Origin of the sequence: Streptomyces sp. Root1310 (genome assembly GCF_001426425.1) — a bacterium.
Lineage (GTDB): Bacteria > Actinomycetota > Actinomycetes > Streptomycetales > Streptomycetaceae > Streptomyces.
The window spans coordinates 56,194-111,895 of record NZ_LMEQ01000005.1 but is presented as its reverse complement, the minus strand read 5'-3'; the positions used below and the strand labels follow the sequence as shown (position 1 = coordinate 111,895).

The window sequence follows — 55,702 nt, the reverse complement described above, 5'->3', positions numbered from 1 at the left end:
CTCCGGAGGAACTGGAGCGGCTGGCGGCGGAGTCAGGGTTCTCCCGGTTCCCCGTGGTGGACGAGGGGCGCCGGATCGTCGGCTACCTGCACGTGAAAGACGCGCTGGACGCGTCGCCGCGGGACACGGCGTTCCGGCTGGGCGACATGCGGCCCATCGCGCGGGTGCGGGAGGCGACTCCGCTGGACGACGTCCTCACCGCGATGCGGGGCACCCGGACGCATCTCGCGGCCGTGCTCGGCTCCGACGGACGGCTGTCCGGTCTGGTGACCATGGAGGACGTGCTGCGGGAGCTGTTCGGCCAGCGGGCGTGAGGGAGCGGAGGCGCCGGAGGTGACCGACCGCTGGGTATGAGACTCGGGCTACCATCGATGGCGCCATGCAGACGAATCCCACACACACCAGCCTGGTCGCCCTCGGCGACTCCTTCACCGAGGGCATGTCGGACCTGCTGCCCGACGGCTCCTACCGGGGTTGGGCGGACCTCGTCGCCGCGCGGATGGCCGCCCGCAACCCCGGCTTCCGGTACGCCAACCTGGCGGTGCGCGGCAAGCTGATCGGACAGATCGTCCAGGAGCAGGTGCCGGTGGCCGTCGCGATGGGCGCCGACGTGATCACCCTGGTCGGCGGCCTCAACGACACCCTGCGCCCCAAGTGCGACATGGGCCGCGTGAAGGGCCTGCTGACGGAGGCCGTGGAGCGGCTGACCCCCGCCTGCAAGGAGCTGGTGCTGATGCGCAGCCCGGGACGGCAGGGGCCGGTCCTGGAGCGGTTCAGGCCGCGCATGGAGGAGCTGTTCGTGCACGTCGAGGAGCTGGCGGAGCGGCACGGCGCGCTCGTCGTCGACCTGTACGGCGCCCCGTCCCTCGGCGATCCGCGCATGTGGGACATCGACCGGCTGCACCTGACGGCGGAGGGTCACCGCCGGGTCGCGGAGGCGGTCTGGCAGGGCCTCGGGCACGACCCCGAGGACACCGAGTGGCACACGCCGATGCCGGCCACGCTGCCTCCGGGCTGGGCCGCCCGCCGCGTCGCCGACGCGCGGTTCGCCCGGCAGTACCTCCTGCCCTGGATAGGCCGCAGGCTGACCGGCCGGTCCTCCGGGGACGGTCTGCCGCCGAAGCGGCCCGACCTGCTGCCGTACGAGGGTCAGGCGTAGGCGTTCTCCGTACGCGCTGCCTGCGCGCCTCGTACGCGCTGCATACGCGCGCGGGTGACCGGCCCCGCTGCCCGAGCCGAGGCGGCCCCGGCTCCGGCAGCGCGGCGGGGTGACGCCGGTCTCGTAGGTTCCACCGAACGAGGCCGTGGCGCTGGCCTGCACGAATCGCCAGTAGAATCCGTACACGTGACTTCCGCTCCCGCCAAGCCCCGTATCCCCAACGTGCTCGCCGGACGCTACGCCTCCGCCGAGCTCGCCACGCTCTGGTCGCCCGAGCACAAGGTGAAGCTGGAGCGTCAGCTCTGGCTCGCCGTGCTGCGGGCTCAGAAGGACCTCGGGATCGAGGTGCCGGACGCGGCGATCTCCGACTACGAGCGCGTCCTCGACACCGTCGACCTGGCCTCCATCGCCGAGCGCGAGAAGGTCACCCGGCACGACGTGAAGGCCCGGATCGAGGAGTTCAACGACCTCGCCGGCCATGAGCAGGTCCACAAGGGCATGACGTCCCGCGACCTGACGGAGAACGTCGAGCAGCTCCAGATCCGGCTCTCGCTGGAGCTCGTCCGCGACCGCGCGGTGGCCGTGCTGGCACGTCTCGGCAAGCTGGCCGGCGAGTACGGCGAGCTGGTCATGGCCGGGCGCTCCCACAACGTGGCCGCGCAGGCCACGACCCTCGGCAAGCGGTTCGCGACCGCCGCCGACGAGCTGCTGGTCGCGTACGGACGGGTCGAGGAGCTGCTCGGGCGTTACCCGCTGCGCGGCATCAAGGGACCGGTCGGCACCGCCCAGGACATGCTCGACCTGCTCGGGGGCGACGCCGCCAAGCTCAGCGAGCTGGAGGACCGGATCGCCGGCCACCTGGGCTTCTCGCAGGCGTTCACGTCCGTCGGCCAGGTCTATCCGCGGTCGCTGGACTACGAGGTCGTCACCGCGCTGGTGCAGCTCGCGGGGGCGCCCTCCTCGCTGGCGAAGACGATCCGGCTGATGGCCGGGCACGAACTGGTGACCGAGGGGTTCAAGCCCGGCCAGGTCGGCTCCTCGGCGATGCCGCACAAGATGAACACCCGCTCCTGCGAGCGCGTCAACGGCCTGATGGTCATCCTGCGCGGCTACGCGTCGATGACCGGCGAGCTGGCGGGCGACCAGTGGAACGAGGGCGACGTGTCCTGCTCGGTGGTGCGCCGGGTCGCGCTGCCGGACGCGTTCTTCGCGCTCGACGGTCTGCTGGAGACGTTCCTGACGGTCCTCGACGAGTTCGGCGCCTTCCCGGCGGTCGTCTCCCGGGAGCTGGACCGCTACCTGCCGTTCCTCGCCACCACCAAGGTGCTGATGGGCGCGGTGCGCGCGGGCGTCGGCCGTGAGGTCGCGCACGAGGCGATCAAGGAGAACGCCGTCGCCTCGGCGCTGGCGATGCGCGAGCAGGGTGCGGAGCGCAACGAACTGCTCGACAAGCTGGCCGCCGACCCGCGGCTCCCGCTCGACCGTGCCCGGCTGGACGCGCTGATGGCCGACAAGCTGTCCTTCACGGGCGCCGCGGCGGCCCAGGTGGCCACGGTCGTCGGCCGGGTCGAGGAGATCGTGAAGCAGCGTCCGGAGGCGGCCGGCTACACCCCCGGAGCGATCCTCTGACGCGCTTCACCCAGGCGGAGCTGGAGGCCGCCCGCGACCGTCTCGTACCGGACGTCGTCGCGGGCGGCCTGCGCGTGCTGTTCTGCGGTATCAACCCGGGCCTGATGACGGCGGCGACCGGTCACCACTTCGCCCGCCCGGGCAACCGCTTCTGGCCGGTGCTGCACCTGTCCGGCTTCACCCCGAGGCTGCTGAAGCCCGCCGAGCAGCGGGAGTTGCTGTCCTACGGTCTCGGCATCACGAACGTGGTGGAGAGGGCCACCGCGCGGGCCGACGAGCTGACGGCGCGGGAGTACCGGGACGGCGGGCGGCTGCTGGCGGAGAAGGTGACCCGGCTGAAGCCCCGCTGGCTGGCGGTGGTGGGCGTGACCGCGTACCGGGCGGCCTTCGACGACCGCAGGGCCGCGGTGGGCCCGCAGGAGCGGGTCATCGGGGACGCACGTGTGTGGGTGCTGCCGAATCCCAGCGGGCTGAACGCGCACTGGACGGCGGCGACGATGGCCGAGGAGTTCGCGCGGCTGCGGGTGGCGGCGGAGGACTGAGGGCTCGCGGCGAGGAGGACTGAGGGCTCGCACCGGGGCGCTGCCCCGCCGGGGCTTCAGGGCGGGTCCGTCTCGGTGACGACCAGGAGCAGCTGGATCTCGTCGTACGGGTCGAGATCGGCGACGCCCAGGGCCACCCAGCGGCCGTGCTCCGCCGCCCGCCACAGGTACATGTCCCCCACCCGCAGGCTCAGCCCGGCCCAGGGCTCGGGTATCTCCTCGGCCCCGGTCCGCAGCCGGACCGTCTGCAGCCCGACATGGTGCGGATCTCCCCATCTCACCGTCAGTTTCCCGGCCAGGTGCTCCTTCTCGTCGTGGAACCGCTCCGCCTCCGCGCGCCGCACATCGGTGTCCCCGACCGCGAGGCCGTGACTGGTCACCAGGGCCGTCGTACCGTGACCGGGCCCGAGGTACCTGTCGATGTCCATGCGTTCCAGTAAACCCGCCGCCACTGACAATTGGCGGTCCGTCAGCCGCCGTGGAGGGAACGGCGCGGGGACGCCCGGCCGTCGGGCGGGCCGCGGACCGAGGGTGCGGGCGGCGCCGGCACAACGCTGATCTACGCTGGCCGGATGCCGGTCACCGTGCTCCCCGTCGACGAAGAACCCCTGGTACGGGTGGAGCGGCGCCCGGTGCCGGGGACGGGGTCCGCCATCGAGGTCGACGAGCCGCAGGAGATCCTCGTCGTGCAGCGGGCCTGGCTGACCGAGCGGGAGGCCGAGGTACCGCGGCCGACGGCCCGCGGGATGCCGAACGCGGAGATCGCCGTCCGGCCCGTCCCAGGGACCGAGGCGGTCGGGTCCCGTGCCGTGGCCGTACCGGCGCACCTCGGGGCGCGGAACCGGACGCAGGCGGTGATCACGGCGTACCGGCGGGGTTCGTCGCGCCGGGGTGAGCGCGCCCCGGTGGATATCGGTACGGATTCCTTACTCGCCGGGGTACGTCCCGCCGAGTACGATCCGCCCAACACGCGCACGAGCTGGAAGGACGGACGTTGGGGCAGCTGACCGGCGGGGATCCCTCGCTGCTGCGAAGGATCAATTCCGCGGTGGTGCTGCACGCGCTGCGTGCCGCGGACTGCGCGACGCTGACGGAGATCACCCGCGTGACGGGCCTGTCCCGGCCGACCGTCGAGGGGGTCGTCGAGGATCTCATCGGGGCGGGGCTCGTCGTCGAGAAGGCGGCCGACGAGAGTGTCGCGCGGCGGCAGGGGCGGCCCGCGCGGCGGTTCCGGTTCCGGGCGGAGGCAGGGCACCTGCTGGGGCTGGAGATCGGCTCGCACCGGGTGGCCGCGCTGCTGGCCGACCTGGACGGCCGGATACTCGGCGCGCAGGCCAAGGAGGTCGACGAGGCGGCACCGGCGGACGAACGGCTGGAGCGGCTGCGTACGGCCGTCGCCGAACTGCTCCGGCGGGCGGGCGTCCCGCGCAGCTCGCTGCGGGCGGTGGGGGTCGGCACCCCCGGGATCGTGGAGGCGGACGGGACGGTACGGCTCGGCACCGCGCTGCCCGAGTGGACGGGGCTGCGGCTGGGTGAGCGGCTGAGCCGTTCCTTCAAGTGTCCGGTGCTGGTGGAGAACGACGCCAACGCGGCGGCCGTGGCCGAGCACTGGAAGGGGTCGGCCACCGAGTCCGACGACGTCGTCTTCGTGCTGGCCGGGCTGAGCCCGGGCGCCGGCTCGCTGATCGGGGGCCGGCTGCACCGGGGGTACGGCGGGGCGGCCGGGGAGATCGGCGCGCTGCACCTGCTGGGCCGCGAGGTGACGCCGGAGACGCTGCTGTCCATGACGGACGAGCCGCTGCATCCGCTGGACGAGCAGGCGGTCGCGGAGGTGTTCGCGCAGGCCCGCGAGGGCGACAAGCAGGCCCGCGCCGCGGTGGACCGTTTCATCCAGCGGCTCGTCCACGACGTGGCCGCGCTGGTGCTGGCGCTCGATCCGGAGCTGGTCGTGGTGGGCGGCTGGGCGGCCGGTCTGGACGGTGTGCTGGAGCCGCTGCGCAACGAGTTGGCGCGCTACTGTCTGCGCCCGCCGAGGGTGGCCCTGTCGCTGCTCGGCGAGGCGGCGGTGGCGACGGGCGCGCTGCGGCTCGCCCTCGACCATGTCGAGGAGCAGTTGTTCGCGGTCGAGGGGACGGTGACAGCGCGGCGGTGACCGGCCGTCACCGGTGAAACGCGCCGCGCCCCGGTGGAGTTCCGGGGCGCGGCGGGGTGTCCGCCCGGTGGCCGGGTGCAGGCCGTTCAGGGAGCCTGCCGTATCCGGCGTGCGGGGGACGGGCTGTTCAGGAGGCCTGGCGATCCGGTCCGTGGTGTATCTCCACGCCGCCGGACGCGCCGAACGTCAGCCGGCAGGTGTCCGCGCGGTAGGTCGCGACGGAGAGCGCCGCGGTGCGTCCCCCGGCGAAGAAGCGGGTGGTGACGACGAGGACGGGGGCGCCGGGGAGGCGGTCGAGTTCCCGGGCGTCGTCCGCGCGTGCCGAGCCCAGCTCCACGGCGCGGTCCTGGCCCTCCAGTTCCAGGCGCTGGAGCTCGCGCAGCACCGCACGCGCGCGTGCCGCCTCGGAGGGGGTGTCGATCGCGGTGAGGTCGGGCACCGAGGTCACGGGGACGTAGAGCAGTTCGGCGGCGACGGGCTGGCCGTGCGAGACCCGTGAGCGGCGCACGATGTGCACGGCCTGGTCGCGTGCGGTCTCCAGGGCGGTGGCGACGGCCGCGGGCGGAGCCGCGAGCGCGCAGTCGACGGCCTGCCAGGCGTCGTCGCCGGTGCCCGGCCAGACCTGCTGGTCGTTGCCTACGGCGACGCCCATCCGCGGCGGGGCGACGGTGGTGCCGACGCCACGGCGGCGCTGGAGCCGGCCCTCCAGTTCGAGTTGCTCCAGTGCCTGGCGGAGCGTCGCGCGGGCGACGCCGAAGCGGGCGGCCAGGTCACGCTCGTTGGGGAGGATCTCGCCCACGGTGAATTCCGAGTCGAGTGCCTCGCTGAGCACGGTCTTGAGATGCCAGTACTTCGGTTCCGGTACCGATTCCAGCTGCGTGGTCCCCACCCTGTCCTCCGCAATCGCCGTGGTCCGGCGGCGTTTTACGCGCCCTTGTTTATTAAAGGTTGTTGTACTTCTCTGCGACCATAGGGCGGCCCCCACCCTTGGTCAAGACCAATCCTCGGTCCCGCTCGAGGGCGACAGGCGTCCGGCAGAAAAGCGTTCACGGCGCGTTCGTACGGGCGCGTTTTCGTGACACTCCGGCAAGGTCCGCTCAATAAAGGCCGCCCCCGAGGGGAGAAATGCGGTTCACTCTCAGGGGCTACCCGTCGGTAGCTATTGCTGACAAGCTGTCTACGGCGTCCGTCGGCCGGTCCACGGCCCGTCCAGTCGAGGAGCTCCTCATGTCCGCCACCGTCTCCTTCACGGTCCCCTCCCCCAGCGGCCCGCTGCCCGTCACCGTCTCCTACGCGCGCGTGGGCCGGGGCGAGCCGCTGCTCCTGCTGCACGGCATCGGACACCACCGGCAGGCCTGGGACCCGGTGGTGGACCTCCTGGCCGCCGAGCGCGACGTCATCGCCGTGGACCTGCCCGGCTTCGGTGTGTCCCCGCCCCTGCCGGACGGACTGGCCTACGACCTGCCCACCACGGCCGCCGTGTTCGCCGCCTTCTGCGAGGCGCTGGAGCTCGACCGGCCCCATGTCGCGGGCAACTCCCTCGGCGGGCTGCTCGCCCTGGAACTCGGCCGCGGGAAGCTCGTACGGTCCGTCACCGCGCTGTCGCCCGCCGGGTTCTGGTCGCAGGCCGAGCGGCGCTACGCCTTCGGCGTCCTGCTCACCATGCGACAGATCTCGCGCCGGATGCCGCTGCCCCTGGTCGAGCGGATGGCGAGCACGGCGGCCGGCCGTACGGCTCTCACCAGCACCATCTACGCCCGGCCGAGCCGGCGTTCACCCGAGGCCGTGGTCGCCGAGACGCTGGCCCTGGCCACGGCCACCGGGTTCGACCAGACCCTGCGGGCCGGGGCCACCGTCATGTTCACCGACGACCTCCCGGGCGTCCCGGTCACGCTCGGCTGGGGCACCCGCGACTGGCTGCTCGTACGCCGCCAGGGCGTCCGGGCCAAGCGGATCATCCCCGCCGCGCGTCTGGTGCGACTGCCCGGCTGCGGTCACTGCCCGATGAGCGACGACCCGGCGCTCGTCGCGCGCGTGATTCTCGACGGCAGCCGCTGACGGCCCGGAGGCACGCCGCAACACCCCGGCTCCCAGGGCGACTCCGGCCCCGACGAGGGCACTCCCCACGCCCTGGGCGGGGCCGTAGGAGCCCGTTCCGACGAGCGGGGCGGTGCACGCGGCCGCCACCGGGATGAGCCCGGAGAAGAGCGTGGCGCGCTCCGCGCCGATCCGCTGCATGCCCATGTACCAGCACACGAAGCCGACGACGGTGACGACGGCCGCCTGCCACAGCAGCGCGGCCGCCTCCGTGCCGTCCGGCCGCCGCAGCCACGCGCCGCCGTCCAGCAGCAGGCCGGTCGCGGCGGCCTCGGCCGCGGCGACCGCGCACACCGTGGCGGACAGCAGCCGGGGCCCGAGGACCCGCAGGACGGGCACGGCCAGCACCGCGAAACCGACCTCCCCGGCCAGCGCGCAGACCGAGTAGGCGATGCCCGCGCCGTCCGTGCGGCCCCACCCCTGCACCGTGAACGCGCCGACCGCCACCAGCGACGCCCCGGCCAGCACCGGACGGCGCGGCCGCCGCCCCTCCAGCAGCGGGACGACGACCGCCACGACGACGGGCGCGCAGCCCACGAGAACGCCGGGGACGGCAGGTTCCGCCGAGCGCTCGGCGGCCAGCACGGCCACGTTGAAGCCCACCATCCCGACCGCCGCGAGCAGCGCCAGGCGCAGCCACAGCCGCAGGGTCAGCGCGCGCAGCCGGAGCCCGGCCCCCGCCCCCACCAGGGGCACGAGCAGCAGACAGGCGACGCCGTAGCGCAGGGCCTGGCCGCCCGCGTACGGATAGCCGCCGAGGACGCTGTTGGCGGTGAACGAACCTCCGACGAGGAGGCAGGCGAGCGCGGCGAGCAGGGACCCGCGCAGGGTGGTCGCGTTCATGAAGGCGACGCTAGGAACGGCGGCGGTCCCGGTTAAGGTCCACTTCCATGACGCCATCGGGGACCAATCCAGGCCCGGGGCCCGGGTCGGCGGCCTGGGAGCTGCTGCTGCCGGCCGCCTCGGCCCCGCCGCGCGCGCGTGGCCGCGCGCTCCAGGCAGCCCTGCGGGACGCGGTCCGCTCGGGGCGGCTCGCGCAGGGCACCCGGCTGCCGTCGAGCCGGGATCTCGCCGCCGACCTCGGCGTCTCGCGCGGGCTGGTGACGGAGGCGTACGAGCAGCTGACGGCCGAGGGCTACCTGCGCAGCGGCCGCGGCGCCGGAACCTGGGTGAGCGGCGCCGTCCGGGCGGCCCGGCCCCGCGCGCGGGACCTCGCTCCGCGTCCCGCGGGCGTCCGGGCCGACTTCGTGCCGGGCACCCCGGACCTGTCGCTGTTCCCGCGCGCCGCCTGGGCCGCCGCGCAGCGGGGCGTGCTCGCCGAGCTGCCCCATCACGAACTCGGCTATCCCGACCCGCGCGGGCTGCCCCGGCTGCGCACCGCGCTCGCCGGGCTCCTCGCCCGCCGCCGGGGCGTGGTCGCCGACCCGGAGCGCCTCGTCGTCGTCTCCGGGGTGGCCCAGGCGACGGCGCTGCTCGGGCTGGCGCTGCACGCGCGCGGGACCGACACGGTGGGCGTCGAGGACCCCGGGAGCCCCCAGCACGGCTCCCTGTACGCGGCGGCGGGCGTCACCGCCGTGCCGCTGCCGCTGGACACCGAGGGGCTGGCCGTGGAGCCCCTCAGGTCCTGCGGGGTACGGGCGGTGGTGACGACGCCCGCCCACCAGTTCCCCACCGGGATCGCCTACTCCGCGCGGCGGCGCGCCGAACTGCTCGACTGGGCGCGGTCCGTGGACGGCTTCGTGGTCGAGGACGACTACGACGGCGACTTCCGTTACGACCGCGCTCCCGTGGGCGCGCTCCAGGGCCTGGACCCCGAGCGCGTGGCCTACACCGGGTCGGTCAGCAAGTCGCTCGCACCGGGCCTGCGGCTCGGCTGGCTGCTCGTTCCCGAGGCGCTGGCCGAGGAGGTCGTCGAGCGCAAGCGGACGATGGACCTCGGCCATCCCACGCTCGACCAGGCGCTGTTCGCCCGGTTCGTGGAGCGCGGCGACTACGACCGTCAGCTGCGCCGCTGTCAGCGGGCCTACCGGGAGCGCCGGGACGCCCTGGTGGGCGCGCTCGGGGAGCACTTCCCCGGGGCGCGGGTGTCGGGGATCGCGGCGGGGCTGCACGTCATCGCCGAGTTCCCCGCGCGGTACGGGCCGCGGGAACGGTTCCTCACGCGGACGGCCGCGGCCGGCGTCGAGGTGCGTGCGCTGGCGGACTACGCACACGCGCGTGCCGTGCGGGACGCGCACCTCCGTCTCGTTCTCGGCTACGCGCAGATGTCGCCCGCGCGCATCCGGGACGGCGTACGGCTGATGGCCGAAGCCGTCGCGGGCGGGTGACACGAGCGGGCGAAGCGGGCGGGTGCCACGGGACGTGCACGTCGGATCCCGGGTGCGCGCGGCCAGTTGTTCACCTGTGGTTTCCGTGTGCGCTGCGGCGCACCAGTAGTTGTGGCTGTGCACACCGGCCGGTTCCCGCCCCTGGAGGCCCTTCCATGTCACCCAGTCCGTTTCCCGGGCGCCGCGGCGTCCTGCGCGGCTCGCTCGCCGCTTCCGCGGCCCTGACCCTGCCCGCCGCCGGCGCGGCGCCCGCCTTCGCGCTGTCCGGCCGGCCCGGGGCGGGGTGGGGTGTGCAGACCGGGGACGTGACCTCCGACTCCGGGCTGGTGTGGGTGCGCTCCGACCGCCCGGCGCGGATGGTCGTCGAGACCGCGGCCACCGAGTCGTTCCGCGGCGCCCGCCGCTGGTACGGCCCGCTGCTCGGCGCCGGTACGGACTTCACCGGCACCACCCGGCTGCACGGGCTGCCCGCCGGCGAGCAGATCCACTACCGGGTGCTCCTCGCCGACCCGGACGACCCTCGGCGCACCGGGGAGCCGGTGACCGGTACCTTCCGCACCGTGTCCCCCGGGCGTCGGCGCGGGGTGCGTTTCCTGTGGTCGGGAGACCTCGCGGGCCAGGGCTGGGGCATCAACCCCGCACTGGGCGGTTACCGCATCTACGACGCGATGGCGAAGCTCGACCCCGACTTCTTCCTGTGCAGCGGCGACAACATCTACGCCGACGGCCCGATCACGGCGACCCAGGCGCTGCCCGACGGCACCCTCTGGCACAACGTCACCACCGAGGAGAAGTCCAAGGTCGCCGAGACGCTCGCCGAGTTCCGCGGCAACTTCCGCTACAACCTGCTCGACGAGAACCTGCGCCGCTTCAACGCCCAGGTGCCGTCCGTCATCCAATGGGACGACCACGAGGTCCGCAACAACTGGTACCCCGGCGAGGTGATCGCCGGCTCCGACGCCCGGTACACGGAGAAGAGCGTCGACGTGCTCGCGGGGCGCGCCCGGCGGGCGTTCGGCGAGTACTTCCCGATCTCGACCCTGCGTCCGGGTGCGCGCGAGGGCCGGGTCCACCGGGTGGTGCGCCACGGGCCGCTGCTGGACGTGTTCGTGCTGGACATGCGGACGTACCGCAATGCCAACTCCCCCGACGACCAGACCGTGGACCCGCAGGGCATCCTCGGCGCCGAGCAGCTGGAGTGGCTGAAGCGGGAGCTCTCCCGCTCGCGCGCGGTGTGGAAGGTGATCGCCGCCGACATGCCGCTCGGCCTGGTGGTACCCGACGCCACCGAGGGCAGGGCGAACATCGAGGCCGTCGCGCAGGGCGACCCGGGCGCGCCGCTGGGCCGTGAGCTCCAGATCGCCGAACTGCTGCGGTACATCAAGCACCGCCGGATCACCGGCACGGTGTGGCTGACGGCCGACGTCCATCACACCTCCGCGCAGCACTACCAGCCCTCGCGGGCCGCGTTCGGCGACTTCGAGCCGTTCTGGGAGTTCGTCTCCGGACCGCTCAACGCGGGCGCCTTCCCGGCCAGCGCGCTGGACGGCACCTTCGGCCCGGAGCGGGTGTTCGTGAAGGCGCCGACCGCGTCGAACGTCTCGCCCGCCGGCGGCTACCAGTTCTTCGGCGAGGTCGACATCGACGGCGGCAGCGGGGAGCTGACGGTGCGTCTGCGCGAGCAGAACGGGACCGTGCTGTTCACACAGGTGCTCCAGCCGGGACGGGTCGGCCAGTAGTCCGCGTCCCGTACCCTCGGAATCATGCCGCGCACCGGCGTCATCCCCCGGTGCGCGGCACCGTCGTGACACCCCGTACACGGCGCGATCGTAGAAGAATTAATAAAACGGGCATTGGGAACCTTTACCCATCAGTCACAAACCGTTCGTGATCACGCAACACCATTCCTCCACAGTGGCTGCATGACTCGAGACATGTCTGATGTGACGCGTGCGAAGCGCGGACGCCCTGTGCACCACTGGCGACGGGACGTGGTGGAGCTCGCCGCGCTGTTCACGGCGGTCGCGGTGGCCGACGGGGTGGCGAACCTGGTGGGCCACGGACCCGACGGTCCCGCGCTGCTGGCCGTCTCCGCCGTCGCGCTCGGCGCCACGGCCGGCTTCCACACCTGGTGGGCACGGCGCCACGGCCACGCGCCCCCCACGGGCGATACCGACGCCCGGCCGCGCTCCGAGGAGCCGCAGGCCGGGCCGTCGGAACTCCCCTCCCAGGTCACCGAGGAGAGCACCCTGTGGCGGATGCGGACGACGGTGAAGGACGCCCCGGGGTCACTGGCCGCGCTGTGCGCGGCGCTCGCCGGACACCGGGTGGACATCCTGAGCCTGCAGACGCACCCGCTGGGCGAGGAAACCGTGGACGAGTTCCTGCTGCGCGCCCCGGGCGGCCTGGCGGCGGCCGAGATCACCCGGGCCGTGGCACGGGCGGGCGGCAACGGCACCTGGATCGAGCGGGCCGACGCCCACGACCTCGTGGACGCACCGACCCGGGTCCTCGGCCTGGCCGCCCGCACCGCTCTCGACGCCGCTGAACTACCCTTGGCACTACGTCAGTTGCTGGGCCGCTGCACGATCCGTTCGCTGCCCGCCGCGCCGGGTGGCAGCGGCCGTGGGCAGGAGGGCGTGCCCGTGGAGGGCGTACTGGAGGACACCGTGATGCGCCTGCGGGCGCCGGAAGGCGGAGTGATCACCGTGGAGCGGCCGTATCTGCCGTTCACCCCGACCGAGTTCGCCCGTGCGCGGGCGCTGGTGGAGCTGGACGCCCGGCTCGGCCCGCGGGTGCCGCGCGGTCAGGACGTGCTGACGCTGCCCGAGGGCAACGCCATCACCGTGCGCCGGGCCGACCCCGGTGACCTGGCGGCGGCGAAGGCGATGCACGACCGGTGCTCCTCGCGCACGCTCGGGATGCGCTACCACGGGCCCGTCGGCGACGCCGACCGCTACCTCAGGCACCTGCTCAGCCCCCGCTTCGGCCGCACCCTGGCCGTACAGACCCCGTCGGGACGCGTCGTCGGCCTCGGCCACCTGCTGTGGGACGGCGACGAGACGGAGGTCGCCCTGCTGATCGAGGACCAGTGGCAGCGGCGCGGCATCGGTGCCGAACTGCTGGGCCGGCTGGTGGCGATGGCCGTCGAGGCGGGCTGCGAGAGCGTCTACGCCGTGACACAGGCCTCCAACACCGGCATGGTCGCCGCCATGCGCGGTCTCGACCTGCCCCTCGACTACCAGATCGAGGAGGGCACCCTGGTCATCACCGCACGCCTGGACGGCGCGGTGACCCGGGCGCGGGCCGGCTCCGGGCGGTACGACGAGCGCGTCGCACGCGACTGAGTCACCGGGCACCACGCGGCCCGGTGGTTCGACCACACCGCCGGGCCGTCCGCACACGGCTCGCCGGACACGCACGCCGTACCCGGACCGCCGTACCCGGACCGCCGCACACGCACGCCGTACCTGTCGGCTCACCTCCATCCCGGCCGCCTCGGCCACCCCGACTGCCTCGGCCGCCTCGGGGGCCGGTCGCGCGGGCGGAGGTCTCCGGCCACCCCCGGGGGGCCGGAGGCAGCGCGTCCGGGCGGGCCCGGCCCCGCCGGAGCGCCGCACGGTTCGCCGCCCTCGGTCACCCGACGGCGACTCCGCGCCCGGCCCGGTCGGCCGTGGCGTCCGTGGCCGCCGTGGCGTCCGTGGTGTCCGCCGCGTCGAGCGCCCCTCGCAGGTCGTCCCACAGGTCCTCGACGTCCTCCAGGCCGACCGAGAGCCGCAGCAGCCGGTCGCTCACGCCCGCGCCCCGGCGCTCGTGCGCGTCCACGATGCGATGGCTGATGGACGCCGGGTGCTGGATGAGGGTGTCGACGCTGCCCAGGCTGACGGCCGGGGTGATCAGACGGACCCCGGCGATCACCTCGTGCGGGTCGCCGTGGACCTCGAAGGCGATCATCGCGCCGCCGATCCGCGGATAGTGGACGCGGGCCACCCGCGGGTCGGCGGCCAGCCGCCCGGCCAGGTCGGCGGCGGTCGCGGAGGCGGCCCGCACCCGCACCGGGAGCGTCGACAGGCCCCGCAGCAGCAGATAGCCGGCCAGCGGATGCAGGACACCGCCGGTGGCGAACCGTATCTGCCGGAGCCGCCCGGCGAACTCCTCGTCGCAGGCGACCACGCCTCCCAGCACGTCGCCGTGTCCGCCCAGGTACTTGGTGGCGCTGTGCAGGACGAGCCGCGCGCCCTGCTCGGCGGGGCGCTGGAGCACGGGCGTCGCGAAGGTGTTGTCGGCGAGCAGCGGGACCGAGCCGCAGGCGTGGGCGACGGCCCGCAGGTCGACCTCGGCGAGCGTCGGGTTGGCCGGCGACTCGACCATGACGAGACCGGTGTCCGGGCGCAGCGCGTCGGCGATCCCGGCCGGGTCGGTCCAGGTGACCTCCGAGCCGAGCAGTCCGGCGGTCAGCAGGTGGTCGCTGCAACCGTAGAGGGGTCGTACGGCGACGACGTGCCGCAGCCCCGTAGCGGAGCGCGCGAGCAGCACCGCGCTGAGCGCCGCCATCCCGCTGGCGAACGCGACCGCGCTCTCGGTGCCTTCGAGGCGGGCGAGGGCCGTCTCGAAACGGGAGACCGTCGGGTTGCCCAGCCGGCCGTAGACGGGCGGTCCCTCCGGCTCCGCACCCGTCGCGGCGAACGCGTCGATGCGGGCGGCCTCGGCGCGGCTGTCGAACGAGGGGTAGGTGGTGGACAGGTCGATCGGCGGGGCGTGCAGGCCCTGACGGGCCAGGTCGTCCCGCCCGGCGTGTACGGCCTCGGTGGCCAGTGCGCGGGGCGCTCTCGACGCGGGTCGGCGTACGTCGTCGTACGCGTGCGTGCTCGCTGAGGCTGAGTCCATGCACCGCAGGGTGAACATCGAACGGGGTCTCGTAATCGAACACCGTGCTACGTTCGGCACATGGCTGAATCCGTCGCACTGGATCCGGTCGATCTCCAGCTGCTGCGGCTGCTCCAGAACGACGCCCGGACCACCTACCGTGACCTCGCGGCGCAGGTCGGGGTCGCGCCGTCGACCTGTCTGGACCGGGTCACGCGGCTGCGCCGCTCGGGCGTGATCCTCGGCCATCAGCTGCGGCTCGATCCGGCCAAACTGGGGCGTGGCCTCCAGGCACTGCTGTCGGTACAGGTCAGGCCGCACCGGCGGGAGTTGGTGGGGCCCTTCGTGGAGCGGATCCGGGGGCTTCCGGAAGCGCTCACCGTCTTCCACCTCACCGGGCCCGACGACTATCTCGTCCATGTCGCCGTCGCGGACATGGCGGATCTGCAGCGACTGGTGCTGGACGAGTTCACCTCGCAGCGGGAGGTGGCCCGGGTCGAGACGCGGCTGATCTTCCAGCAGTGGGAGTGCGGGCCCCTGCTGCCGCCGACGACTTCGGGACAAACCGCGTGACGTGCGCCACCGCCTCGTACGAGGATGGAGTCCATGTCACAGACCAGCAGCCCGCTTCCCCGCGAGGTCGCCGACGCGTATGTCGACGACCTCATCGCCCTCGACCCGGTGACCGGCACCTACCTCGGCGTGCAGGAGAGTTCGAGCCGTCTGCCCGACTACTCGCCCGCCGGCCAGGCGGCGCTCGCGCAGCTGGCCCGGGACACGCTGGCCGCGCTCGACGAGGCCGAGCGGCGGCCCGGCGCCGACAGTGACATCGAGCGCCGGTGCGCACGCCTGCTGCGCGAGCGCCTGACCGCGGAACTCGCGGTGCACGACGCCGACGAGGCACTGCGCACCGTCGGCAACATGGCCACCCCTCCGCATCACGTGCGCGAGGTGTTCACCGTGACCCCCACCGAGACCGACGCGGACTGGGCGGCGGTCGCCGAGCGGCTGCGCGGGGTGCCGGCGGCCCTCGCGGGCTACCGGGAGTCCCTGGCGCTGGGTCTGGAGCGCAAGCTGTACGCGGCGCCGCGGCCGACCGCCACGTTCGTCGGGCAGCTCACCGAGTGGTCGGACACGGACGGCGAGGGCCGCGGCTGGTTCGAGGACTTCGTGTCCGCCGGGCCCGACGCGCTGCGCGCCGAGCTGGACGAGGCCGCGCGCACGGCGACCGCGGCCGTCGTGGAGCTGCGGGACTGGATGCGCGACGTGTACGCGCCGACGATCGAGAGCGCGCCGAACACCGTCGGCCGGGAACGCTACGCCCGCGCGGCCCGCTACTTCAACGGCACCGACCTCGACCTCGACGAGGCGTACGCGTACGGCTGGGCGGAGTATCACCGGCTGCTCGCCGAGATGAGGAAGGAGGCCGAGAAGATCCTGCCGGGCGCGGAGACCCCCTGGGTGGCTCTGGCCCATCTCGACGAGCACGGCACGCACATCGAGGGCGTCGACGAGGTCCGCGACTGGCTCCAGGGCCTGATGGACCAGGCGATCGAGGCGCTCGACGGCACGCACTTCGAACTCGCTGAGCGGGTCCGGAAGGTGGAGTCGCGCATCGCCCCGCCCGGCGGCGCGGCCGCCCCGTACTACACGCCCCCGACGGAGGACTTCTCGCGGCCGGGCCGCACCTGGCTGCCGACGATGGGGCAGACCCGCTTCCCGGTCTACGACCTCGTCTCCACCTGGTACCACGAGGGCGTCCCCGGCCACCACCTCCAGCTGGCGCAGTGGGCACACGTCGCCGGGAACCTCTCCCGCTACCAGGCCTCCGTCGGCATGGTCAGCGCCAACTGCGAGGGCTGGGCGCTGTACGCGGAACGGCTGATGGACGAGCTCGGTTTCCTCACCGACGCGGAGCAGCGGCTCGGCTATCTGGACGCGCAGATGATGCGGGCGGCGCGGGTCATCGTCGACATCGGCATGCACCTGGAGCTGGAGATCCCGGCGGACTCCCCCTTCCACCCGGGCGAGCGCTGGACCCCGGAGCTGGCCCAGGAGTTCTTCGGCGGGCACAGCAGCCGCCCGGCGGACTTCGTGGAGAGCGAGCTGACCCGCTATCTGACCATCCCCGGCCAGGCGATCGGCTACAAGCTCGGCGAACGGGCCTGGCTGCTGGGCCGGGAGAAGGCCCGCGAGCGCCATGGGGACGCCTTCGACCTCAAGTCCTGGCACATGGCGGCCCTTTCGCAGGGCTCGCTGGGCCTGGACGACCTGGTGGACGAGCTGGCGCGGCTCTGAGACACGTTTCGGGGCCGTGCGTGGCGGAATCGGAACGCCGCCGCGCCCGGCCTCGAACGGGCGGTCAGCAGCCGCAGTTCTCCGCGTCGACGGGCGCCGTGAGCGGATCGGCGGCGCGCCGCTCGCCGCCCTCCCAGGTCTCGTACGCGAAGCCCTCCCGCGCCCAGTACTCGAAGCCGCCGAGCATCTCCTTGACCCGGTAGCCGAGTTCGGCGAGCGCGAGGGCGGCGCGGGTGGCGCCGTTGCAGCCGGGCCCCCAGCAGTACGTGACGACCGGCACGTCCGGGTCGAGGAGCCGCGCGGCCTGCTCGGCGATGAGCGCGGTGGGCAGGTGGACGGCGCCCGGTATGTGGCCCTGGTCCCAGGACTCGGTGGAACGGGAGTCCAGCACGACGAAGCCGGGGTCACCGTCGGCGGCGAGGGCCGCCGCCACGTCGGAGACGTCGGCGTGGAAGGCGAGGCTCGCCCGGAAGTGGGCGGCGGCCTCGGCCGGGGCCGCGGGGGCGACGCGCAGGACGGGGTTGACCGTGGTCGCGGCGGCCGTGCCGGTCGTGGTGGTGAGCGGGGTCAAGGGGGTCATCGCGGGGGCCCTCCCGTGGGGTTCCGGCTGGTCACTGCTCTCTACGACCTGAAATCTACGACCGGTGATCCCTCTCCCTGAAGGGGTGTTCCCCGGCCCGAACCTTGCCCCGCCGGGGATTCCCCTGCTATTTCTCGGACATGACCGCGTATTCCCCGGACGCCACCGACTGGCGCATTCTCGAGGTCCTCCAGCGCGAGGGCCGGGCCAGTTTCGCCGACCTGGCACGTGCCGTGGCGATGTCGGCGAGCGCCGTCACCGAGCGGGTACGGCGGCTGGAGGAGGCGGGCGTCATCCAGGGGTACGCGGCGGTGGTGGACCCCGAACGGCTGGGGCTGCCGATCCTGGCCTTCGTGCGGCTGCGCTACCCCAACGGCAACTACAAGCCGTTCCACGACCTGGTGGCCGTCACGCCCGAGATCCTCGAGGCACACCATGTGACGGGCGACGACTGCTTCGTGATCAAGGTCACCGCCCGTTCGATGCGGCACCTCGAAGAGGTGTCGGGCAAGATCGGCGCGCTGGGCTCGGTGACGACCAGCGTGGTCTACTCGTCGCCGCTCCCCAGGCGCCCACTGGGCCGGTAGCCCCGCTGCTGCACCAGCGACCCCGATCTCCCCTTGACGACCTCCAGCTGGGCGTGGATCCGCCGCCGCAGGTCGGCGACATGGCTGACGATGCCGACGCTGCGGTCGCGTTCGCGCAGCGAGTCGAGGACGTCGAGGACCTCGTCGAGGGTCTGGTCGTCGAGGCTGCCGAACCCCTCGTCGATGAAGAGGGTGTCGAGGCGGACCCCGCCCGCCTCGTCGGTCACGACGTCGGCGAGACCGAGGGCGAGGGCGAGCGAGGCGAAGAAGGTCTCGCCGCCCGACAGCGTGGCCGTGTCCCGCTCGCGCCCGGTCCAGGCGTCGACGACGTGCAGTCCGAGCCCGCTGCGACCGCGCCCGGCCCGGTCGTCGGAGTGCACCAGGGTGTAGCGCCCCGAGGACATGCGCTGGAGACGGACGGTCGCGGCGGCGGCGACCTGTTCCAGGCGTGCGGCCAGGACGTACGCCTCCAGGCGCATCTTGCGCTCGTTGTCGGCTGAGGTGCCCGCGGTGAGACCGGCCAGCCGGGCCACCCGGTCGTACTCCTCGCGCAGCGGCCCGAGCCGGCGTACGCCGTCGCTCGCCCGCGTGGAGAGCTGGTCGAGTTCGGCACAGCGGCGGGCGGCCGCATCCTGGGCGGAGGCGGCCGTGCGCAGCCGCTCGGCCGCGGCGGCCGCCGACCGTTCCGCGGCCGCGAGGTCGGCGGGCGGCTGCTGGGCCGCCGCCGCGGTGTCGGGTTCGGCGAGGACGGCCCGAACGGCGGCCTCCTCGGTCTGCCGGGCGTCGAGCCGCCGTTGCAGCTCACGGTGGGCGGTGTCGTCGAGAAGGGCGTCGGCGGCGGCCCGCGGGGTGTCGAAGCCGGCCCGGAACGCGGCTTCGTCGAGCCGTCCGTCGGCCGCCTTGAGACGCTCGGCAGTGCCCTCGGCGACGCGGACGGAGTCGGCCGCTTCGGTGAGCCGCGCCGCCAGCTCCTCCAGTTCGGCGGCGCGCGCGGCGACGCTCTCCGCGGCACCCCGGGCCTGCGCCAACTCCTCCTCCAGGGCGACCCGCTCGCGCTCCAGGCGGTCCCGGTGGCCCACCCGGGAGGCGGTCCGCACCGCGGCCTCGCGCTGCGCCGCCGTGCGGCGCTCGTGCTCCTGCTCGGCCTGGCGCAGCTCCTCCCGCGCGGGGTGCAGCGCGGAAGCCTCCCGGCGCGCCCGCGCGTAGTTCTCCTCCCCCTCCTCGGCCTCGGCGGCGAGCCGGTCCGTCGGGGTGTCGCCCGCCTCGGCGGTCGCGGCGGCGAGCGCCTCCCGTACGAGGCCGAGTGCGCGTTCGTCCTGGGCCTGCCGTTCCTCCGCGTGCCGGGAGGCGGTGAGCGCCCGTTCCTCGGTCTCACGGTCGACGTGTCCTTCGACCCTGCGGGCGGGCGCGGGGTGCTCGGTGGCGCCGCAGACGGCGCACGGTGTCCCGTCGGCGAGGGTGGCGGCCAGTTCGGCGGCGATTCCGTTCAGGCGCTGCTCCTTGAGGTCGAGCCAGTGCGCGCGGGCCGCCTGCGCCTGCTCGCCGGAGGCGAGCGCCTTGTGCTGGGCGGCCTCCAGGTCACGGGCCAGTTCGTCGCGCAGCCGGGCCGCCTTCAGGCGCCGCTGCGTGGGCTCGCGCCGGCCGTCGAGCTGTTCGGCGCGGGCGGCCGCCTCCTGGGCGGCCTCGACGCGGGCCCGGAGACCCGCGCGGACGGCCTCCCAGTCCGCGAGCCAGGCCTCGGTCTCCGTCAGGACGTCCTCGTCGTCGCGCTCCCGCCGGTCCAGGTCGGCCCGCTCGGCGACGAGACCGGCCAGCCGTCGCTCGCCCCGGCGGGCGGACTCCAGCCCGCCCAGTTCCTCGGCCGTCCGGCGGGCTGCGGCGGCGAGCCCGGCGGCTCCGGCGTCCGCGAACCGCCGCGGCAGCAGGTCCCTCGCGCGGGCCGCGCGGGCGCAGGCCCTGGTGTGCTCGGTGTCGGCGGCCTCGCGCAGCTCCAGCGCCGGCGCCACCGACTCGGCCTTGCGCGCCCGCTCCATCCGCGCCTGCGCCTCCCGGTGGTCGCCGGCCCGCTCCTCCAGCAGGGCGGCCCGCTCGCGCGCGTCGGCGAACCGCCGCTGGAGCCGGGCCCGTTCACGGACGTCCTCCAGGGCGCGCTCGGCGGCGGCCTGCGCGGACTCGGCGGCGAGGCGGCCGCAGTGGGCGGTCGTCAGCAGCTCTCGGGAGGTGCTGCGAGCGACGGCGGCCGCGGCCAGCACCGCCTCGGCCAGCCCGGGATCTCCCGGGGCGAGCTCCGGCAGCTCCATGGCCTCCCCGGCGACCTGCTGCATCCGGTGGGCGTCGGCGAGCAGGGCGGAGTCGCCGTCACGCACGCGTGCCTCGGTGGTGCGGCGGCGCTCGACGAGCCGCTTCTCGACCTCGGCGAACCGCCGGGTGTCGAAGAGGCGGCCGAGGAGCCGGCCGCGCGCCTCGGCGTCGGCGCGCAGGAAACGGGCGAAGTCGCCCTGGGGCAGCAGCACGACCTGGCAGAACTGCTCGCGGCTCATGCCGAGCAGCTGGGTGACCTCCTCGCCGATCTCCTGGTGGGAGCGGCTGAGGTCCTTCCAGGCACCGGCGACCGCGTCGTACTCGCGCAGCCAGCTCTGCGCCTTCTCGACCGTCGTGCCCGTGCCGCGCTTCTTGGGCCGCTCCCAGGGCGGCTGCCGGGTGACCTCCAGCCGGCGCCCCGCGACGGTGAGTTCGAGGGTGACCTCGGTGCGGGTGCCGGGCGCCGCGTGGTCGCTGCGCAGGGTCAGGCCCTGGCCGCTCTGCCGGGCGCCGGGTACGGAGCCGTACAGCGCGTAGCAGACGGCGTCCAGGACGGAGGTCTTGCCGGCGCCCGTCGGCCCGTGCAGCAGGAAGATCCCGGCGGCGGAGAGCTCGTCGAAGTCGACGCTCTGCGGGGTGCCGAAGGGGCCGAAGGCCGTCAGGTCGAGCCGGTGCAGCCTCACCGCGCCACCTCCCGTACCGCGTCGTCCGCGCGCACCGCGTCGAAGGCGTCGCGCAGCACGCCCTGCTCGCGTGCGTCGGGGCCGGCCCCGCGCACATGGGCCACGAAGTCCTCGGCGATCTCCTGGTCGCTGCGGTCGGCGAGGCGCCGGGCGTACGACACGTCGGGGTCGTCGGGCGCGCGCTCGGGGGCGAAGACGAGGCTGAGCGTGTGCGGGAACCGCTGGGTGAGCCGGGCCATGGGGTCGGCCGGGCGGGCGGCGTCGGTGAGCGTCGCCTCGACCCAGGCCTCCTCGTGCGGCGTGAGCGCGGGGTCGGCGAGCAGCTCCTCCAGGGGGCCGCGGATCCGGGCCAGCGCGCGCGGCACCGGGCAGTCGATCCGCTCGGCGTCGACCTCCCCCTCGGGGCCGAGGTCGACGAGCCACATGGTCTTGCGGTGCTCGCTCTCCGAGAAGGAGTACGGCAGCGGGGAGCCGGAGTAACGCACGCGCTCGGTGAGGGTCTGGCAGCCGTGCAGGTGCCCCAGCGCGGTGTAGTCGACGCCGTCGAAGACCCCGGCGGGCACCGAGGCGACCCCGCCGACGGTGATGTCCCGCTCGCTGTCGCTGGGCTCGCCGCCGGTGACGAAGGCATGGGCGAGGACGACGGAACGCGTCCCGCGCGCGCGGGTGGCGAGGTCGGCGCGGACCCGGTCCATCGCGGCGGCCAGCACGGTCTCGTGGCCGGCCTTCTCCACGCCGAACTCGTCCTTCACCAGGGCGGGTTCGAGATAGGGCAGGCCGTAGAACGCCACGTCCCCGTGGGCGTCGGCGAGCACCACGGGCGTCCCGGCGGCGGCCGGGTCGGTACGCAGATGGATGCCGGCCCGCCCGATCAGCCCGGCTCCGACCCCGAGCCGGCGGGCCGAGTCGTGGTTCCCGGAGATCATCACGGTGGGCACTCCGAGGCCGGCGAGCCGGTGCAGCGCGTCGTCGAACAGTTCCACCGCGGCGAGCGGGGGCACCGCGCGGTCGTACACGTCTCCCGACACGACCACCGCGTCGACCTCGCGCTCACGCACGGTCGCGACGAGGTGACCGATGAACTCGGCCTGGGCGCCGAGCATGTTCACCCGGTGGAACGCCCGGCCGAGATGCCAGTCGGAAGTGTGCAGGAGCCTCATGATCCTCGAGACTAACGGCCGGGTCTGACATCACGGGCGGTTACTCCCGTATCGCACCGTCATACCGGCCGACATAAAGGGGTGTTACGGACATTCGTCCCACGCATCCGCTCAACGTGTCACGCGTCACGCGTCACGAGTCAGGCGTCACCCGTCAGGCGTCACCCGTCAGGCGTCAGGCGTCAGGCGTCACCAGGTCGTCCGCCCCGCGACGGACGCCGCCGCCTCACGCGTCACGCCTCACACCTCAGGCTTCACACGTCAGGCCTCACGCGTCCCCGTAGGCCTCCCCGCCCAGCTCGAACCCCGCCGTCCCCGCCGTCGCGTCCGCGAGCCAGGCGCGGAAGGCGTCCACGTCGGCGTCCGGCAGACCGATCTCGATGGTCACCCGCTCGCCGTAGCGGACGTCGCGTACCGCGCGGCCCGTCGAGTGCAGGTCGTTCTGGACCTTGCCCGCGCGCTGGTGGTCCACGGTCACCGTGGCCAGCCGGAAGCGGCGGCGGGTGAGGGTGCCGAGGGTGTCGAGGGCCTCGCCGACCGCGCCCCCGTAGGCCCGGATGAGACCGCCCGCACCGAGCTTGACCCCGCCGTAGTAACGGGTGACGACGGCGACGACGTACCGCATGTCGCGGCGCAGCAGCATCTGGAGCATCGGGACGCCCGCCGTGCCGCCGGGCTCACCGTCGTCGCTCGCCTTCTGGACGGAGGCGTCGGCGCCGATGACGTACGCCCAGCAGTTGTGGGTGGCGTCGGCGTGCTCCTTGCGGACGGACGCGATGAAGTCCTGGGCCTCCCGCTCGGTGGCCGCGGGGGCCAGGGCGCACAGGAAGCGGGAGCGGTTGACCTCGGTCTCGTGCACGCCCGCGTGGGCGACCGTGCGGTACTCGTCCTGCATCCGGTCAGCCTATGCGGTGATCGCTGAGTCGCCGTCGCCGGAGGGCCGGGCGACGATGTGCGGGACGACCGAGGGTGGTGACCGTGGAACGTGGCCCGACCGATCGCGGGGAGCGCGCAGCATGACCGGCACCCGGGTGAAGGGGAGCAGCGCGGGTCCGGCGTCCTCCCGGTGGCGGGCGTGGCTCCTGGAGGGGCTCAGCGAGCGGACCGCCCGTCATCCGGGCCCGCACGCCACCCCGCAGGCAAAGGAGAAGGGCCACCGCTGGTGGCGCGTGATGTGCCTGACGGGTGTCGACTACTTCTCCACGCTCGGCTACCAGCCGGGGATCGCCGCCCTCGCCGCCGGTCTGCTGTCCCCTCTCGCGACGCTCGTGCTGATCGCGCTGACGCTGCTCGGCGCGCTGCCGGTGTACCGCCGGGTGGCGCACGAGAGCCCGCACGGCGAGGGCTCGATCGCCATGCTGGAGCGGCTGCTGCCGTGGTGGTCGGGGAAGATCCTCGTGCTGGTGCTGCTCGGGTTCGCGGCCACCGACTTCATGATCACGATCACTCTGTCGTCCGCGGACGCCGCGGCGCACGTGGTGGAGAACCCGTTCGCCCCGCACTGGATGACCGACGGCAACGAGTGGATCACCCTGCTGCTGGTCGGCGCGCTGGGCGCGGTGTTCCTCAAGGGATTCCGGGAGGCCATCGGCATCGCGGTGCCGATGGTGGCGACCTATCTCGCGCTGAACCTCGTCGTGCTCGGCGTCTCCGCCTGGGAGATCCTCACGCACCCCGTGCGGATCGGCGACTGGACCGACGCCCTGAGCGCCGAGCACTCCTCGCCGTGGGCCATGGTCGGTGTGGCCGTGCTGGTCTTCCCGAAACTGGCGCTCGGTATGTCCGGCTTCGAGACCGGGGTGGCGGTGATGCCGCAGGTCAAGGGTGATCCGACGGATACCTGGGAGCAGCCGAGGGGGCGGGTGCGGGACACCCGCAAACTGCTGACCACGGCCGCGCTGATCATGAGCTGCTTCCTGCTGCTGTCCAGTCTGGCGACGACGATCCTCATCCCGCAGGACGACTTCGAGCGCGGCGGTCCGGCGAACGGCCGGGCGCTGGCCTATCTCGCGCACGAGCATCTGGGCGAGGCCTTCGGCACGGTCTTCGACGTCTCCACCATCGCGATCCTGTGGTTCGCGGGCGCCTCCGCGCTGGCGGGTCTGCTGAACCTCGTCCCGCGCTATCTGCCCCGCTACGGCATGGCGCCCGAATGGACGCGCGCGGTGCGCCCCCTGGTGCTGGTGTTCATGGCGGCCGCCGTCTGCATCACCCTGTGGTTCAACGCGAACGTCGACGACCAGAGCGGCGCCTACGCGACCGGGGTGCTGGTGCTGATGCTGTCGGCGGCGTTCGCGTCGACCGTGGCCGTGCACCGGCGGGGCCGCCGCCGGGCCGCGCTCGGCTTCGGCGCGATCACGGCCGTCTTCGCCTACACGCTCGTCGCGAACGTCATCGAGCGACCGGACGGCATCAGGATCGCGGCGATCTTCATCTTCGCGATCCTGGTCACGTCGTTCGCCTCACGGGTGCGCCGCGCCTTCGAGCTGCGCGCCGCCGAGGTCACCTTCGACGAGCCGGCGGCCCGGTTCGTCGACGGGGCCGCGCGGCACGGACCCCTCCAGCTCATCGCCAACGAGCCGCGGGAGCACAGCACGCGCGCGTACCGCTCCAAGGAGTGGGAGCAACGCGAGCACACCCCGATCCCCGGCGGCGGTCCGGTGCTCTTCCTGGAGGTGTTCGTGCGGGACTCCTCCGACTTCACGGCGGACATCACCGTGCGGGGCGACGAGAAGCACGGCGTCCGCCGGCTGCGCGTCTCCGGCCCCACGGTGCCCAACGCCATCGCCGCGGTCCTGCTGGCGCTGCGCGACCGCACCGGGCAGGTGCCGCACGCGTACTTCAACTGGACCGAGGGCAACCCGGTCGGCCACCTGATCCGGTTCCTCGTCTTCGGCGACGGCGAGGTCGCCCCGGTCACCCGCGAGGTGCTGCGCCGCGCGGAGCCCGATCCCGGGCGGCGGCCGCGCGTGCACGTCGGCTAGGGCGCGTCCGACAATTCCCGCCGGGCGCGCGACGCGAATGGTCGGACACGCCCTAGGGCTCCTGCGGCTTGCGGCCCCTCGGCACGGTCATCGACGTCAGCAGGGCCGTGCCCGGCGCCAGGGACCGCCAGCCGGTCCCGTACCAGGCCAGGACGGCGATCGCCGACGTCGGGAACTTCAGCCGCACCTCGTCCAGGACCTCGCCCGGACCGTCCCCGGCCAGGTCGAGGACCAGTTCCTCCAGGCCGGGGTTGTGCCCGACCAGCAGCAGCGTCCCGACCTCGGTGGGCGTCTCGTGGACGACCTCCAGGAGCTCACGGACGACGGCCCCGTAGAGCCGCGGGTCGAAGCGCACCGGGGGCGGCGGGGTCTCCCACTCGGCGGCGGCCAGTTCCCAGGTCCCGCGGGCGCGGGCGGCGGTGGAGCACAGGGCGAGGTCCGGGACGCAGCCGGCTTCGGCGAGCGCCCGGCCCGCGGCGGGCGCGTCGCGCAGGCCGCGCGGGGCGAGCGGCCGCTCGTGGTCGGGGACGCCCTCGGGCCAGGCCGACTTGGCGTGCCGCAGCACCACCAGCCGGCGCGGGGATGTCCCGCCGCCGGACCCGGTCACGCCGGGGCTCCGAGGTCGCGGGTGAGTTCGAGGCCGAGGAGACGGTCGGCATAGGCGTAGCTCTCGAACCGGGCGCCGTCCGGCAGCTCGGGCCCGGCGGTCTCCACCCACCGCAGTACCCGCAGCACCTCGGGCAGGTCCAGGTCGTCCTCCCAGGCGGTACGCAGCCGTGCGCGGACCTCGTCGGGAACGGGCCGCGAGGGCCGCCGCGCCCACTCGGCGACGGCTCGCCGCCAGCCTGTGAGGGTGTCCCGGGCCTCGCCCAGCGCGTCCGCGTCGAGCCGCAGGGGCCGGGTGCGGGGCTGGGAGAGAAGGGCCAGCCGCAGGACGGCGAAGTCGGGGTCCGCTCCCCCGGGGCCACGGCCCGGTCCCCCGGGCAGCGCGCCCTCCGCCGGCGCGACGGCGACGCACACCCCGTGGGGCGTCCGGCCGCCCTCCTCCACCACGTGCAGGATCTGCGCCTCGCCCACTCCGGCGCCCGCGCCGAGGTCGCGGCCGTCCTCGAAGGGGTGCATGCCGAGGGCGGTGGCGCCCGCCCGGAGTTCCGCCTGATCGCGTTCGCCGGACAGCAGCGCCCATACGGGCGTGCCGCCGAGTTCCAGCGCGCGGACGAGCAGATCGGCGACGAGGAGGACCCGGAGCGACCCGGCCCGGTACCCCGAGGCATGCGCCTCCACCCGGGTCAGGCCACGGCGGAGGGGGGCGGCGACGACGGGTTCGCCGGTTCGGGCGTCGATGAGGCTCAGCACGAGGCGAGCCTAGGCGGGCGGGCGCGACTTCGCAGGCAGGGGCCGGAATCAGGGTGCGGCGCGAGCTGTTGTAGGCCAGGACCGTTCCTTTCCGATCTCAAGGAGGCCGCCGGTGCACGGCGACGAGGCAACGATCCGCAGGATCCTCACCGGACTCGGCGACACCTGGGCCGTCGTGGGCCTGTCGACGAACCGGGGGCGGGCGGCCTACGGGGTCGCCGAGGTGCTCCGGCGCTTCGGCAAGCGGGTCGTTCCCGTGCACCCGAAGGCGGAGACGGTGCACGGGGAGCAGGGGTACGCCTCCCTCGCGGACATCCCCTTCGAGGTGGACGTCGTCGACGTCTTCGTCAACAGCGAACTCGCGGGTGCCGTCGCGGACGAGGCGGTCGCCAAGGGCGCGAAGGCGGTGTGGTTCCAGCTCGGCGTCGTCGACGAGGCGGCCTACGACCGGACCCGGGCCGCGGGCCTGGAGATGGTCATGGACCGCTGCCCGGCGATCGAGATTCCCCGGCTGGGCTGACCGGCCGGTGTGCTCCGGGCCGTACCGGAGGGCCCGCCCATAATGTGCGGGTGACCACCGACTCCCCTTCCCCCCACCACAGTCCCGTCGTCGTCGTGGGCGCGGGGCCCGCGGGTCTCACCGTCGGCAACATCCTGCGGGCCGCGTCCGTCGACTGCGTCGTTCTTGAGACGGAGAGCCGTGAGTTCATCGAACGGCGGCCGCGTGCCGGAGTCCTGGAGGAGCGGGTCGTCCACGGTCTGCGGCGACGGGGCCTGGCGCGGAACCTGTTGGCGCGGGCCCAGCGGCACTCCGCGTGCGAGTTCCGCTTCGCCGGGGAGCGCCACCGCTTCTCCTACGCCGAGCTGACGGGTCATCACCACTGGGTGTATCCACAACCGTTGCTGGTGACGGATCTGGTCCACGAGTACGTCGACGTACGCGGCGGCGACGCCCGTTTCTCGGTGCGCGACGTCGAGCTGCACGACCTCGGCACGGCCCGTCCCTCGGTGTCGTACACCTGCCCCGACACCGCTGAACGTCGGGTGCTGACCTGTGACTTCGTGGTCGGCGCCGACGGGGCGCGCGGGGTCAGCCGGGCCGCGCTGGTGCCGGAGCGGGCCCGGATCGCGCGGCACGACTACGGCACGGGCTGGCTGGCGCTGCTCGCCGAGGCACCGCCGTCCTCCGACTGCGTCCTGTTCGGTGTCCATCCGAACGGGTTCGCCGGGCACATGGCCCGCAGTCCCGACGTGACCCGGTACTACCTCCAGTGCCCGCCCGGCGACGACCCGGAGAACTGGCCCCACGACCGGGTCTGGTCCGAGCTGCACGAGCGCCTCGAGGGCGCGGGGGCCCCGCCGCTCACCGAGGGGCGGCTGATCGAGAAGCGCGTGCTGGACATGCACGACTACGTGGTCGAACCGATGACGTACGGGCGGCTCTTCCTGGCCGGGGACTCCGCCCACCTCGTCGCGCCCATCGCCGCGAAGGGCATGAACCTCGCCCTGCACGACGCGTTCCTGCTGGGCGACGCGCTGGTGGCGTATCTCGACGGGGGCGACGGAGACGGCCTGGACGGCTACTCGCAGGCGTGTCTGCGCCGGGTGTGGGACTACCAGGAGTTCTCGCAGTGGCTGTCCGAGGTCTACCACGGCACCGCGGCCGGCGACCCGTTCCGCGCGGGCACGGCGCTCGCCCGGCTGCGTCGCCTGTTCACGTCGCCCGCCGCCGCTGCCGCCTTCGCGGAGCAGTACCTGGGAACGGCCGGGCACTACTGAGTCAGTCGTGCGGCGGCTCGTCCCCGAGCCGGTGGTCCGCCACGTTCAGCGCCTCGTCGACCAGGCGGCGCAGATGGCCGTCGGTGAGCGAGTAGACCACCCGGCGGCCCTCCTTGCGGGTGCTCACCAGCCCGGCCAGCCGCAGCCGTGCCAGATGCTGGCTGACCGCCGGCCGGGCCGCTCCGACACCTTCCGTCAGGGTCGTCACGTCGGCCTCGCCGCCGCTCAGCGCGTGCAGCAGGGCGAGCCTGGTGCGGTCGCCGAGCAGGGCGAGAAGCTCGGCGGCGAGGGCGAACTGCTCCTCGCCGGGCGTGCGCGGATGCGCATGGTGTGCAGGTGACAGGTGCATGCGTGCGCTCATACGCACATAATGGCCGTACGGACGGACGCGCGTCCAGCGCGTCCACCTCGGCGCACCGGAAGGGATCGACGTGAGCGAGCGGCACGACCACGAGCACGGCCACCGGCACGACCGCGGGCACCATCACGACCACGCCCACGAGCACCCGCACCACCACCCCTCCCCCTCCTCCCCTTCCCCGTCCCCCTCCCGCTCTCCGGGCCTGCGCCACCGCGTCGCCCATCTCCTCACCCCGCACTCGCACGAGAGCGCCGACAAACTCGACCCGGCGCTGGAGTCCTCGGCCCGGGGCATGCGCGCGCTGTGGGTCTCGCTGGCCGTACTGGGCGTGACGGCCGTCGCGCAGGCGGTCGTGGTCGCGCTGTCCGGGTCGGTGGCACTGCTCGGCGACACGGTGCACAACACGGCGGACGCCCTGACGGCCGTACCGCTCGGCATCGCCTTCGTGCTGGGCCGTCGGGCGGCGACCCGCCGCTTCACCTACGGCTACGGGCGGGCGGAGGACCTGGCGGGCATCGCGATCGTGCTGACGATCGCCGCGTCGGCGGCCTTCGCGGGATGGACCGCGGTCGAGCGGCTGATGAACCCGCGCCCCGTCGAGCAGGTCGGCGCGGTCGCCGTGGCCGCGCTGGCCGGGTTCGCGGGCAACGAGTGGGTCGCGCGCTACCGCATCCGGGTCGGCCGGTCGATCGGCTCGGCCGCGCTGGTCGCGGACGGGCTGCACGCCCGCACGGACGGGTTCACCTCGCTGGCGGTGCTGCTGGGCGCGGGCGGCTCGGCGCTGGGATGGCAACTCGCGGACCCGGTCGTGGGGTTGGCGATCACGGCGGCGATCGCGCTGGTGCTGCGTGACGCGGCGCGTGAGGTGTTCCGCCGGGTGATGGACGCCGTCGACCCGGCGCTGGTCGACCGGGCCGAGCACGCACTGCGGGAGGTCGAAGGGGTCCGCGGGGTCGGCGAGTTGCGGCTGCGCTGGATCGGGCACCGGCTGCGGGCCGAGGTGGCGGTCGTGGTGGACGGCGAGGCGACGGTACGCGAGGCGCACGGGATCGCCGTGGCGGCCGAACACGCCCTGCTGCACGCCGTGCCCCGCCTGACGGCCTCCCTGGTCCACGCGGATCCGGCGCCGGTACCGGGCGAGGACGACCCGCATCTGGCCCTCGCCCATCACACGGCGGCCTGAGACCACCGCAGGTGCCGCGCCTCAGGCCACGCCGAGCCCCTCCAGCACCACCGCGCCCGGCAGTTCGGCGAACGCCTTGCCCGGCACCAGCAGCTTCCCGCGCCGGCGCCCGCTGCCCACCAGGACGTACGGCAGGTCGACGACGGCGGAGTCCACCAACACCGGCCACCCGGCGGGGAGTCCGATCGGCGTGATGCCGCCGTACTCCATGCCGGTCTCCCCCACCGCCGTGTCCATCGCCGCGAACGAGGCCTTCCGGGCGCCGAGCTGTCGGCGCACGACCCCGTTGACGTCGACCCGGGTGGTGGAGAGCACGACACACGCGGCGAGGGTCGTCTCACCGCCCCGCTTGCCGGCGACCACCACGCAGTTGGCGGACCGCTCCAGCAGCTCCCGGCCGTAGTGCTCCACGAAGACGGCCGTGTCCGCCCACCGCGGGTCGGTGTCGACGTGGACGAACTCGGCGGCGGGCACGCTGCCGCTCCAGCGGCGTACGGCGTCGGCGACCGGGCCGACCAGCTCGTCGAGGCAGTCGGGGGCGGGCGTGGCGGAGTCGAAGTGTCCGATGGGTGCGCGCATGACCGCACGCTAACAAGTGCCGCCCGCCCGTGACCGTGGCGTCTCAGTGCACGGGCGGCACCGACACGGCCATCACCATCTCCATCGGCACCTCGCCCCGGTTGCCGTAGACATGCGGGACGTTGGCCTCGAACGAGGCGCTCGCGCCGGCCGGGACGCGGTACTCCTCGCCGTCCACGGTGAGGGTGAGCTCGCCCGCGGTGACGTGCACGAGCTCGACCGTGCCGACGGGGTGGGGTTCCGAGAGGCTGTTCTCCCCCGGCATCAGCAGCCAGTCCCACATCTCCAGCGGCCCGGGCGCCTCCGTGCCGGCGAGCAGCCGGTTGTAGCTGCCCGCGTCCGTGTGCCACAGCCGTACCGCCTGGTCGGCCGGGACGATACGGACCTTCACGCCTCGTTCGTAGTCGAGGAGGGTGGTGACGCTGATGCCGAGCGCGTCACCGATCTTGACGACCGTGCCGATGCTCGGGTTGGTGCGGGCCTGCTCGATCTGGATGAGCATCCCGCGGCTGACACCGGCCCGGGCGGCGAGCACGTCCAGCGTGAAGCCGCGCACCGCGCGCCAGTGCTTGACGTTGCGCGCCAGGGACTGGGTCAGGAGTTCGAGGTCCGACACATTCCGTCCACTTCGGGAGTCCAATATTCTGGATGCCAGGATCCACTTCCCTGTACTACCGTGGGGTGCACCTGATCGTGCACCGAACTGTACTGCGAGGGACCCCGTGACAGCACTCTTCGCCCTGGCCACCAGCCTCCTGTGGGGCCTGGCCGACTTCGGCGGCGGGCTGCTGACACGCCGGGCCCCGGCGCTCACCGTGGTCGTGGTCTCGCAGTCGATCGCGGCCGCCGTCCTCGGCGCGATCGTGGTCGCCACCGGCGGCTGGAGCGAGGCCGGTCCCCGCCTGTGGTTCGCCGTCGCGGCCGGGCTGGTCGGCCCGGTCGCCCTGTTCTCCTTCTACAAGGCGCTGGCGCTCGGCCCCATGGGAGTCGTCTCCCCCCTCGCCACCCTCAGCGTGGCCGTGCCGGTCTCCGTCGGGCTGGTCCTCGGCGAGCGGCCGGGCCTCGTCCAGGCGGCGGGCATCGCGGTCGCGGTGGTCGGTGTCGTCCTGGCGGGCGGCCCCCAGCTGAGGGGCGCCCCGGTGCAGCGCCAGGCCGTTCTGCTCACGCTGGTCGCGGCGCTCGGCTTCGGCACGGTGTTCGTCCTGATCACCGAGGCGTCCACGACCGTCACCGGTCTGTTCCTCGCCCTGTTCGTACAGCGGGTGACCAACGTGGCCACCGGTGGTGCGGCCCTGTACCTGGCCGTCCGGCGCGGAGCGCCCGCGCTTCCCGAGGGCGGTCTGGCCTGGTCCGCACTGCCGGCGTACGGGTTCGTCGGGCTGGCCGACGTCGCCGCGAACGGCACCTACGCCGTCGCCGCCCAGCACGGCCCGGTCACGGTGGCCGCGGTGCTCGCCTCGCTCTACCCCGTGGTGACCGCCCTCGCCGCGCGCGGATTCCTGCGGGAGCGGCTGCGCGCCGTCCAGGCGGCGGGCGCGGGCCTCGCCCTCGTGGGCACGCTGCTGCTGGCGACCGGGTGACCTAGGGTTCCAGCCGGGCCAGCGCGGCCGCCGTCTCCTCGTCCAGTTCCGACAGCGCGACCAGCTGGTCCGAGGTGACCCCGTCCGGGATCGGCACCGGCGCCGGGGTACGCAGCGGCGGCTGCCAGCCCTCGGCGGGCGTCCAGCGCCGTACGACCTTGGCGGGCGCCCCCGCGACGACGCTGTGGTCGGGCACCGAGCCGCGCACCACCGCTCCGGCCGCGACGACGACGTTCCGTCCGATCCGCGCACCCGGCAGGATCACGGCCCCGGTCCCGATCCAGCACCCCGGGCCTATCTCCACGGGCTCCATGCGGGGCCACTGCTTGCCGATGGGCTCGTGCGGATCGTCGTAGGAGTGGTTCGTGGACGTGACGTAGACGTACGGGCCGAAGTAGCAGTCGCTGCCGATGGTGACCGTGGTGTCGGCGATGACGTGGCTGCCCCGGCCGAGCACCACGCCGTCGCCGAGGCGCAGGATCGGCTCCGGGCCGAGGTCCAGGTCGGGCATCAGACCGGCGGTCAGGGTGACCTGTTCACCGACGATGCAGTGCGCGCCGAGGTGGATCCAGGGCTCCCCGAAGACCGTGCCGAGCGGGAACGCCAGCCGGGTGCCCGGGCCGATCGAACCGAAGCGGAGGCGCCCGGGGTGCTCCGCGGTGACGGAGCCCGTGCGCTGCACCCAAGCCCAGCCCGCGTGGACGGCGCGCTGCACCAGTCGGCGCCGCCGTGACGAGAACGTGTTCCAGGGCTTCGGCACCCGCTCACCGTACTCAGCGCGCGGTGCGGCCAAGCACCCACAGCCCTGTGATCTTCGCCCCACCCGGTGGCGTACGGTGCGGTGGGACGACCGACACGAGGAGACGGTGATGACGCACAAGGCGCTGATCGTGGGCATCGGCGGCAGGGAACCGAAGATCGACGCCGAGGCGTTCGTGGCGCCGACGGCCTCGGTGATCGGGGACGTGACGCTGGAGGCGGGCGCGAGCGTCTGGTACGGGGCCGTGGTGCGCGGCGACGTGGAGCGGATCACCGTCCGGGCCGACGCCAACATCCAGGACAACGTGACGCTGCACGCCGACCCCGGCTTTCCGGTGACGATCGGCGAGCGCGTGTCCGTCGGCCACAACGCCGTCGTGCACGGGGCGACGGTCGGCGACGACTGCCTCATCGGGATGGGGGCGACCGTGCTCAACGGGGCGGTGATCGGGGCGGGTTCGCTGGTCGCCGCGCAGGCGCTCGTGCCCCAGGGCATGGAGGTCCCGCCGGGATCACTGGTCGCGGGGGTACCGGCCAAGGTCAGGCGGGAGTTGAGCGAGGAGGAGCGGCAGGGCGTGACCCTGAACGGCACGCTGTACGCGGACCTGGCCAAGGCCCACGGGAAGGTGCACGAGTAGGCGGCCCGCCTACTCGGCGGCGGCGGGCACGGTCTCCGCCTCGGCCTCCTGCGAAGCGCTCTGCATCTTCTTCGCCTTGCGCTTGATGATCAGCATCGACGTCAGGCCGATCAGTACCGCCGCCACCAGGCCCAGGTAGGAGAACTTCTTCAGCCACGACTCCGCCACGACACCGACGTAGTAGATGACGGCCGTCGTGCCGCCCGCCCAGGCGATGCCGCCGAGGACGTTGGCGACGAGGAACTTCCAGTACGGCATGTGCAGCACGCCCGCGAGCGGGCCCGCGAAGATACGCAGCAGGGCGACGAAGCGGCCGAAGAAGACCGCCCACATGCCCCACTTCTCGAAGGACCGCTCGGCGGTGGCGATATGGCCCTCGCCGAAGTGCCTCGGGAACTTCGCGCCGAGCCAGGCCAGCAGCGGACGTCCGCCCTTGCGGCCGATGGCGTAGCCGATGGAGTCGCCGATCACGGCGCCCGCGGTGGCGCACGCGCCGAGGACGACGGGGTTGATGCCGCCGTGCTGGGAGGACAGCAGCGCGGCCGAGACCAGGACGATCTCGCCCGGCAGCGGGATGCCGAGGCTCTCGAGTCCGATCACCAGCCCGACCAGGGCGTAGACGGCGGCCGCGGGCACCGTGTCGAGCCATTCCTGCACGTGCACCGCGGGTTCCTCCCGTTAGACGTCCCTGGGCAGCCTTGCCTTCCCGGAAGCCTACCGGGTCGGCCGGACCCGGTCCGTCGCGCGGTGTAGCCCGCTACACCACGGATCCGGGGGCGCGGTCCCTCGTGACGGCGGCGCCGTCACGTGATCGTGGTGGAGGAAGTACCCACCGTGCCACCACCGCTCCGAACCGTTCCGAGAGGACCCCGCCATGGCCGCGAACCGCCGACGCGGACGCCGTACCGCCGTCATCGCCACCGCCGCGGCAGCCTTCGCGCTGACCGCCGGCCTGCTCACCGGCTGCGAGTTCGACGACTCCGTCGACTGCCTCGCGAACGCCGACGACATCACGGCCGGCATCACGGCCATCCACAAGGCCGGAGCCGACGCCGTCGAGGATCCGGCGAGGACCGAGGACTCGATCGGCACCATCGAGAAGAACCTGGACAGGATCAACGGCCTGGCGGACGACGGCTCGTCCGACGACGGCAAGGTCGGCGAGGCGGTCGACAGGCTCCGGCGGGCCGTCGAGGACTACAACCAGGACATCCTCGACGGCGAGCGGCCCGACTCCGCCGAGATCGACAAGGCGGCCTCGGAGCTGCGGGACGTCTGCACCTCGTAGGAGGAATGAAGGAAGGAGGGGCCACTCCCCTCGTGCGGCCCCTCCTTCCGGTCCCGGCTCAGTGACCGAGGGACCCGGTCACGTCCGCGACGGCCTTCCCCAGCGCGTCGGACACGGCGACGGACACGGCGACGGGCTCCGGGAGCGTGGCGGAGAGAGTGGCGGGGTCCGGAAGCCCGGCCGGGCCGGCCGGCGGGTCGCAGCACTGCACCTGGGCGACCTTCGTCCCGAACTCCGGCGCCGGAGCCGTTTCGGCGGGCGCCCGCGTGATGTCCGGGGCGAGGGAGCGGTCACCGCGCGGCGCCTGGAGCTCCGGGGAGCCGGGTCCGCCCGGGGCGGTCTGCTCCGCCGTACTCCGCGGCTCCGGACCGGGCACCCCCGGCGCCGCCGCGGCCTTGTCGAACACCCACCGCTGCCCGCCGGAACCGTCCCGCTCGGTGACGACCACGGCCGCTCCCGGCTTGCCGGCGGCGCGCGCGACGACCAGTGCGTCGTCCCGCCGCAGCAGGAGTTCCCCGCGGACGGTCAGGTCGAAGAACGTCTCGCCGGCGTGCACCAGGCAGCTGACCAGGGCGGTCGTCCGGTGGCCCGGGTCCGCGCCCAGGCAGAGCGTCGGGTCGGCCACGCTGCGCAGCAGCCCGTCGTCCTGGTACGACCACTGCTGGGACGCGGCCGACGAGCACCCGGCGAGGACGACGCCCGCTCCGGGCCGGGCCAGGCCGCGGGAGGCGTCGAGGCAGAGCTCGGTGTCCGGGGCGCGCAGCCTGCCGTGCGCGACCTCGGCGGACCGGGACGCGGAGGCGGCCGACGGGGATCCGGAGGGCGAGCGGTCGTCGAGGCCGCCGGGAAGACCCCGTCCGCCGGTGGCCGGGGTGCTGTTCCCGCCGACGGGTGCGCCCCAGGTGGCCCCGGGGGCGGGGACACCGTTGTCATCGGTCCAGCCCTTGGCCGCGAGAACGGTGGCGACCAGCGCGAGCGAGGCCAGGCCCACGCCCACCAGCACGGCTTTGGGCCGCCTGCCCGGCAGTTCGAGCAGTCCCGTCGAGGTCGTGCGGTGCCGGCCGCCCGCGACGGGCGGGCGCCGCGCGGCGGGACCGGCCGGCATCGCGGGCCCGGCCGACGCCGCTGCGGAGGCGGTGCGTCCGGGGCGCGAGTCGAGGTAGCGGCGGGCGCCCCAGCCCAGCACGGTCTCGACGAGCAGCAGGCCGAGTCCGTCGTCGAAATGGCTGAGCTGTTCGGCGGCGTGCCGGCAGAAGCGGCAGTGCGCGAGATGCTGCCGGACATCGGGCAGCAGAGTTCCGCCGCGGCGCAGCGGAATGTCGAGGAGGCGGTTGTAGAAGCGGCATTCGCTCGTCGGCGCGAGTTCCCGGTGGGCGCGTACACAGCCCGCCCGGAATTGTTCCCGTGCCTGTTCCAGGGCGGCCGCCGCGGAGAGGTCGTCCACGCCGGACAGACCGGCCGGTACGGATATCGGGTCCGCCTCCACCTCCGTGTGCCACAACAGGCATTGGGAGGCTGTCGGCAGCAACTGGAAAGACCGCTCTGCGAGTTGCCGCCTTTCGGCGGTCACGGCCCGCGCGGCGCGCAGTCCGCGGCCGCCGACGGTTTTCCGCAGCTCCGGCAGAACGTCGGCCACTCCGTCGGCGCCGGCCCATTCCCGGACCGTCTCCCGTACGGCGACGAGGAGTTGGGGACGCAGGGCGCCGCCGGTGCGGCCGTCCGCGAGCCGGCCCAGCACCTCGTGGAACGCGGCGGCGGCCACGAGCCGCGCCGTGTCCTCGGTGCCGGCCAGGCAGACGGTCGCGTAGTCGTGGGCCGACCGCCAGTGACGGGCGAACAGCAGGGCGACCGCCCGGGCGCGCCCGTCGTCACCGGCGGGCCGGGCGGCCAGCAGGGCGGCGAGCCGGGGATCGGAATCCCCGGGGGTCCAGCCGGGGCGGGGCGGGTAGGGCGGGCGTGGGGGGTTGGGGGATTGCACGGAACCATTTCCTTCCAAGCCGGCGAACGGCACGGAAAAGCACGGTGTCGGAAAGCAGGTGCCTGATTGGTGCGTACCTTTGGCCTGACCAGGCACGTTGGCCTGATCCGGCCCGTCCGTAAGGGGAGGCTCACCTTCGCACACGCGCCTCACAGGAAACAAGGAGTTCGAGTGACCCAGGTTCAAAGTGCGGGAATTTCAGATAAGTTACCGGCGGTATCCGCACCCGCATTCGAAATGGTGCCCGGATCCCCGGACTCAACTTGTGGACAGGCAAAGCCGGATGACACACGGAATCTCCAACTTCCGGTCCGGAGCGTCCGGCCGCTCCGGCACAGGGACGGCCCACAGGAATCTCAGATGCGGCTCTCGGGGTACTCCCATCCCCGTGGGACACCCTGGTCCGCATGAGCGCCCCCCACTCCGCACCCAGTGTCCGCAAAGCAGTCGTCCCGGCCGCCGGCCTCGGCACCCGCTTCCTGCCCGCCACCAAGGCGACGCCGAAGGAGATGCTGCCGGTGGTGGACAAGCCGGCCATCCAGTACGTCGTCGAGGAGGCCGCCGCCGCGGGTCTGGACGACGTCCTGATGGTCACGGGCCGGCACAAGCGGGCCATCGAGGACCACTTCGACCACGCCTTCGAGCTGGAGCAGGCGCTCGCCGCCAAGGGCGACACCGTCCGGCTGGACGCGGTGCGGGATCCGGCCCGGCTGGCCGACATCCACCACATCCGGCAGGGTGACCCGCTCGGGCTCGGTCACGCGGTGCTCTGCGCCCGCAACCACGTCGGCGACCAGCCGTTCGCGGTGCTGCTGGGCGACGACCTCATCGACCCGCGGGAGACCCTCCTCAGCAGGATGCTGGAGGTCCGCGACCGGTACGCCGGCAGTGTGGTCGCCCTGATGGAGGTCCCGCCGGAGCAGGTCCACCTCTACGGCTGCGCGGCCGTGGAGCCGTCCGGCGAGGACGGGTGGTGCGCGTGACCGGACTGGTGGAGAAGCCCGCGCGCGAGGACGCGCCCAGCCGGTACGCGGTCATCGGACGATACGTCCTCGACCCGGCCGTCTTCGACGTCCTGGAGCACACCGCACCCGGCCGCGGCGGTGAGATCCAGCTCACCGACGCCCTCCAGGTACTCGCGGCGGGCGGCACGGTGCACGGCGTGATCTTCTCCGGCCGCCGCTACGACACGGGCGACAAGGCGGACTATCTGCGCACGGTCGTCCGGCTGGCCTGCGACCGGCCCGACCTCGGGCCGGAGTTCGTCGCCTGGCTGAAGGAGTTCGTGGCGGGCCTGGAGAACGGCGACGCGGCCGGGGAACGGCTGGSGGCCTGACCGGCGCGCGGCGCGCGACGGGCGGCGGGCGGCGGGCGGCGGGCGGCGGGCGGCGGGCGGCGGGCGGCGGGCGGCGAACGAGGGGTGGCGGGCAGTGCCTTGCTGGACCCCGTGGCGGGCAGTGCCCCACCGAACCCCGGTGCCGCCGCGACCGGGGCCGTCACCCTCGCAGGACGCCGCTCGGCCGGTCAGCCGGTCAGCCGGTCAGCTGTTGGGGCGCAGGGTCCAGGTCACCGTCATCTCACCGGTCACGGCGCCGTCGGCGCGGCGGATCTCGATCGCGACCGGGAACTCGGGCCGCTCCCCCGCGTCGAGCTGCGCGACGACCTCGGCGGCCGGGCGGCCCAGCGTGGCGGTGGCGGTGACCGCCCCCATGGCCAGCTTGCGGTAGGCGATCTCGGCGCCGACGGCGAGCGGCACGGCGCGGGAGAGCTGGTCGCCGAACGCGGCGAGGACGATCGCACCGCTGGCGGACTCGCCGAGCGTGAACATCGCCCCGGCGTGCGGCCCGCCCACGTGGTTGTGGAACTCGCTCTGGTCGGGCAGGGCGACCACGGCCTTCTCCGGACCGGCCTCGAGGAACTCGAGGTTCAGGGTCCGGGCCATGGGCACCGTGGCGGCGAGCATCTCGCCGATGGACATCTGGTCTGCGCTCATGACCGCGATGTTACCTGTGAGTAGCTTCAACTGGCCAGACCGGAGGACCCCTCGCCGCACCGCCCAGCGATCCTCCGGCCTCCGGGGCGGTCTCCGAGGGGCCCCCGGAAGCCGCAATCCGGAAGTTCGGGGACAGAGTTCGCGTCGGCAGGCCCTCGCGGCCTGATTCGGTACGTCCCTGACAAGGGGTGGTGACCGAACCGTGTCCCGGACGGCACTAGTGTTTCTGGCCATGTGGCCAGGACAGCAGCCGCCCGGGGGAGAGCAGAACCCGCAGGCGCAGAACAATCCGTACCAGCAGCCGGGATACCAGCAGCCGAATCCCTATCAGCAGCCCGGCTACCAGCAACAGCCCGACCAGCAGCCCAACCCCTACGCGCAGCAGCCGCAGTGGGGCGCCCCGTCGCCCGCGGGGGCTCCCACCCCGCCGCCCGGCGGAGGCGGCTCAGGCGATGGCAACCGGACGAAGCTGATCGCGATCGTCGCGGCCACGGCCGTCGTCGTGGCGGCCGGTGTCACCGGGTTCCTGGTGCTGGGCAAAGACGATGACGACAAGGTCGACGCGAGCAAGGGCAGCGCGAGCCCGACCGTCTCCACGTCCGGTTCCGCCTCGGCCTCCTCCTCCGCGGGCACCGACGACAACCCGCGCAGCAACGAGACCGCGAAGGCGACCGTCGCCGGCTGGAAGGTCGTGGTGAACCCCAAGTGGGGCATCGCCTTCGACGTGCCGGCGGACTGGGAGGTCCAGTCGCCGACGCTCAGCCAGGGCTTCGAATGGGAGGACAAGGAGCAGTCCGACGGCTACGACCAGATCCTCCAGGGGGGTACGGCCGAGTTCAAGTCGAAGTGGTGCTCCACGGACTCCGACAAGGACGGCAAGACCGAGGACACCGCGCTGGCCGTGGTCGGCAGCAAGGGTGCCGAAGGCGCCAAGAGCACCGACGAGATCGCCATCAACACGCCCGCCTGGTGGGTCTTCGGCGGCTACACCGAGCCGGACAAGAAGAGCCTGACCTTCGACAAGAAGGCCACGGCCTTCACGACCGCCTCCGGCATCGTGGGCAGTTACGCCTGGGCCCAGTCGACGAACACGCCCCAGAAGGGCAAGTGCGACAGCGACGGCAAGGCGATCACGTTCGGCTTCAAGAACTCCAACGGCGACTACGTGTCGTGGAACCTGTACGGGGCCAAGGGCGTGAAGGACGAACTCCCGAAGGCCACGATCATGCAGATCCTCAGCACCGTCCGCCTGAACGGGACACCCACGCAGAACTAGCCGCGACCGGACCACCGGCCGCGCCGCCGCTCACCGGGTCACCGGTCGCACACCGCGGAACCTCCGCGAGGACGGCCGGCCGGTGACCGGTCCGGCCGTTCCCCGCGGGCGCCCGGGCGTCCGTGGCGGTACCCACCGCTCGGCCGACGCAGCTCGGCCGACGCAGCTCAGCCGATGCCGAACGCGCCCTCGGGAGGTTCCGGGGACGGTACGGCGTCCTCGTCCCGTACCGGGCGGGCGTCGCCGATGAAGCGCCGCAGTCCGGAGCCGTGCTCGACCCGGGCCGGGAAGGCGTCGGAGGCGGTGCGGCGGGCCAGGGTGGTCACGTCGAGCGGACGGTGCGCGGCGACGAGCACCGCGTTGCCGAACCGGCGGCCGCGCAACACGGCGGGCTCGGCGATGAGGACGAGTTCCCCGAACACCGCGGCGAAGTTGGCGAGCTGGGACCGCAGGAAACCGAACGGTGCCGCGTCGGCGAGGTTCGCCAGATAGACGCCGTCGCGGCGCAGGACCCGGCCTGCCTCCCGGGCGTAGCTCAGGGACGTCAGATGGGCGGGGACCCGGGAGCCGCCGAAGACATCGGCGACGAGCGCGTCGGCGGAGCCCTCCGGGGCCGCTTCCAGCCAGTCCCGCGCGTCGGCGGCGTGCAGCGCGATGCCGGCTCCGGCCGGGACCGGCAGGTGCGCGGCGATCAGCTCCAGCAGCCCGCGGTCGAACTCGACGACGTCCTGCCGGGAACCCGGCCGGGTCGCGGCCAGGTACCGGGGCAGGGTGAGCGCACCGCCGCCGAGATGCAGGACGTCCAGGGGCCGCCCCGCCTCGGCGACGGTGTCCAGGACGTGCCCGAGGCGCCGCGCGTACTCGAACTCCAGGTACGTCGGCTCGTCCAGGTCGACGTACGACTGCGGCGCCCCGTCGACGGTCAGCAGCCAGGCCCGCTCCCGGTCCACGTCGGGCATCAGCTTGGCGGTGCCGTGGTCGACGGCGCGGGAGACGGGTATGGGCTCGTCGTTCACGCTCCCATTGTGCCCGCGGGCCACGCCCTCGCAGGAGCGCGGCCCGCAGGCCCCCGTGCCCGTCGGCCACGGACACCGGCCGGCCTCACAGCACGGCTGTCACGGTTCCCGCCCCCACGGTCCGTCCGCCCTCGCGGACGGCGAAGCCGAGGCCGGGCTCCAGCGGAACCTCACGTCCCAGTTCGACGGTCATGACGACCGTGTCCCCGGGGCGCGCGACCGGGATCCCGCCCAGGTCCACGTCCCCGACGACGTCCGCCGTGCGGATGTAGAACTGCGGCCGGTAGCCGGTCGAGACGGGCGTGGTGCGGCCGCCCTCCCGCCCGGACAGGACGTACACCCGGGCCGTGAACCGCCGGCTCGGCACCACGCTCCCCGGCGCCACCACCACATGACCCCGCCGGACGGCGTCCCGGGGCACGCCGCGCAGCAGCAGTGCCACGTTGTCCCCTGCCTGCGCCTCCTCCATCGGCTTGCCGAAGGTCTCGATGCCCGTCACCACGGTCTCGACACCGGCGCCGAGCACCTGCACCTGGTCCCCCAGGCGGAGCGTCCCGCGCTCCACGGCGCCGGTGACGACGGTCCCCCGGCCGGTGATGGTGAGCACGTTCTCCACGGGCAGCAGGAACGGCGCGTCCAGATACCGCTCGGGCATGGGCACATAGGTGTCCACCGCGTCGAGCAGCGCGTCGATCGAGGCCGTCCAGCGGGGGTCGCCGGCCAGCGCCCGCAGCCCCGACACCCTGACGACGGGCGCGGAGTCGCCACCGTAGCCGTGCTCGGTGAGCAGGTCGCGGACCTCCAGTTCGACCAGGTCGATCAGCTCGGTGTCGTCCCCGTCGACGACGGCGTCGGCCTTGTTGAGCGCGACCACGATGTGGTCGACACCCACCTGACGGGCGAGCAGGACGTGTTCGGCGGTCTGCGGCATGATCCCGTCGAGCGCGGAGACGACGAGGATCGCCCCGTCGAGCTGCGCGGCCCCGGTGACCATGTTCTTGACGTAGTCGGCGTGACCCGGCATGTCGACGTGCGCGTAGTGGCGGGTGTCGGTCTCGTACTCGACGTGCGCGATGTTGATGGTGATACCGCGCGCGGCCTCCTCCGGGGCCCGGTCGATACGGTCGAACGGCACGAAGGCGCCGGTGCCGCGGTCGGCGAGGACCTTGGTGATGGCGGCGGTCAGGGTGGTCTTGCCGTGGTCCACGTGCCCCATGGTGCCGATGTTGAGGTGTGGTTTGGTCCGCACGTAAGCGGTCTTGGGCATGGCTGTACCTCGAAGCGTGTCCGTAGGAAGTGGGGACCCCGGCGAACCGACCGACCCTCCCCCTGCGGGGTCCGCCGGACGATCCGGAGAGGGTCAGCTTCGGGCGCCGTCGACAGCGGCCACGAGGAGCGGGACGGCAGCCTTCGGCGTATCCGCGACCGCGGATGCTGCGAGGAGGAAGGCGTACCGGAACATGGTGCCGATCATCGCCGACGGTTCGGTCGGCGTCGAATGGTTTTCGCCGGATGGGGAAGGGTTGGGTCCAGATGACCGACATCGGTACGACGGAGTCGTGGGAGCGGTGGTGGGAGCTGCTGCCGCAGGGGGTCCGCGAGCAGGTCGACGGGTACGTCCTCCAGGACGCGCTGATGCCGGCGATCCGCGCCGCCTGGGTGGCCGGACGGGCTCACGGCGTCGGCCTCCACGAGGCGCAACTCGTCGTCCACGAGCGATATCTGCACCACGGTGACAGGATCGCCCGCACCCCCGACGATCCACTGGACCCGGATTCGCTCGACGCCCGCGCGGCAGGTGCGCCGGGGCGGGTCGTGGCGATCGAGGTCGTCTGGGACGGGGACACGGTCCACGACTGGTTCGTGATCCTCTACGCCGTCACCGCCGACCCCGAGGGCGAGCAGGCGCTGGCCACCGTCTACCGGCGCACGGCGGAACGGCACCTCGACGGTACGGATCCCGCGCTGCACCATCCCTGCGCGGCCGTCGCCGACAAGGTGGGCAGGGCCCTGGCCGCGCGCCTGTCGGTGCCCTTCCTCTTCGCGAGCCCGCACACCCCCGACGACGAGGCACCCCGCCTGCGGCCCTCGTAGCCGCTAGGGCGTGTCCCCGATGTTCTTCAGTGCCTCACGCACCGTCAGCGGCGCGAGGTGTTCCCGCTCGCGGGTGACGAAGGCGAGGACGGCCGCCGGGTCGGTCTTGGCGTATTCGCGCAGGGCCCAGCCGATGGCCTTGCGGACGAAGAAGTCCGGGTGCCCGGACTGCAGCAGACAGTGGGCGAACAGCCGGTCGGTGTCGGTGCGTTCCTTGTAGCGGAGCTGGTGGAGCAGGGCGGTACGGGCCACCCACAGGTCCTCGTCGGCGATCCAGACGTCCATGTCGGCGCCGAGCCGGGGGTCGGCCGCGACGAGCGCGCCGACCACGTGTGCGGCGAGCAGGTCGACCGTGTCCCACCAGGACGTCGTGGTCACCAGCCGGCGTGCCACGGGCAGGAACGCCGACGACAGGCGCGGCGCGTACCGGCGCAGGTAGTCGACGGCGAAGTAGTGGTACTCGCGCTGCGGCAGGGCCCAGCAGCGCAGCGCGATCGCCGTGCAGTCGGCCTCGTCGGGGCGGGGTGTGCCCGTGAGGACCGTGCGGGACAGGGCCCGGCGGGCGGGGGTGGGGAGGCCCAGGAAGGGGGCCACGTCCTTCATGTACGCGCCCATGGCCGCCGCCCGGTCCGGGTCGGCCGCGGCGCCGTACGCGGTCGTCAGCCGCTCCAGCACGATGTCGGCGAGAACGCTGTCCGGCACGCCGATCGCGTCCGCACCTGTGACCGTCATGAGACGAACCATACGGCGATCACACATGTCCGTCGGTTAGTGTCGCGGGATGCTCGATGCCACCACCCGCTCTGGGGGCACCGCCACGGCCACTCCCCGGGCCATCGCCACGGAGCTCGTCGTCCCCACGCTCGCTCCCGTGCCCGTCATCGCGTCCGTCGCTCCACCGGTCGACGCTCCGGGCGGCCTCGCCGCGCGCTGCGCGAGAGTGCTGCGCTCGCCCTGGTCCCGTTTCGCGCTGCTGGTCACGCTGCTGGCGGCGGCCGCGTCGAGTGTGCTGCTCTTCGAGCCGCAGAAGCTCCTCGCGGACGGCTGGCCACCCCAGTTGGGCGGTGTCACGGCGGCCGCGGTCTTCGCGGTGGCGTACGGACTGTGCACGGTGGCGTTCGTGCCCCGACCGCTGCTCAACCTGGCCGCGGGCGCCGTCTTCGGTTCGCAGTGGGGCGTCGCCGCGGCGCTGGCGGGCACCGTGCTGGGGGCCGGGATCGCCTTCGGGCTCGGCCGGGTCCTCGGCCAGGACGCGCTCCGGCCGCTGCTGCGCGGACGGCTGCTCAAGGCGGCGGACGGCCAGCTGAGCCGGCACGGCATGCGCTCGATGCTGGCGGCCCGGCTGTTCCCGGGGGTGCCGTTCTGGGCCGCGAACTACTGCGCCGCCGTCTCCCGCATGGGCTGGCCGTCCTTCCTGGTGGCGACCGCGCTGGGCTCGATCCCGAACACCGCCGCCTACGTCGTCGCCGGGGCCCGTGCCTCCTCCCCGACCTCGCCGGCCTTCCTGATCGCCATGGCCTGCATCGCCCTGCCGGCGCTGGTCGGCGCGGTGCTGGCCTGGCGCAAGCGCCACCACCTGCGCCGCCCGTAGCCGCTCACCGCCACCACCGCCGCCGTCGCCGTCGCCGTGCCATGGCCCTCGCCATCGCTTCCGGGCGCCGCCCGCCAACCGGCCGGTGGTCGGTCGGCCGGTGGGGCGGTGGGCCGGTCGGTCGACTACACGGATTCCAGCACCATCGCGTTGGCGAGCCCGCCCGCCTCACACATCGTCTGCAGGGCGTAGCGGGCGCCTCGTTCCCGCATCGCGTGGACGAGCGTCGTCGTCAGCCGGGTGCCGCTGGCTCCGAGGGGGTGTCCGAGCGCGATCGCGCCGCCGTGCACGTTGACCTTGTCGAGGTCCGCGCCGGTCTCCTGGCGCCAGGCCAGGACCACGCTGGAGAACGCCTCGTTGACCTCGAAGAGGTCGATGTCGTCGAGCCGCAGCCCGGCCCGGCGCAGCACCTTCTCCGTCGCCGGGATCACGCCGGTCAGCATCAGCAGCGGATCCGAACCGGTGACGGCGAAGCTGTGCAGTCGGGCGAGCGGGCGCAGGCCGAGGCGGGCGGCGGTCTCACCGGAGGTGATCAGCACGGCCGAGGCGCCGTCGTTGACCGGGCTGGCGTTGCCGGCGGTGACGTTCCACTCGATCTGCGGGAAGCGTTCGGCGAAGGCCGGGTCGTAGTAGGCGGGTTTGAGGCCGGCGAGGACCTCGGGGGTGCTCCCGGGCCGTACGCACTCGTCGCGCGAGACGCCCTCCAGGGGCGCGACCTCGGCGTCGAAGAGTCCCTGTGCCCAGGCCTCGGCGGCCTTGCGGTGCGAGGAGACGGCGAAACCGTCCATCTGCTCCCGCGTGATCGACCACTTGGCGGCGATGAGTTCGGAGCTGATGCCCTGCGGGACGAGTCCCTCCGGGTAGCGCGCGGCGACGCCGGGGCCGAAGGGGTCCTTGCCCGGGGGCACGTTGGACCACATCGGCACCCGGCTCATCGACTCGACACCGCAGGCGACCACGAGGTCGTAGGCGCCGGAGATGACGCCCTGGGCCGCGAAGTGCACGGCCTGCTGGGAGGAGCCGCACTGCCGGTCGACGGTGGTCGCGGGGACCGTCTCCGGGAAGCCCGCCGAGAGCAGGGCGTAGCGGGTGGTGTTCATGGCCTGCTCGCCGACCTGGTCGACGGTGCCGCCGATCACGTCGTCGATCAGCGCGGGATCGACGCCGGAGCGCTCGACGAGGGTGCGCAGGGTGTGGGCGAGGAGTTCGACGGGGTGCACGTGGGCGAGGGAGCCGTTCGGCTTGCCCTTGCCGATCGGGGTGCGTACGGCTTCGACGATGACTGCGTCACGCATGTGCGATGCCTCCATGACGAGCACGAGCAGGGAACCTTACCGGTGAGTAGGAAATCTGGACTCACCTTAACGCTGTGGGTTGGAAAATCCAACCGACCTCGATTTGTTTTTCCAACCCTCCCCTAGACTGACCGTCATGGCCGCCTCCAAGAATCCGCGCCCCTGCTCGATCGCCGACGCCCTCGCCCTCGTCGGCGAGAAGTACTCCTTGCTCGTCCTGCGGGAGGTGTGCCTGGGCAACGCCCGCTTCGACCAGCTGGTGCGCAACATCGGCGCCCCGCGCGACATCCTGGCCACCCGGCTGCGCCGCCTCGTCGACGCGGGGATCCTGACCAGGCGCGCCTACAGCGAGCGGCCGCAGCGCTTCGAGTACCGGCCCACGCAGGCGGGGCTCGAACTGGAGCCGGTCCTGATGACCCTCATGGCGTGGGGCGACCGCCATCTCCGGGAGGACGACGACCGCCCCATGGTGCTCGCGCACGTCTGCGGCAACGAGCTGGTCCCTGTGGTCACCTGCGCGGCCTGCGGCGACCAGGTCCGCCACGAGGACGTGAGCGCCCACCCGCAGGCTCCGGGCTGGACGGTGGCGGGCCCGTCGGCCGCCTGAAGCCGCGCCGCGCCTACCCCGCCGCGCCTACCGTGCCGCCCGCGCCGTGCCGGAGCCTGTCCTCGGGGCGGGCCCTCCACGGGACGGCCTCCAGGACGAACCTCAGCCTTCCAGCTTCCGGATCTGCGCGGTGACCAGCTCCGTCGGCACCTTCGCCGCGGAACCGGTGCCGGTGGCGGTGTAGAACAGGACGACCGTGGCACCGCTGCGCACGACCACGAACGCGTCCTCGCCGTCCCCCTGGGTCTCCAGGCCGAAGGCGACGGCCTCGTCACCCGCGCCGGGGGCGGTGGCGGCCCTGGCGGTGGTGCGGGCGGGCACTCCTCCCTCGTAGGCGGTGCACTTCTTCAGGGCGGCGCGGAGACCGTCGAGGATGCCCTCCGCGTCGGACCGGTCGTAGGCCATGAGGCCGACGGTGGTGGCGGAGCCCGCGGTGGGACCGGCTCCCCCGAAGGCGAGAAGGCCGACGAACGCCCTGGGGCCCGGGTCCGGCGAGGCGGTGCGCATGTTCTCCAGCGGCTGGCAGTCCGCGGGCCGGGCGACGGAATCGCCGTCGGGCCGCACGGGAAAGTCCGTGATCTGGTAGCCGTCCACATCCCCGCCGACCAGCGCGGCGGACTTCAGCTCGGCCTCGCCGAGCGGTGCGGCGGGCGCCTCCGAGGCGGCAGCCGAGACCGACGCCGAGCCGGACCCCGAGCCGGACCCCGTGCCGGACGAAGTCCCTTGCGCCGCGGCGGATTCCGTGGCCTTCGCATCGGAATCGCCGCTGCCACCGCCCCCGCATCCGGCCACCAGCACCGCCGCGAACACGGCCGCCGCCGTCACTCTGATCCGCACCCGCTGACCCCCCGCTCTCGACATCGGTCGATTGGATCATTCCGGCAGGGAAGCCGCAGGGGCATCACGGAAACTACGTCAGCCGAACCCCCGTGCGCTGATGACCCGGCGCTAGGGAAGCGGGTACACGTCCAGCCACCCGCACATCCCGAACTTGCCGTGGGCCGAGGGCTGTTCGACCCGGACGGCGGCCTCGGCGAGGTGGGACACGTCACCCTCCGCGAGCCGGTCGAGCTGCTCGCCCGTCGCCCGTGCCGCCGCCCGCGCACCACGGAGCCAGCGCTCACGCCACTCGGTGAGCCGGGGCTCCACCAGCGCCGCGGCGGACCGGTGGAAAGCGGCCAGGGCGGCCCGACCGTCCGCCGCCTCGCGCAGCGCGCGGTAGCCCTCCAGCGCGAGGTCGCGCCGGGCACGGGCGATCCGGGCCCGCTCCTCCCGGGGAGCGTCGGCCGGGATGACGGTCGCGGCGGCGTACGTCTCGGGGTCGGCGAGATACTCCGGCGGCAGGGTGAGCACGGCGTCGCCGGCCTCCGGCAGCCCGCCGTTCTGCATCAGCACGGTGATGCGCAGGTCGTCCTCGCTGACCAGTCGGTGGATGGTGCCCGGCGTGAACCAGGCGACCGTCCCGGGTGCCAGGGGTGTGATCTCGTACCCGGACGCCGTCAGGGTCTGCACCGCGCCGCGCCCGGCCGTGACCACGTACCCCTCGGAACACGTCAGGTGCATGTGGGGCGTTCCGCCGCGCAGACCGTCGGCGGCGGGCCAGTCGTACACGCGCAGGCGCGAGACGGCGACCCCGCCGGGCAGCCCGCCGTATCCGCTCACCAGGGATGTGCCGCCAGGTACTTGGCGATCTCCTCCCGCTCCCAGGCACCGTCGGCCACGACCACGCGGTAGCGGCGGGTGAGCGTGTCGCCGGGGGCGAGCTCGAGTTCGTCGAAGAAGGACCAGGACGGGGCGATGCCCGCGAAGGGCTCGTTGCGCACGAACCAGTGTGCGGGGTGGGCCCCTCGGGCGCCGGAGTGGTCGTTCTCGGGGGCGTGCGCGAAGACGACGGTGGCGTGACCGTCGGCGCCGTCGTGCTCGCCGGAGAGGGCCAGCCAGGGGCTCTGCGAGGCCATCAGCCCGGGGCCCTCCCCGTCCGGGCCGATGATCCGGCCGTCACGGAAGGCGCGCGGACCCCGCCAGAACAGGCCCGTGTATCCGGCCAGTTCGCGCCCGGCGGTGGTCGGGCTGCCGAAGCGGAGCGGCTCGTCCCTGCGGTTGGTGACGGCGCTGGTCCAGGTCAGCGCCCAGGAACCGGATTCCTGGTCGACGTCGTGCACCTCGATCCGGCGCGCCTCCTCGGCCCACAGCGCACCGCTGTGCGGATGCCAGGTCAGCCGCTCGGCGATGACGGCCCGGCCGCCGGCAGCCGACACCTCGTCGAAGCCGACGTGCGCCATCGAACCGACCCGCTCGGGGAGTTCGAGGTACCCCTCGCCGTGCACATACGAGTTGCCGCCCCACAGGTTGGCGCCCGAGAGGTGCGAGGCGGTCAGCGACAGCCCCTTGTGCCAGCGGTGGTCGTTGGGCCGGTAGTCGGTGACGACGTCACCGGCGAGGGTCCGCAGCGGGTGGATGTACGGCCTCGGCGCCTCCCACGCAGCCTCCGGCCGGTAGACGTAGGCGAGCAGCTCGACGCCGGTGACCGGGTCGCTCACCGTGACCCGGTCGCCGTGCGCGTGGACGAGCCGCGGACCGCCGGTCACGCCGGCACCCCCGTATTCGTCTCCGCGCCCGCGTTCGCCCCCGTCGCCGTCGTCACCGCGACCGTGGCCGGTGCCCAGCCGGGGGCACCCCCGTGCAGGGCCGTGTAGTACGGATCGCCCGGCCCGATCTCGCCCCGTCGCACCGTCGTGTCGGTGAACGCCGACTTGTACAGCGCGCTGATCAGCTCCAGGCTGGTGCGCCCGTCCGCGCCGCTGCTGCGCGGCCGCCGGCCGGCGCGCATGCTCGCGACCAGCTCGCGCAGCTGCGCCAGGTGCGAGCTCGGGACGTCGGCGCCGAAGTCCTGCCACGCCGCCGCCAGATCGCCGGGGACGTCCGGGGCGGGCGTGATGTGCCAGTCGGCGTTGGAGTGGCCGTAGAGGTGGGTGAGTTCGACGGTGGCGCGCTCGCAGTCGATACGGATACGGCTGACCTCGTCGGGACTCAGGACACTGTTGACGACCGTCGCCATGGCCCCGCTCTCGAAGCGGACCAGGGCGGTGGACACGTCCTCCGTCTCCACGTCGTGCACGAGCCGGCCGGCCATCGCGCGCACCTCGCTCCACGGGCCGAGGAGGTCGAGCAGCAGGTCCATCTGATGGATGCCGTGGCCCATCGCCGGGCCGCCGCCCTCGGTCTGCCAGCGTCCGCGCCAGGGCACGGCGTAGTAGGCGGTGTCGCGGTACCAGGTGGTCTGGCAGTGCGCGACCAGCGGCCGCCCGAGGGCCTGGTCGTCGAGCAGCCGCCGCACGTGACGGGTCCCGGATCCGAAGCGGTGCTGGAAGACGATCGAGGAGTACGGCCCCGCCGCCGCGCCCTCCTGCGCCTGTACGGCGTCGTAGTCGGCGAGGGTGGGCACCGGGGGCTTCTCGCACCACACCCAGGCGCCGGCCCGCAGCGCCGCCACGCTCTGCTCGCGGTGCAGGGTCGGCGGGGTGCAGATGGTCACCAGGTCGGGGCGCTGCTCCGCCAGCATCCGCTCCAGGTCGGTGTAAGCGTGCGGAACCCCGCTCTCCGCGCAGAAGGCCTCGACGGCGGTGGCATCGATGTCAACGGCCGCCACGACCTCGGCCTCGCCCTCGGCGGCGAGCTGCTGCAGGGCGGGCAGATGGGAGCCGCGCCCGATCGCGCCGATACCGACGATGGCGGCCCGGACACGGCGGCCGGCGAGCGCGGCCGGCAGCGGAGTGGATGGGGGCATGGGCGTGATCAGCACTCCTCCGACGTACGGCCGAACGGCCGGGCGGGCCAGCAACCGAGGGGGAAGCGTGCAGTACCTGCACACAGCAAGCGCTTTCCCATCGGCAGCAACGTATGCGGCGGCCGGGCGGCCGGTCAACCATGGGGACACCGCTCGGGCGTGCCGATCCGCACGTGAGCCGTGTGCCGGCGGGTACGGCGGACGGGGCGCGTGCGCGGCGCGCGAGGGTTTTCCGCCGCTTCCGGGGAGGGGCGGGAGAGGGGCGGGAGCCGTCGGCGCGAGAGCCCGAGCGGCGCCTGCGAAACCCCTGTGCCGGGCCTGTCATCCGGGAACGCTACGCTTCCCCCCGGCACACACCTGATCACCTGATCATCGCGCGCGGCGGGCCGACCGTCGCCGTCGCCCTCCCCGATCGGCACTTGGACTCCGTAACCTCATGTCTTGGTTTGAATCCCTCATCCTCGGACTCGTCCAGGGGCTGACCGAGTTCCTCCCCGTCTCCTCCAGCGCGCATCTGCGGCTGACCGCGGCGTTCTCCGGCTGGGAGGACCCCGGCGCCGCCTTCACGGCGATCACGCAGATCGGCACGGAAGCCGCGGTGCTGATCTACTTCCGCAAGGACATCGGCCGGATCATCTCGGCGTGGAGTCGATCACTGTTCGACAAGACGCTGCGCAAGGACCACGACGCCCAGATGGGCTGGCTGGTGATCGTCGGCTCGATCCCGATCGGCGTGCTGGGCGTGACGCTCAAGGACCAGATCGAGGGCCCGTTCCGCGACCTGCGGATCACCGCCACGATGCTCGTCGTCGTCGGCATCGTGATCGGCATCGCCGACCGGCTGGCGGCCCGCGACGAAACGGGCGGGAAGCACCGCGCGCCGAAGCAGCGCAAGAACCTGGAGAACCTGGGCGTCAAGGACGGCCTGATCTTCGGCCTGTGCCAGGCCTGCGCGCTCATCCCCGGCGTCTCGCGCTCCGGCGCCACCATCAGCGGCGGCCTGTTCATGGGCTACAAGCGCGAGGCCGCGGCCCGGTACTCCTTCCTGCTGGCCATTCCGGCCGTACTGGCCTCCGGCGTATTCGAGTTGAAGGACGCGGCCGAGGGCGGTCACGTGGCGTGGGGGCCGACGATGTTCGCGACGGTGATCGCCTTCGTCTCCGGATACGTGGTCATCGCCTGGTTCATGAAGTTCATCAGCACCAAGTCCTTCATGCCGTTCGTCTACTACCGCGTCGTGCTCGGCATCGTGATCATCGCTCTGGTCGCGACCGGCGCACTGAGCCCGCACGCGGCGGAGTCGGCGGGCTGACCGGTACCGCCCCACCCTCCCTGACCGGTGTCGCCCCGCCCCCCTGGGCGGGGCGTCGCCGCACGGATCGGCCTTCTCGCCCGAACCGGGCGGAGCGCCGACGGAGTTGATCGATCAGCCGTGACCAAGCCCATACCGCGCGCGTAGCCGCCCGGTAGCGCAGTGTCAGTGCTTGCGCCTAGGCTTGGCCCATGTCCCCCAACACTGTGCCCTCTGGTTCCGTGCGGTCCGCTGCCGAGTTAAATGAGCGGATCCGGGCCCTTTGGCTGCGCGCGGGCGGTTCGCTCTCCGCCCAGGAGCGGGCTGAGTACGAGCTGCTGGTCGTGGAGTGGGCCATCGCGATCCGCGGCGAGGTCGTCAAGGCCGCCTGATCCCCAGGACTGCCCTCCCCTGCCCCACCCCTCCCGCTCTCCTCGCCTTCCGCACCACTCCCTTTCCCCTCGCCTTCCGCTCTCCCCGGTCTTCCTCCCGGCCGCGTGCAGTCCCGTGTCGCCCGGCGTCGTCCGTGTCGTCCCGTGTCGGGACCGCGACCGTCCGTTACGCTCGCGTCGCCACAACGGTCACGATCTTCATGGAGGGCAGCACGGCGAGGATCAGGCGTGAGCGCCTCGTCAGAACGCTGACGTTCTGGCTGCGTCCCGCCTTCACGTTGCGCGTCATCAACCGGTTCCAGAAAATCGTGGGCTTCGACCGGTCGATGGCCCTGGCATCCAGCGCGCTGACCGCACTGATCCCGCTCTCCATCCTCATCGGCGCCGTGCTGAGCAGCTTCGTGCACTACGACGCCGCCGAGCAGATCATCAAGCGCTACCACCTCACCGGCGCGGGCGCGACGGCCGTCAGCTCCCTCCTCTCGCCCGCGGAGGGCAACAGTGCGAGCGTGGGCGTCTTCGGAGCCGTGTTCCTGACGATCTCGATCCTCAGTTTCGCCCGGGCGGCACAGCGCCTCATCGAACAGACCTGGGAGCTCACCCCGCTCAGCGTGCGGAACACCCGTAACGGCCTGTGGTGGGTCCTCGGCCTGGGCGGCTACGCCCTGTGCACCGCCGCGCTCACCGCGCTCCTCGGCGGAGGCGAGCTGGGACTGGTCGCCTCGGTGTGCGAGGTACCGGTGACCGCCGCGTTCCTCGTCTGGAGCGGACGGCTCCTGTCGGCGAAGCGGATCGACTGGCGGGCCCTGGTCCCCTTCGGGATCACCGCCGCCGTCCTGACGGCGGTCTATTCGGTGGGCGCGGCCGTCTATCTGCCGCGGCTGTTCAACTCCTACGCCGCCCGCTACGGCGTGGTGGGAGCGGTCTTCGCGATGATCTCCGCGCTCTTCGCCGCCATGCTGGTCATGGTCGGATCGTCGGCGCTGGGGCGCGAGGTACACGACGAACTCGACCGGATCCGCCGGGGTCACGGGCCTTCCGACCACGAGGTCCGCCTGCAGTGGGACACCATGGTCGAGCAGTCACGGTCACGGTGGCGCACCGCGCGGGGGCAGATCTCCCGCCGTCAGACCCAGCAGAACCAACAGAACCAACAGACCTCACCGCCCAAGAACCCCGACCTCTGAGAGCCCGGCAGCGATCCGCCGGGTCCCGGACGGGACGGCTGGGCGCCGAGCGCGGCCGGGACAGGGCCTGAACGGGGCTTGAAGGGGGCTTGAAGGGGGCTTGGGCATGGCCTGAACAGGGCGGCTCGGACGGGGCCGGACCGGCCTGGCGACGCCACCGGCTGTCCCGGGCACCGGTCACCGCCGCGTCCGCCGATTACCGGTGAGGCTCCCGCCACGGGCAGGATGGTGACCATGACCGAGATCCACACTCCCCGCCTCCTCCTCCGCCGCTGGAACGACGACGATCTCGTGCCGATGGCCGAGATCAACGCGGATCCGCACGTCATGCGCTGGGTCGACGACGGGTCGGTGCTCGACCTGGAGCAGACGGCGGAGGCCATCGAGCGGTGGGAGGAGGAGTGGGACGAGGAGGGCTTCGGACTTTTCGCCGTGGAGCTGCTCGGCTCGGGCGAACTGGCCGGCTTCACAGGCCTGTCCGTGCCCGAGTTCCTGCCGGAGGTACGGCCCGACGTGGCGATCAGCTGGCGGTTCGGATCCCAGTTCTGGGGTCAGGGGTACGCCTCCGAAGCCGCCCACGCGACGCTGGAGTTCGCCCTCCAGGATCGCGGCCTCGAACGTGTCATCAGCATCAACCGGATCGGTGACGATGCCTCCGAGAACATCAGCCGCAAGCTCGGCATGGCACCGGAGCGTGAAACGGTGCACCCGGTGCACCGTTTCGCGCTGCACGTTCACGCCATCGACCTCACCGAGTTCCAGGGTTGACCGAGCTTCGCAAGGAGAGCGAGCCGATGGAATTCGCCTTCTCCGGCCGGGTGATCGAATGGCGCGGGCCGTCGCCGTACCACTTCGTTCCCGTACCGGACGAGGAGTCCGCCGACATCCGCGAGGTGGCCGCACTGGCCTCCTACGGCTGGGGCGTGATCCCGGTCGAGGCCCGGATCGGCGAAGTCGCCTTCCGGACGTCTCTCTTCCCCAGGAACAACGGCTACCTCCTGCCGCTCAAGGACGCCGTGCGCAAGCCGAGCGGCCTCTCGGCAGGGGACGACGTGACGGTGAGGATGTCGGTCCGTCTGCGCTGAACACCGCGCGGCGAGCCATGCCGAGCGGCAGCGGCGACCACCGAGGCGGACGCCGTCGGCGTCTCCCCCTCGACCGCCCTGCACCTACGACGTCCTGGACATGTCCTGGACCGGCGCCATCACCTCGGACGCGTGCGGTCTCGTGCGCTCTCGTGCCGTGGGTCTTGTCCAACAGCCCCCGCACGCCGACCTGTCCGGCTTCTCGAACGTCCGCGTCCGCATGACGGCGCCATGAACATGGGCCGGGTCGAGGCGATCCCCCCGGGAATCCCTCGCTGATTACCGGATCGTTCCCGCACAGAGCTTGGCTGAGCAGCCCCCATGCCCAACACTCGGGCCATGACGCAGCGTGTGGAGCTCGCCGCAGTGATGGACCGGCTGGCCGTGGACGGGTTGGTCACCGACTACGCGGTGGCGGTCGACGACGGTGACTGGACGGCGTACCGGGAACTGTTCACGTCGGACGGGCGGGCGGACTACCGCTCGGCCGGTGGTATCGAGGGGGATGCCGGGAACGTCGCCTCATGGCTCGCGGAGACCCTGCGGGTGTTCGCGATGCGGCAGCACCTCATCGTCAATCGCCGGGTGCGCTTCGGGGTTCTGGAGCAGGACACGGGCGACACCGCCCGCGTCCAGGCCGACTACGTCAACCCGATGCGGCTGGCCGGCGCCGACCACGACGAGTCGGCGGCCGGTGCACCGGACTTCGTCTGTGGCGGCAGGTACTCCTTCGGTCTGCTGCGGACGGACCACGGGTGGCGGGTGCGTGAGGTCGTCGTCCGGGAGAAGTGGCGGCGACTGCCCGGCTGAGCCCGCAGCGGCGACGCTTCGCCCGGGCCGCTCTGAGCCGAGCCGGGCCGGTCGGGCCGGTCGGGCCGGTCGGGCCGGTCGGGCCGAAAAAGTCTCCCCTGTCGGAGATCGTCCGACGCGCGCACACTGGAGGCACCCCTTAGCGGGTAGGGAGGTGCCGTATGAAGACGTTCGGACTGTGGCTCACCTCCCCGTGGCGGCGTACGGCCGTCGCGGCCCTCGCGGGCACACTGCCCGTGCTCGCGTTCCCCGCGCCGGCCCTGTGGTGGTGGGCCTACCTCGCGCTCGTCCCGTGGATCCTGCTCGCCCGCTCCGCCCCGACGGGGCGGCGGGCCGCGTACGACGGATGGAGCGGCGGATTCGGCTTCATGCTGGCCATGCATCACTGGCTGCTGCCGAGCCTGCATGTGTT

Annotated in this window: 54 protein-coding genes and 3 pseudogenes (2 of these 57 running past the window's edge); 32 read left to right on the top strand and 25 right to left on the bottom strand. The window is 73.2% G+C overall.

Annotation, left to right across the window (positions count from 1 at the left end; genetic code table 11):
- The 4 genes from ASD48_RS14165 to mug form a co-directional block, all read left to right on the top strand.
- On the top strand, positions 1-314 hold the end of the coding sequence (locus ASD48_RS14165) for a hemolysin family protein (protein WP_057601937.1). Its footprint begins 718 nt before the window's first position; 314 of the gene's 1,032 nt are visible here — the last part of the coding sequence; its start codon lies beyond the left edge, outside the window; the stop codon is at positions 312-314.
- Positions 315-379: 65 nt separating this feature from the next.
- Complete coding sequence (locus ASD48_RS14160; RefSeq protein WP_057601936.1) at positions 380-1,159, top strand: SGNH/GDSL hydrolase family protein; 780 nt, start codon at positions 380-382, stop codon at positions 1,157-1,159.
- 186 nt (positions 1,160-1,345) lie between these two features.
- Positions 1,346-2,788, top strand: a complete 1,443-nt coding sequence (gene purB, locus ASD48_RS14155; RefSeq protein WP_057601935.1) for an adenylosuccinate lyase — start codon at positions 1,346-1,348, stop codon at positions 2,786-2,788.
- A complete protein-coding gene (mug, locus tag ASD48_RS14150; protein ID WP_079073754.1) occupies positions 2,785-3,330 on the top strand; it encodes a G/U mismatch-specific DNA glycosylase in 546 nt (181 codons plus the stop codon). Before purB ends, mug begins: the two co-directional genes overlap by 4 nt.
- 56 nt (positions 3,331-3,386) lie before the next feature.
- Here mug and ASD48_RS14145 read toward each other — a convergent pair whose 3' ends face one another.
- Positions 3,387-3,758: a hypothetical protein gene (locus tag ASD48_RS14145; protein ID WP_057601933.1), complete on the bottom strand. Its 372-nt coding sequence runs from the start codon at positions 3,756-3,758 to the stop codon at positions 3,387-3,389.
- A 255-nt stretch (positions 3,759-4,013) separates the two neighbouring features.
- Between ASD48_RS14145 and ASD48_RS45135 the strand changes: the two are divergent.
- Positions 4,014-4,199 (top strand): annotated as a pseudogene (locus ASD48_RS45135) (LuxR C-terminal-related transcriptional regulator); the annotation flags it as partial.
- 125 nt (positions 4,200-4,324) lie between these two features.
- Entirely contained in the window at positions 4,325-5,482 is a 1,158-nt protein-coding gene (locus ASD48_RS14135; protein ID WP_057601931.1) for an ROK family transcriptional regulator, read from the top strand.
- A 127-nt stretch (positions 5,483-5,609) separates the two neighbouring features.
- Here the strand turns inward: ASD48_RS14135 and ASD48_RS14130 are convergent, their stop codons facing one another.
- The gene (locus ASD48_RS14130) at positions 5,610-6,371 is read right to left on the bottom strand and encodes a GntR family transcriptional regulator (RefSeq protein WP_057601930.1); all 762 of its coding nucleotides are present in this window, start codon (positions 6,369-6,371) and stop codon (positions 5,610-5,612) included.
- A gap of 338 nt (positions 6,372-6,709) precedes the next feature.
- Between ASD48_RS14130 and ASD48_RS14125 the strand changes: the two genes are divergently transcribed.
- The gene (locus tag ASD48_RS14125; protein ID WP_057601929.1) at positions 6,710-7,540 is read left to right on the top strand and encodes an alpha/beta hydrolase; all 831 of its coding nucleotides are present in this window, start codon (positions 6,710-6,712) and stop codon (positions 7,538-7,540) included.
- A gap of 45 nt (positions 7,541-7,585) precedes the next feature.
- On the opposite strand, the pseudogene ASD48_RS41815 reads toward ASD48_RS14125, so the two are convergent.
- Positions 7,586-8,422 (bottom strand): annotated as a pseudogene (locus ASD48_RS41815) (EamA family transporter); the annotation flags it as partial.
- Between the two features lie 47 nt (positions 8,423-8,469).
- On the opposite strand from ASD48_RS41815, the gene ASD48_RS14115 reads away from it, so the two are divergent.
- The 3 genes from ASD48_RS14115 to ASD48_RS14105 all read left to right on the top strand — a co-directional run bounded on the left by ASD48_RS14115 (position 8,470) and on the right by ASD48_RS14105 (position 13,253).
- A complete protein-coding gene (locus ASD48_RS14115; protein WP_057601928.1) occupies positions 8,470-9,906 on the top strand; it encodes a PLP-dependent aminotransferase family protein in 1,437 nt (478 codons plus the stop codon).
- 155 nt (positions 9,907-10,061) lie between these two features.
- Positions 10,062-11,645 (top strand): alkaline phosphatase D family protein, encoded by a 1,584-nt coding sequence (locus tag ASD48_RS14110; RefSeq protein WP_057601927.1) that lies wholly within the window; start codon positions 10,062-10,064, stop codon positions 11,643-11,645.
- A 231-nt stretch (positions 11,646-11,876) separates the two neighbouring features.
- On the top strand, positions 11,877-13,253 hold the full coding sequence (locus tag ASD48_RS14105) for a GNAT family N-acetyltransferase (RefSeq protein WP_057601926.1): 1,377 nt from the start codon (positions 11,877-11,879) through the stop codon (positions 13,251-13,253).
- Positions 13,254-13,542: 289 nt separating this feature from the next.
- Here ASD48_RS14105 and ASD48_RS14100 read toward each other — a convergent pair whose 3' ends face one another.
- Positions 13,543-14,793 (bottom strand): PLP-dependent transferase, encoded by a 1,251-nt coding sequence (locus ASD48_RS14100; protein WP_057602004.1) that lies wholly within the window; start codon positions 14,791-14,793, stop codon positions 13,543-13,545.
- Positions 14,794-14,853: 60 nt separating this feature from the next.
- Here ASD48_RS14100 and ASD48_RS14095 point away from each other — a divergent pair, with 60 nt between their 5' ends.
- Positions 14,854-15,345 (top strand): Lrp/AsnC family transcriptional regulator, encoded by a 492-nt coding sequence (locus ASD48_RS14095; RefSeq protein WP_057601925.1) that lies wholly within the window; start codon positions 14,854-14,856, stop codon positions 15,343-15,345.
- A 33-nt stretch (positions 15,346-15,378) separates the two neighbouring features.
- The gene (locus tag ASD48_RS14090; protein WP_057601924.1) at positions 15,379-17,070 is read left to right on the top strand and encodes a DUF885 domain-containing protein; all 1,692 of its coding nucleotides are present in this window, start codon (positions 15,379-15,381) and stop codon (positions 17,068-17,070) included.
- A 64-nt stretch (positions 17,071-17,134) separates the two neighbouring features.
- Here the strand turns inward: ASD48_RS14090 and ASD48_RS14085 are convergent, their stop codons facing one another.
- Positions 17,135-17,650, bottom strand: coding sequence for a rhodanese-like domain-containing protein (locus ASD48_RS14085; RefSeq protein WP_057601923.1), 516 nt, complete (start codon positions 17,648-17,650; stop codon positions 17,135-17,137).
- A gap of 140 nt (positions 17,651-17,790) precedes the next feature.
- Between ASD48_RS14085 and ASD48_RS14080 the strand changes: the two genes are divergently transcribed.
- A complete protein-coding gene (locus ASD48_RS14080) occupies positions 17,791-18,237 on the top strand; it encodes an Lrp/AsnC family transcriptional regulator (RefSeq protein WP_054240409.1) in 447 nt (148 codons plus the stop codon).
- Here ASD48_RS14080 and ASD48_RS14075 read toward each other — a convergent pair.
- The 3 genes from ASD48_RS14075 to ASD48_RS14065 all read right to left on the bottom strand — a co-directional run bounded on the left by ASD48_RS14075 (position 18,198) and on the right by ASD48_RS14065 (position 23,276).
- The gene (locus ASD48_RS14075; RefSeq protein ID WP_057601922.1) at positions 18,198-21,221 is read right to left on the bottom strand and encodes an SMC family ATPase; all 3,024 of its coding nucleotides are present in this window, start codon (positions 21,219-21,221) and stop codon (positions 18,198-18,200) included. The two genes, ASD48_RS14080 and ASD48_RS14075, sit on opposite strands and share 40 nt — an antisense overlap.
- Positions 21,218-22,381 (bottom strand): exonuclease SbcCD subunit D, encoded by a 1,164-nt coding sequence (locus ASD48_RS14070; RefSeq protein ID WP_057601921.1) that lies wholly within the window; start codon positions 22,379-22,381, stop codon positions 21,218-21,220. Before ASD48_RS14070 ends, ASD48_RS14075 begins: the two co-directional genes overlap by 4 nt.
- Positions 22,382-22,649: 268 nt before the next feature.
- Positions 22,650-23,276, bottom strand: a complete 627-nt coding sequence (locus tag ASD48_RS14065; protein WP_057601920.1) for a YigZ family protein — start codon at positions 23,274-23,276, stop codon at positions 22,650-22,652.
- A gap of 121 nt (positions 23,277-23,397) precedes the next feature.
- Between ASD48_RS14065 and ASD48_RS14060 the strand changes: the two genes are divergently transcribed.
- Positions 23,398-25,365 (top strand): APC family permease, encoded by a 1,968-nt coding sequence (locus ASD48_RS14060; protein ID WP_057601919.1) that lies wholly within the window; start codon positions 23,398-23,400, stop codon positions 25,363-25,365.
- A 52-nt stretch (positions 25,366-25,417) separates the two neighbouring features.
- Here ASD48_RS14060 and ASD48_RS14055 read toward each other — a convergent pair whose 3' ends face one another.
- Together ASD48_RS14055 and ASD48_RS14050 are read right to left on the bottom strand one after the other, a co-directional pair.
- Entirely contained in the window at positions 25,418-25,972 is a 555-nt protein-coding gene (locus ASD48_RS14055; protein WP_057601918.1) for a histidine phosphatase family protein, read from the bottom strand.
- On the bottom strand, positions 25,969-26,721 hold the full coding sequence (locus ASD48_RS14050; RefSeq protein WP_057601917.1) for a hypothetical protein: 753 nt from the start codon (positions 26,719-26,721) through the stop codon (positions 25,969-25,971). The genes ASD48_RS14055 and ASD48_RS14050 overlap by 4 nt, the downstream gene beginning before the upstream one ends.
- A 112-nt stretch (positions 26,722-26,833) precedes the next feature.
- Here ASD48_RS14050 and ASD48_RS14045 point away from each other — a divergent pair, with 112 nt between their 5' ends.
- Positions 26,834-27,241: a CoA-binding protein gene (locus ASD48_RS14045; RefSeq protein ID WP_057601916.1), complete on the top strand. Its 408-nt coding sequence runs from the start codon at positions 26,834-26,836 to the stop codon at positions 27,239-27,241.
- 44 nt (positions 27,242-27,285) lie between these two features.
- On the top strand, positions 27,286-28,500 hold the full coding sequence (locus tag ASD48_RS14040; protein WP_057601915.1) for a 4-hydroxybenzoate 3-monooxygenase: 1,215 nt from the start codon (positions 27,286-27,288) through the stop codon (positions 28,498-28,500).
- A 1-nt stretch (position 28,501) separates the two neighbouring features.
- Here the strand turns inward: ASD48_RS14040 and ASD48_RS14035 are convergent, their stop codons facing one another.
- On the bottom strand, positions 28,502-28,861 hold the full coding sequence (locus tag ASD48_RS14035) for a metalloregulator ArsR/SmtB family transcription factor (RefSeq protein ID WP_057601914.1): 360 nt from the start codon (positions 28,859-28,861) through the stop codon (positions 28,502-28,504).
- Between the two features lie 70 nt (positions 28,862-28,931).
- On the opposite strand from ASD48_RS14035, the gene ASD48_RS14030 reads away from it, so the two are divergent.
- Entirely contained in the window at positions 28,932-30,044 is a 1,113-nt protein-coding gene (locus ASD48_RS14030) for a cation diffusion facilitator family transporter (RefSeq protein ID WP_057601913.1), read from the top strand.
- A gap of 21 nt (positions 30,045-30,065) precedes the next feature.
- Here the strand turns inward: ASD48_RS14030 and ASD48_RS14025 are convergent, their stop codons facing one another.
- Positions 30,066-30,623, bottom strand: a complete 558-nt coding sequence (locus ASD48_RS14025; protein WP_057601912.1) for a YbaK/EbsC family protein — start codon at positions 30,621-30,623, stop codon at positions 30,066-30,068.
- Between the two features lie 43 nt (positions 30,624-30,666).
- Positions 30,667-31,239, bottom strand: coding sequence for an XRE family transcriptional regulator (locus tag ASD48_RS14020; RefSeq protein WP_057601911.1), 573 nt, complete (start codon positions 31,237-31,239; stop codon positions 30,667-30,669).
- Positions 31,240-31,345: 106 nt separating this feature from the next.
- Between ASD48_RS14020 and ASD48_RS14015 the strand changes: the two genes are divergently transcribed.
- Entirely contained in the window at positions 31,346-32,203 is an 858-nt protein-coding gene (locus ASD48_RS14015; protein WP_057601910.1) for a DMT family transporter, read from the top strand.
- Position 32,204: 1 nt separating this feature from the next.
- Here the strand turns inward: ASD48_RS14015 and ASD48_RS14010 are convergent, their stop codons facing one another.
- Complete coding sequence (locus tag ASD48_RS14010; RefSeq protein ID WP_079073753.1) at positions 32,205-32,996, bottom strand: acyltransferase; 792 nt, start codon at positions 32,994-32,996, stop codon at positions 32,205-32,207.
- A 76-nt stretch (positions 32,997-33,072) separates the two neighbouring features.
- On the opposite strand from ASD48_RS14010, the gene ASD48_RS14005 reads away from it, so the two are divergent.
- Positions 33,073-33,600 (top strand): gamma carbonic anhydrase family protein, encoded by a 528-nt coding sequence (locus ASD48_RS14005; protein ID WP_057601908.1) that lies wholly within the window; start codon positions 33,073-33,075, stop codon positions 33,598-33,600.
- 9 nt (positions 33,601-33,609) lie between these two features.
- Here the strand turns inward: ASD48_RS14005 and ASD48_RS14000 are convergent, their stop codons facing one another.
- Positions 33,610-34,263: a DedA family protein gene (locus ASD48_RS14000; RefSeq protein WP_057601907.1), complete on the bottom strand. Its 654-nt coding sequence runs from the start codon at positions 34,261-34,263 to the stop codon at positions 33,610-33,612.
- 211 nt (positions 34,264-34,474) lie between these two features.
- On the opposite strand from ASD48_RS14000, the gene ASD48_RS13995 reads away from it, so the two are divergent.
- On the top strand, positions 34,475-34,888 hold the full coding sequence (locus ASD48_RS13995; RefSeq protein WP_057601906.1) for a hypothetical protein: 414 nt from the start codon (positions 34,475-34,477) through the stop codon (positions 34,886-34,888).
- A 58-nt stretch (positions 34,889-34,946) separates the two neighbouring features.
- Here the strand turns inward: ASD48_RS13995 and ASD48_RS13990 are convergent, their stop codons facing one another.
- A complete protein-coding gene (locus ASD48_RS13990; RefSeq protein ID WP_057601905.1) occupies positions 34,947-36,866 on the bottom strand; it encodes an RICIN domain-containing protein in 1,920 nt (639 codons plus the stop codon).
- Positions 36,867-37,273: 407 nt separating this feature from the next.
- Here ASD48_RS13990 and galU point away from each other — a divergent pair.
- Positions 37,274-38,202 (top strand): annotated as a pseudogene (gene galU, locus ASD48_RS13985) (UTP--glucose-1-phosphate uridylyltransferase GalU).
- A 204-nt stretch (positions 38,203-38,406) separates the two neighbouring features.
- Here galU and ASD48_RS13980 read toward each other — a convergent pair.
- On the bottom strand, positions 38,407-38,844 hold the full coding sequence (locus tag ASD48_RS13980) for a DUF4442 domain-containing protein (RefSeq protein WP_020131696.1): 438 nt from the start codon (positions 38,842-38,844) through the stop codon (positions 38,407-38,409).
- Positions 38,845-39,091: 247 nt separating this feature from the next.
- Here ASD48_RS13980 and ASD48_RS13975 point away from each other — a divergent pair, with 247 nt between their 5' ends.
- On the top strand, positions 39,092-40,135 hold the full coding sequence (locus ASD48_RS13975; protein WP_057602003.1) for a hypothetical protein: 1,044 nt from the start codon (positions 39,092-39,094) through the stop codon (positions 40,133-40,135).
- A 167-nt stretch (positions 40,136-40,302) separates the two neighbouring features.
- Here the strand turns inward: ASD48_RS13975 and ASD48_RS13970 are convergent, their stop codons facing one another.
- Together ASD48_RS13970 and tuf are read right to left on the bottom strand one after the other, a co-directional pair.
- Entirely contained in the window at positions 40,303-41,094 is a 792-nt protein-coding gene (locus ASD48_RS13970) for a fused MFS/spermidine synthase (RefSeq protein ID WP_107104317.1), read from the bottom strand.
- Between the two features lie 142 nt (positions 41,095-41,236).
- A complete protein-coding gene (gene tuf, locus ASD48_RS13965) occupies positions 41,237-42,418 on the bottom strand; it encodes an elongation factor Tu (RefSeq protein ID WP_057601903.1) in 1,182 nt (393 codons plus the stop codon).
- Between the two features lie 266 nt (positions 42,419-42,684).
- On the opposite strand from tuf, the gene ASD48_RS13960 reads away from it, so the two are divergent.
- Positions 42,685-43,245: a hypothetical protein gene (locus ASD48_RS13960; protein ID WP_057601902.1), complete on the top strand. Its 561-nt coding sequence runs from the start codon at positions 42,685-42,687 to the stop codon at positions 43,243-43,245.
- A 3-nt stretch (positions 43,246-43,248) separates the two neighbouring features.
- Here the strand turns inward: ASD48_RS13960 and ASD48_RS13955 are convergent, their stop codons facing one another.
- Positions 43,249-43,977, bottom strand: coding sequence for a DNA alkylation repair protein (locus ASD48_RS13955; RefSeq protein ID WP_057601901.1), 729 nt, complete (start codon positions 43,975-43,977; stop codon positions 43,249-43,251).
- A 49-nt stretch (positions 43,978-44,026) separates the two neighbouring features.
- Here ASD48_RS13955 and ASD48_RS13950 point away from each other — a divergent pair, with 49 nt between their 5' ends.
- A complete protein-coding gene (locus ASD48_RS13950) occupies positions 44,027-44,836 on the top strand; it encodes a TVP38/TMEM64 family protein (protein ID WP_057601900.1) in 810 nt (269 codons plus the stop codon).
- A gap of 125 nt (positions 44,837-44,961) precedes the next feature.
- Here ASD48_RS13950 and ASD48_RS13945 read toward each other — a convergent pair whose 3' ends face one another.
- Complete coding sequence (locus ASD48_RS13945) at positions 44,962-46,131, bottom strand: thiolase family protein (RefSeq protein ID WP_057601899.1); 1,170 nt, start codon at positions 46,129-46,131, stop codon at positions 44,962-44,964.
- Positions 46,132-46,267: 136 nt separating this feature from the next.
- Between ASD48_RS13945 and ASD48_RS13940 the strand changes: the two genes are divergently transcribed.
- Positions 46,268-46,738, top strand: a complete 471-nt coding sequence (locus tag ASD48_RS13940) for a helix-turn-helix domain-containing protein (protein ID WP_057601898.1) — start codon at positions 46,268-46,270, stop codon at positions 46,736-46,738.
- 102 nt (positions 46,739-46,840) lie between these two features.
- Here the strand turns inward: ASD48_RS13940 and ASD48_RS13935 are convergent, their stop codons facing one another.
- The 4 genes from ASD48_RS13935 to ASD48_RS13920 all read right to left on the bottom strand — a co-directional run bounded on the left by ASD48_RS13935 (position 46,841) and on the right by ASD48_RS13920 (position 50,525).
- Positions 46,841-47,599, bottom strand: a complete 759-nt coding sequence (locus tag ASD48_RS13935) for a hypothetical protein (protein ID WP_242432588.1) — start codon at positions 47,597-47,599, stop codon at positions 46,841-46,843.
- Between the two features lie 87 nt (positions 47,600-47,686).
- Entirely contained in the window at positions 47,687-48,403 is a 717-nt protein-coding gene (locus ASD48_RS13930; RefSeq protein WP_057601896.1) for a cupin domain-containing protein, read from the bottom strand.
- Positions 48,397-49,326: a PmoA family protein gene (locus ASD48_RS13925; protein WP_057601895.1), complete on the bottom strand. Its 930-nt coding sequence runs from the start codon at positions 49,324-49,326 to the stop codon at positions 48,397-48,399. Before ASD48_RS13925 ends, ASD48_RS13930 begins: the two co-directional genes overlap by 7 nt.
- Positions 49,323-50,525 (bottom strand): Gfo/Idh/MocA family oxidoreductase, encoded by a 1,203-nt coding sequence (locus ASD48_RS13920; RefSeq protein WP_199875791.1) that lies wholly within the window; start codon positions 50,523-50,525, stop codon positions 49,323-49,325. Before ASD48_RS13920 ends, ASD48_RS13925 begins: the two co-directional genes overlap by 4 nt.
- Before the next feature lie 436 nt (positions 50,526-50,961).
- On the opposite strand from ASD48_RS13920, the gene ASD48_RS13915 reads away from it, so the two are divergent.
- The 7 genes from ASD48_RS13915 to lnt all read left to right on the top strand — a co-directional run.
- Positions 50,962-51,837: an undecaprenyl-diphosphate phosphatase gene (locus tag ASD48_RS13915; protein ID WP_057601893.1), complete on the top strand. Its 876-nt coding sequence runs from the start codon at positions 50,962-50,964 to the stop codon at positions 51,835-51,837.
- Positions 51,838-52,028: 191 nt separating this feature from the next.
- Complete coding sequence (locus ASD48_RS41810; RefSeq protein ID WP_079073752.1) at positions 52,029-52,208, top strand: hypothetical protein; 180 nt, start codon at positions 52,029-52,031, stop codon at positions 52,206-52,208.
- A 200-nt stretch (positions 52,209-52,408) separates the two neighbouring features.
- Complete coding sequence (locus ASD48_RS13910; protein WP_242432587.1) at positions 52,409-53,395, top strand: YhjD/YihY/BrkB family envelope integrity protein; 987 nt, start codon at positions 52,409-52,411, stop codon at positions 53,393-53,395.
- Between the two features lie 234 nt (positions 53,396-53,629).
- The gene (locus ASD48_RS13905; RefSeq protein ID WP_057601891.1) at positions 53,630-54,163 is read left to right on the top strand and encodes a GNAT family N-acetyltransferase; all 534 of its coding nucleotides are present in this window, start codon (positions 53,630-53,632) and stop codon (positions 54,161-54,163) included.
- A 26-nt stretch (positions 54,164-54,189) separates the two neighbouring features.
- On the top strand, positions 54,190-54,480 hold the full coding sequence (locus tag ASD48_RS13900) for a DUF1905 domain-containing protein (RefSeq protein WP_057601890.1): 291 nt from the start codon (positions 54,190-54,192) through the stop codon (positions 54,478-54,480).
- Positions 54,481-54,819: 339 nt separating this feature from the next.
- The gene (locus tag ASD48_RS13895) at positions 54,820-55,290 is read left to right on the top strand and encodes a nuclear transport factor 2 family protein (protein ID WP_057601889.1); all 471 of its coding nucleotides are present in this window, start codon (positions 54,820-54,822) and stop codon (positions 55,288-55,290) included.
- Between the two features lie 161 nt (positions 55,291-55,451).
- Positions 55,452-55,702, top strand: the start of a protein-coding gene (lnt, locus tag ASD48_RS13890) for an apolipoprotein N-acyltransferase (protein WP_057601888.1). 1,321 nt of this gene lie beyond the right edge of the window; 251 of the gene's 1,572 nt are visible here — the first part of the coding sequence; it begins with the start codon at positions 55,452-55,454; the stop codon falls past the right edge of the window.

Bases quoted from the DNA above. Each gene is read 5' to 3' on its own strand.
- ASD48_RS14160 (WP_057601936.1), top strand. From the start codon at position 380: ATGCAGACGAATCCCACACACACCAGCCTGGTCGCCCTCGGCGACTCC.
- ASD48_RS14145 (WP_057601933.1), bottom strand. From the start codon at position 3,758: ATGGACATCGACAGGTACCTCGGGCCCGGTCACGGTACGACGGCCCTG.
- ASD48_RS14125 (WP_057601929.1), top strand. From the start codon at position 6,710: ATGTCCGCCACCGTCTCCTTCACGGTCCCCTCCCCCAGCGGCCCGCTG.
- ASD48_RS14115 (WP_057601928.1), top strand. From the start codon at position 8,470: ATGACGCCATCGGGGACCAATCCAGGCCCGGGGCCCGGGTCGGCGGCC.
- ASD48_RS14110 (WP_057601927.1), top strand. From the start codon at position 10,062: ATGTCACCCAGTCCGTTTCCCGGGCGCCGCGGCGTCCTGCGCGGCTCG.
- ASD48_RS14100 (WP_057602004.1), bottom strand. From the start codon at position 14,793: ATGGACTCAGCCTCAGCGAGCACGCACGCGTACGACGACGTACGCCGA.
- ASD48_RS14095 (WP_057601925.1), top strand. From the start codon at position 14,854: ATGGCTGAATCCGTCGCACTGGATCCGGTCGATCTCCAGCTGCTGCGG.
- ASD48_RS14090 (WP_057601924.1), top strand. From the start codon at position 15,379: ATGTCACAGACCAGCAGCCCGCTTCCCCGCGAGGTCGCCGACGCGTAT.
- ASD48_RS14085 (WP_057601923.1), bottom strand. From the start codon at position 17,650: ATGACCCCCTTGACCCCGCTCACCACCACGACCGGCACGGCCGCCGCG.
- ASD48_RS14080 (WP_054240409.1), top strand. From the start codon at position 17,791: ATGACCGCGTATTCCCCGGACGCCACCGACTGGCGCATTCTCGAGGTC.
- ASD48_RS14070 (WP_057601921.1), bottom strand. From the start codon at position 22,381: ATGAGGCTCCTGCACACTTCCGACTGGCATCTCGGCCGGGCGTTCCAC.
- ASD48_RS14065 (WP_057601920.1), bottom strand. From the start codon at position 23,276: ATGCAGGACGAGTACCGCACGGTCGCCCACGCGGGCGTGCACGAGACC.
- ASD48_RS14060 (WP_057601919.1), top strand. From the start codon at position 23,398: ATGACCGGCACCCGGGTGAAGGGGAGCAGCGCGGGTCCGGCGTCCTCC.
- ASD48_RS14035 (WP_057601914.1), bottom strand. From the start codon at position 28,861: ATGAGCGCACGCATGCACCTGTCACCTGCACACCATGCGCATCCGCGC.
- ASD48_RS14025 (WP_057601912.1), bottom strand. From the start codon at position 30,623: ATGCGCGCACCCATCGGACACTTCGACTCCGCCACGCCCGCCCCCGAC.
- ASD48_RS14005 (WP_057601908.1), top strand. From the start codon at position 33,073: ATGACGCACAAGGCGCTGATCGTGGGCATCGGCGGCAGGGAACCGAAG.
- ASD48_RS13995 (WP_057601906.1), top strand. From the start codon at position 34,475: ATGGCCGCGAACCGCCGACGCGGACGCCGTACCGCCGTCATCGCCACC.
- ASD48_RS13980 (WP_020131696.1), bottom strand. From the start codon at position 38,844: ATGTCCATCGGCGAGATGCTCGCCGCCACGGTGCCCATGGCCCGGACC.
- ASD48_RS13975 (WP_057602003.1), top strand. From the start codon at position 39,092: ATGTGGCCAGGACAGCAGCCGCCCGGGGGAGAGCAGAACCCGCAGGCG.
- ASD48_RS13970 (WP_107104317.1), bottom strand. From the start codon at position 41,094: ATGCCCGACGTGGACCGGGAGCGGGCCTGGCTGCTGACCGTCGACGGG.
- tuf (WP_057601903.1), bottom strand. From the start codon at position 42,418: ATGCCCAAGACCGCTTACGTGCGGACCAAACCACACCTCAACATCGGC.
- ASD48_RS13960 (WP_057601902.1), top strand. From the start codon at position 42,685: ATGACCGACATCGGTACGACGGAGTCGTGGGAGCGGTGGTGGGAGCTG.
- ASD48_RS13955 (WP_057601901.1), bottom strand. From the start codon at position 43,977: ATGACGGTCACAGGTGCGGACGCGATCGGCGTGCCGGACAGCGTTCTC.
- ASD48_RS13950 (WP_057601900.1), top strand. From the start codon at position 44,027: ATGCTCGATGCCACCACCCGCTCTGGGGGCACCGCCACGGCCACTCCC.
- ASD48_RS13945 (WP_057601899.1), bottom strand. From the start codon at position 46,131: ATGCGTGACGCAGTCATCGTCGAAGCCGTACGCACCCCGATCGGCAAG.
- ASD48_RS13940 (WP_057601898.1), top strand. From the start codon at position 46,268: ATGGCCGCCTCCAAGAATCCGCGCCCCTGCTCGATCGCCGACGCCCTC.
- ASD48_RS13935 (WP_242432588.1), bottom strand. From the start codon at position 47,599: ATGTCGAGAGCGGGGGGTCAGCGGGTGCGGATCAGAGTGACGGCGGCG.
- ASD48_RS13920 (WP_199875791.1), bottom strand. From the start codon at position 50,525: ATGCCCCCATCCACTCCGCTGCCGGCCGCGCTCGCCGGCCGCCGTGTC.
- ASD48_RS13915 (WP_057601893.1), top strand. From the start codon at position 50,962: ATGTCTTGGTTTGAATCCCTCATCCTCGGACTCGTCCAGGGGCTGACC.
- ASD48_RS41810 (WP_079073752.1), top strand. From the start codon at position 52,029: ATGTCCCCCAACACTGTGCCCTCTGGTTCCGTGCGGTCCGCTGCCGAG.
- ASD48_RS13910 (WP_242432587.1), top strand. From the start codon at position 52,409: ATGGAGGGCAGCACGGCGAGGATCAGGCGTGAGCGCCTCGTCAGAACG.
- ASD48_RS13905 (WP_057601891.1), top strand. From the start codon at position 53,630: ATGACCGAGATCCACACTCCCCGCCTCCTCCTCCGCCGCTGGAACGAC.
- ASD48_RS13900 (WP_057601890.1), top strand. From the start codon at position 54,190: ATGGAATTCGCCTTCTCCGGCCGGGTGATCGAATGGCGCGGGCCGTCG.
- ASD48_RS13895 (WP_057601889.1), top strand. From the start codon at position 54,820: ATGACGCAGCGTGTGGAGCTCGCCGCAGTGATGGACCGGCTGGCCGTG.